The 56940-nt window shown below is 57.2% G+C and carries 54 protein-coding genes, 2 tRNA genes and 2 pseudogenes (1 of these 58 only partly in view); 32 read left to right on the forward strand and 26 right to left on the reverse strand.

Annotation, left to right across the window (positions count from 1 at the left end; translation table 11 throughout):
- Window positions 1–184 precede the first annotated feature (184 nt).
- Window positions 185–2635 carry a glycogen/starch/alpha-glucan phosphorylase gene (locus ACW9HW_RS06480; protein WP_095192289.1) on the reverse strand — a complete coding sequence of 817 codons (2451 nt, stop codon included), beginning with the start codon at window positions 2633–2635 and terminating at the stop codon, window positions 185–187.
- 256 nt (window positions 2636–2891) lie between these two features.
- On the opposite strand from ACW9HW_RS06480, the gene ACW9HW_RS06485 reads away from it, so the two are divergent.
- A complete protein-coding gene (locus ACW9HW_RS06485; protein WP_095192290.1) occupies window positions 2892–3329 on the forward strand; it encodes a YkgJ family cysteine cluster protein in 438 nt (145 codons plus the stop codon).
- 214 nt (window positions 3330–3543) lie between these two features.
- Here the strand turns inward: ACW9HW_RS06485 and typA are convergent, their stop codons facing one another.
- Window positions 3544–5364, reverse strand: coding sequence for a translational GTPase TypA (gene typA / locus ACW9HW_RS06490; protein ID WP_040063516.1), 1821 nt, complete (start codon window positions 5362–5364; stop codon window positions 3544–3546).
- A 139-nt stretch (window positions 5365–5503) separates the two neighbouring features.
- Window positions 5504–6958, reverse strand: a complete 1455-nt coding sequence (gene thiI, locus ACW9HW_RS06495; protein WP_095192291.1) for a tRNA uracil 4-sulfurtransferase ThiI — start codon at window positions 6956–6958, stop codon at window positions 5504–5506.
- A 328-nt stretch (window positions 6959–7286) separates the two neighbouring features.
- Between thiI and glnA the strand changes: the two genes are divergently transcribed.
- From glnA to ntrC, 4 genes are all read left to right on the forward strand, one after another.
- Window positions 7287–8693, forward strand: a complete 1407-nt coding sequence (glnA, locus tag ACW9HW_RS06500) for a type I glutamate--ammonia ligase (protein WP_095192293.1) — start codon at window positions 7287–7289, stop codon at window positions 8691–8693.
- 285 nt (window positions 8694–8978) lie between these two features.
- Window positions 8979–9488, forward strand: coding sequence for a DUF4124 domain-containing protein (locus ACW9HW_RS06505; RefSeq protein WP_095192294.1), 510 nt, complete (start codon window positions 8979–8981; stop codon window positions 9486–9488).
- A 366-nt stretch (window positions 9489–9854) separates the two neighbouring features.
- Window positions 9855–10940, forward strand: coding sequence for a nitrogen regulation protein NR(II) (glnL, locus tag ACW9HW_RS06510; protein WP_056852211.1), 1086 nt, complete (start codon window positions 9855–9857; stop codon window positions 10938–10940).
- Window positions 10937–12373 (forward strand): nitrogen regulation protein NR(I), encoded by a 1437-nt coding sequence (gene ntrC / locus ACW9HW_RS06515; protein ID WP_047536349.1) that lies wholly within the window; start codon window positions 10937–10939, stop codon window positions 12371–12373. The genes glnL and ntrC overlap by 4 nt, the downstream gene beginning before the upstream one ends.
- Window positions 12374–12925: 552 nt before the next feature.
- On the opposite strand, the gene ACW9HW_RS06520 is transcribed toward ntrC, so the two are convergent.
- Window positions 12926–13366 carry a hypothetical protein gene (locus tag ACW9HW_RS06520; RefSeq protein ID WP_137804064.1) on the reverse strand — a complete coding sequence of 147 codons (441 nt, stop codon included), beginning with the start codon at window positions 13364–13366 and terminating at the stop codon, window positions 12926–12928.
- Here ACW9HW_RS06520 and trmL point away from each other — a divergent pair.
- Window positions 13365–13820: a tRNA (uridine(34)/cytosine(34)/5-carboxymethylaminomethyluridine(34)-2'-O)-methyltransferase TrmL gene (gene trmL, locus ACW9HW_RS06525; protein WP_207260659.1), complete on the forward strand. Its 456-nt coding sequence runs from the start codon at window positions 13365–13367 to the stop codon at window positions 13818–13820. The genes ACW9HW_RS06520 and trmL overlap by 2 nt on opposite strands.
- Window positions 13821–13948: 128 nt before the next feature.
- On the opposite strand, the gene secB is transcribed toward trmL, so the two are convergent.
- Genes secB through ACW9HW_RS06540 form a run of 3 tightly spaced genes read right to left on the reverse strand, consistent with a single transcriptional unit; the run spans window position 13949 to window position 15147 of the window.
- Entirely contained in the window at window positions 13949–14434 is a 486-nt protein-coding gene (gene secB / locus ACW9HW_RS06530; protein ID WP_095192297.1) for a protein-export chaperone SecB, read from the reverse strand.
- A gap of 43 nt (window positions 14435–14477) precedes the next feature.
- On the reverse strand, window positions 14478–14732 hold the full coding sequence (gene grxC / locus ACW9HW_RS06535; protein ID WP_137804061.1) for a glutaredoxin 3: 255 nt from the start codon (window positions 14730–14732) through the stop codon (window positions 14478–14480).
- 1 nt (window position 14733) lies between these two features.
- Window positions 14734–15147: a rhodanese-like domain-containing protein gene (locus ACW9HW_RS06540; RefSeq protein ID WP_095192299.1), complete on the reverse strand. Its 414-nt coding sequence runs from the start codon at window positions 15145–15147 to the stop codon at window positions 14734–14736.
- 153 nt (window positions 15148–15300) lie between these two features.
- Here ACW9HW_RS06540 and gpmI point away from each other — a divergent pair, with 153 nt between their 5' ends.
- The 5 genes from gpmI (at window position 15301) to ACW9HW_RS06565 (ending at window position 21876) form a co-directional block, all read left to right on the forward strand.
- Window positions 15301–16830: a 2,3-bisphosphoglycerate-independent phosphoglycerate mutase gene (gene gpmI, locus ACW9HW_RS06545; protein ID WP_095192300.1), complete on the forward strand. Its 1530-nt coding sequence runs from the start codon at window positions 15301–15303 to the stop codon at window positions 16828–16830.
- A 229-nt stretch (window positions 16831–17059) separates the two neighbouring features.
- Window positions 17060–18352 (forward strand): murein hydrolase activator EnvC family protein, encoded by a 1293-nt coding sequence (locus ACW9HW_RS06550; protein ID WP_095192301.1) that lies wholly within the window; start codon window positions 17060–17062, stop codon window positions 18350–18352.
- A 31-nt stretch (window positions 18353–18383) separates the two neighbouring features.
- Complete coding sequence (locus ACW9HW_RS06555) at window positions 18384–19703, forward strand: S41 family peptidase (protein ID WP_457398999.1); 1320 nt, start codon at window positions 18384–18386, stop codon at window positions 19701–19703.
- A gap of 2 nt (window positions 19704–19705) precedes the next feature.
- Window positions 19706–20482: a divergent polysaccharide deacetylase family protein gene (locus tag ACW9HW_RS06560; RefSeq protein WP_095192303.1), complete on the forward strand. Its 777-nt coding sequence runs from the start codon at window positions 19706–19708 to the stop codon at window positions 20480–20482.
- Window positions 20483–20595: 113 nt separating this feature from the next.
- Entirely contained in the window at window positions 20596–21876 is a 1281-nt protein-coding gene (locus ACW9HW_RS06565; RefSeq protein WP_457399000.1) for a Vps62-related protein, read from the forward strand.
- A gap of 10 nt (window positions 21877–21886) precedes the next feature.
- Here the strand turns inward: ACW9HW_RS06565 and ACW9HW_RS06570 are convergent, their stop codons facing one another.
- From ACW9HW_RS06570 to ACW9HW_RS06600, 7 genes are all read right to left on the reverse strand, one after another.
- Complete coding sequence (locus ACW9HW_RS06570) at window positions 21887–22642, reverse strand: substrate-binding periplasmic protein (RefSeq protein WP_095192305.1); 756 nt, start codon at window positions 22640–22642, stop codon at window positions 21887–21889.
- 167 nt (window positions 22643–22809) lie between these two features.
- A complete protein-coding gene (gene hisF, locus ACW9HW_RS06575) occupies window positions 22810–23580 on the reverse strand; it encodes an imidazole glycerol phosphate synthase subunit HisF (RefSeq protein WP_007897430.1) in 771 nt (256 codons plus the stop codon).
- 9 nt (window positions 23581–23589) lie between these two features.
- Complete coding sequence (hisA, locus tag ACW9HW_RS06580; RefSeq protein WP_095192306.1) at window positions 23590–24327, reverse strand: 1-(5-phosphoribosyl)-5-[(5-phosphoribosylamino)methylideneamino]imidazole-4-carboxamide isomerase; 738 nt, start codon at window positions 24325–24327, stop codon at window positions 23590–23592.
- A 95-nt stretch (window positions 24328–24422) separates the two neighbouring features.
- The gene (locus ACW9HW_RS06585; RefSeq protein ID WP_457399002.1) at window positions 24423–24686 is read right to left on the reverse strand and encodes a DUF2164 domain-containing protein; all 264 of its coding nucleotides are present in this window, start codon (window positions 24684–24686) and stop codon (window positions 24423–24425) included.
- Window positions 24687–25325 carry an imidazole glycerol phosphate synthase subunit HisH gene (gene hisH, locus ACW9HW_RS06590; protein ID WP_095192308.1) on the reverse strand — a complete coding sequence of 213 codons (639 nt, stop codon included), beginning with the start codon at window positions 25323–25325 and terminating at the stop codon, window positions 24687–24689. It abuts the gene before it with no gap.
- On the reverse strand, window positions 25325–25918 hold the full coding sequence (hisB, locus tag ACW9HW_RS06595; RefSeq protein ID WP_024778052.1) for an imidazoleglycerol-phosphate dehydratase HisB: 594 nt from the start codon (window positions 25916–25918) through the stop codon (window positions 25325–25327). Before hisB ends, hisH begins: the two co-directional genes overlap by 1 nt.
- A 292-nt stretch (window positions 25919–26210) precedes the next feature.
- Entirely contained in the window at window positions 26211–27872 is a 1662-nt protein-coding gene (locus ACW9HW_RS06600) for an OFA family MFS transporter (RefSeq protein ID WP_095192309.1), read from the reverse strand.
- Between the two features lie 227 nt (window positions 27873–28099).
- Between ACW9HW_RS06600 and ACW9HW_RS06605 the strand changes: the two genes are divergently transcribed.
- The 5 genes from ACW9HW_RS06605 to ACW9HW_RS06625 all read left to right on the forward strand — a co-directional run bounded on the left by ACW9HW_RS06605 (window position 28100) and on the right by ACW9HW_RS06625 (window position 32323).
- Window positions 28100–28504, forward strand: a complete 405-nt coding sequence (locus ACW9HW_RS06605; RefSeq protein WP_457399004.1) for an acetyl-CoA sensor PanZ family protein — start codon at window positions 28100–28102, stop codon at window positions 28502–28504.
- 78 nt (window positions 28505–28582) lie between these two features.
- The gene (locus ACW9HW_RS06610; protein WP_457399006.1) at window positions 28583–30811 is read left to right on the forward strand and encodes an AsmA family protein; all 2229 of its coding nucleotides are present in this window, start codon (window positions 28583–28585) and stop codon (window positions 30809–30811) included.
- On the forward strand, window positions 30808–31875 hold the full coding sequence (gene mutY, locus ACW9HW_RS06615; protein ID WP_457399008.1) for an A/G-specific adenine glycosylase: 1068 nt from the start codon (window positions 30808–30810) through the stop codon (window positions 31873–31875). The genes ACW9HW_RS06610 and mutY overlap by 4 nt, the downstream gene beginning before the upstream one ends.
- Window positions 31872–32144 carry an oxidative damage protection protein gene (locus ACW9HW_RS06620; RefSeq protein WP_095192313.1) on the forward strand — a complete coding sequence of 91 codons (273 nt, stop codon included), beginning with the start codon at window positions 31872–31874 and terminating at the stop codon, window positions 32142–32144. The genes mutY and ACW9HW_RS06620 overlap by 4 nt, the downstream gene beginning before the upstream one ends.
- Before the next feature lie 103 nt (window positions 32145–32247).
- A tRNA-Phe gene (locus ACW9HW_RS06625) sits at window positions 32248–32323 on the forward strand.
- Window positions 32324–32466: 143 nt separating this feature from the next.
- Here ACW9HW_RS06625 and ACW9HW_RS06630 read toward each other — a convergent pair.
- Window positions 32467–32916, reverse strand: a complete 450-nt coding sequence (locus ACW9HW_RS06630) for a carboxypeptidase regulatory-like domain-containing protein (RefSeq protein ID WP_457399010.1) — start codon at window positions 32914–32916, stop codon at window positions 32467–32469.
- 261 nt (window positions 32917–33177) lie between these two features.
- Here ACW9HW_RS06630 and ACW9HW_RS06635 point away from each other — a divergent pair, with 261 nt between their 5' ends.
- The 4 genes from ACW9HW_RS06635 (at window position 33178) to ACW9HW_RS06650 (ending at window position 36190) form a co-directional block, all read left to right on the forward strand.
- Entirely contained in the window at window positions 33178–34236 is a 1059-nt protein-coding gene (locus tag ACW9HW_RS06635; RefSeq protein ID WP_457399012.1) for a PDDEXK nuclease domain-containing protein, read from the forward strand.
- Between the two features lie 67 nt (window positions 34237–34303).
- A complete protein-coding gene (locus ACW9HW_RS06640) occupies window positions 34304–35278 on the forward strand; it encodes an alpha/beta hydrolase family protein (protein WP_457399014.1) in 975 nt (324 codons plus the stop codon).
- 36 nt (window positions 35279–35314) lie between these two features.
- Window positions 35315–35731 carry a hypothetical protein gene (locus ACW9HW_RS06645; RefSeq protein WP_095192334.1) on the forward strand — a complete coding sequence of 139 codons (417 nt, stop codon included), beginning with the start codon at window positions 35315–35317 and terminating at the stop codon, window positions 35729–35731.
- A gap of 6 nt (window positions 35732–35737) precedes the next feature.
- Entirely contained in the window at window positions 35738–36190 is a 453-nt protein-coding gene (locus ACW9HW_RS06650; protein ID WP_457399016.1) for a hypothetical protein, read from the forward strand.
- 87 nt (window positions 36191–36277) lie between these two features.
- On the opposite strand, the gene gabP is transcribed toward ACW9HW_RS06650, so the two are convergent.
- A complete protein-coding gene (gene gabP, locus ACW9HW_RS06655; protein WP_095192336.1) occupies window positions 36278–37669 on the reverse strand; it encodes a GABA permease in 1392 nt (463 codons plus the stop codon).
- A gap of 564 nt (window positions 37670–38233) precedes the next feature.
- Here gabP and ACW9HW_RS06660 point away from each other — a divergent pair.
- The 7 genes from ACW9HW_RS06660 (at window position 38234) to ACW9HW_RS06690 (ending at window position 43463) form a co-directional block, all read left to right on the forward strand.
- The gene (locus tag ACW9HW_RS06660) at window positions 38234–39007 is read left to right on the forward strand and encodes an ABC transporter ATP-binding protein (RefSeq protein ID WP_007972784.1); all 774 of its coding nucleotides are present in this window, start codon (window positions 38234–38236) and stop codon (window positions 39005–39007) included.
- A 13-nt stretch (window positions 39008–39020) separates the two neighbouring features.
- Window positions 39021–39770, forward strand: a complete 750-nt coding sequence (locus tag ACW9HW_RS06665; RefSeq protein WP_095192337.1) for an ABC transporter substrate-binding protein — start codon at window positions 39021–39023, stop codon at window positions 39768–39770.
- 78 nt (window positions 39771–39848) lie between these two features.
- Window positions 39849–40544 (forward strand): ABC transporter permease, encoded by a 696-nt coding sequence (locus ACW9HW_RS06670; protein WP_060544038.1) that lies wholly within the window; start codon window positions 39849–39851, stop codon window positions 40542–40544.
- Window positions 40541–41230, forward strand: a complete 690-nt coding sequence (locus ACW9HW_RS06675; protein ID WP_095192339.1) for an ABC transporter permease — start codon at window positions 40541–40543, stop codon at window positions 41228–41230. Before ACW9HW_RS06670 ends, ACW9HW_RS06675 begins: the two co-directional genes overlap by 4 nt.
- Window positions 41211–42440 (forward strand): methyltransferase, encoded by a 1230-nt coding sequence (locus ACW9HW_RS06680; protein WP_457399020.1) that lies wholly within the window; start codon window positions 41211–41213, stop codon window positions 42438–42440. Before ACW9HW_RS06675 ends, ACW9HW_RS06680 begins: the two co-directional genes overlap by 20 nt.
- Before the next feature lie 315 nt (window positions 42441–42755).
- Window positions 42756–43283: a serine acetyltransferase gene (locus ACW9HW_RS06685; RefSeq protein WP_457399043.1), complete on the forward strand. Its 528-nt coding sequence runs from the start codon at window positions 42756–42758 to the stop codon at window positions 43281–43283.
- Window positions 43284–43387: 104 nt separating this feature from the next.
- Window positions 43388–43463: transfer RNA gene (locus tag ACW9HW_RS06690), tRNA-Thr, on the forward strand.
- Between the two features lie 477 nt (window positions 43464–43940).
- Here the strand turns inward: ACW9HW_RS06690 and ACW9HW_RS06695 are convergent.
- The gene (locus ACW9HW_RS06695) at window positions 43941–44399 is read right to left on the reverse strand and encodes a hypothetical protein (protein ID WP_457399022.1); all 459 of its coding nucleotides are present in this window, start codon (window positions 44397–44399) and stop codon (window positions 43941–43943) included.
- A gap of 1024 nt (window positions 44400–45423) precedes the next feature.
- Between ACW9HW_RS06695 and ACW9HW_RS06700 the strand changes: the two are divergent.
- From ACW9HW_RS06700 to ACW9HW_RS06710, 3 genes and pseudogenes are all read left to right on the forward strand, one after another.
- Window positions 45424–46403: pseudogene (locus tag ACW9HW_RS06700) on the forward strand (integrase domain-containing protein).
- Window positions 46400–46750 (forward strand): hypothetical protein, encoded by a 351-nt coding sequence (locus ACW9HW_RS06705; RefSeq protein ID WP_457399024.1) that lies wholly within the window; start codon window positions 46400–46402, stop codon window positions 46748–46750. Before ACW9HW_RS06700 ends, ACW9HW_RS06705 begins: the two are co-directional and overlap by 4 nt.
- A gap of 58 nt (window positions 46751–46808) precedes the next feature.
- Window positions 46809–47303 (forward strand): hypothetical protein, encoded by a 495-nt coding sequence (locus ACW9HW_RS06710; protein WP_024778028.1) that lies wholly within the window; start codon window positions 46809–46811, stop codon window positions 47301–47303.
- A gap of 745 nt (window positions 47304–48048) precedes the next feature.
- Here ACW9HW_RS06710 and ACW9HW_RS06715 read toward each other — a convergent pair.
- Together ACW9HW_RS06715 and ACW9HW_RS06720 are read right to left on the reverse strand one after the other, a co-directional pair.
- Window positions 48049–48378, reverse strand: a complete 330-nt coding sequence (locus ACW9HW_RS06715) for a hypothetical protein (protein ID WP_024778026.1) — start codon at window positions 48376–48378, stop codon at window positions 48049–48051.
- Window positions 48378–49220 (reverse strand): hypothetical protein, encoded by an 843-nt coding sequence (locus ACW9HW_RS06720; protein WP_457399026.1) that lies wholly within the window; start codon window positions 49218–49220, stop codon window positions 48378–48380. The genes ACW9HW_RS06715 and ACW9HW_RS06720 overlap by 1 nt, the downstream gene beginning before the upstream one ends.
- A gap of 572 nt (window positions 49221–49792) precedes the next feature.
- On the opposite strand from ACW9HW_RS06720, the gene ACW9HW_RS06725 reads away from it, so the two are divergent.
- Window positions 49793–50782, forward strand: a complete 990-nt coding sequence (locus tag ACW9HW_RS06725) for an Abi family protein (RefSeq protein WP_457399028.1) — start codon at window positions 49793–49795, stop codon at window positions 50780–50782.
- A gap of 153 nt (window positions 50783–50935) precedes the next feature.
- Here the strand turns inward: ACW9HW_RS06725 and ACW9HW_RS06730 are convergent, their stop codons facing one another.
- The 4 genes from ACW9HW_RS06730 to ACW9HW_RS06745 form a co-directional block, all read right to left on the reverse strand.
- Entirely contained in the window at window positions 50936–51601 is a 666-nt protein-coding gene (locus tag ACW9HW_RS06730; protein WP_457399030.1) for a hypothetical protein, read from the reverse strand.
- Window positions 51602–51847: 246 nt separating this feature from the next.
- The gene (locus ACW9HW_RS06735; protein ID WP_137805891.1) at window positions 51848–52558 is read right to left on the reverse strand and encodes an SDR family NAD(P)-dependent oxidoreductase; all 711 of its coding nucleotides are present in this window, start codon (window positions 52556–52558) and stop codon (window positions 51848–51850) included.
- Window positions 52559–52600: 42 nt separating this feature from the next.
- Window positions 52601–53257, reverse strand: coding sequence for a DsbA family oxidoreductase (locus ACW9HW_RS06740; protein ID WP_457399031.1), 657 nt, complete (start codon window positions 53255–53257; stop codon window positions 52601–52603).
- Window positions 53254–53472, reverse strand: coding sequence for a tautomerase family protein (locus tag ACW9HW_RS06745; RefSeq protein ID WP_056852134.1), 219 nt, complete (start codon window positions 53470–53472; stop codon window positions 53254–53256). The genes ACW9HW_RS06740 and ACW9HW_RS06745 overlap by 4 nt, the downstream gene beginning before the upstream one ends.
- Window positions 53473–53600: 128 nt before the next feature.
- On the opposite strand from ACW9HW_RS06745, the pseudogene ACW9HW_RS06750 reads away from it, so the two are divergent.
- A pseudogene (locus ACW9HW_RS06750) lies at window positions 53601–53922 on the forward strand (ATP-binding protein); the annotation flags it as partial.
- A 211-nt stretch (window positions 53923–54133) separates the two neighbouring features.
- Here the strand turns inward: ACW9HW_RS06750 and ACW9HW_RS06755 are convergent.
- From ACW9HW_RS06755 to pdxA, 3 genes are all read right to left on the reverse strand, one after another.
- The gene (locus ACW9HW_RS06755; RefSeq protein WP_457399034.1) at window positions 54134–55114 is read right to left on the reverse strand and encodes a hypothetical protein; all 981 of its coding nucleotides are present in this window, start codon (window positions 55112–55114) and stop codon (window positions 54134–54136) included.
- Window positions 55115–55580: 466 nt separating this feature from the next.
- Entirely contained in the window at window positions 55581–56354 is a 774-nt protein-coding gene (locus ACW9HW_RS06760; RefSeq protein WP_457399036.1) for a DeoR/GlpR family DNA-binding transcription regulator, read from the reverse strand.
- A 55-nt stretch (window positions 56355–56409) separates the two neighbouring features.
- A protein-coding gene (gene pdxA, locus ACW9HW_RS06765; RefSeq protein WP_095192348.1) for a 4-hydroxythreonine-4-phosphate dehydrogenase PdxA crosses the window boundary here: on the reverse strand, window positions 56410–56940 show its 3' portion. 471 nt of this gene lie beyond the right edge of the window; only the last 531 of its 1002 coding nucleotides appear in the window; the start codon falls outside the window, past its right edge — the gene reads right to left on this strand; the stop codon is at window positions 56410–56412.

Below are 56940 nucleotides of genomic sequence, written 5' to 3' on the forward strand. Positions count from 1 at the left end.
GGGCCATGACATTCAGCATTCATGTTGAATGTCAGTCCGCCTTCGCGAGCAGGCTCGCTCCCACACTGGCCTGCGCAGTTTCCTGACTCTTGATGTCCCCTGCCGCCCGGTAAAACTGACGCTTAGTATATCGATCAGGCCCGGCAGCCGCTGGGCCTTGCTCGCAATTATTGTTTATTGAAAGTCAGCCCAACGCCTTCCAGATATCCGTGGCGTACTCGCGAATCGTCCGGTCTGACGAGAACCAGCCCATCCGCGCCGTGCTCAGCACCGCTGAACGCCACCACTCTTTCGAATCGTGCCAATGGGCCTCGACCCGCATCTGCGCGTTCCAGTAGGAATCGAAATCGGCGCAGACCAGGAAGCGGTCGTAATCCACCAATGAATCGATCAACCCTGTGTAACGCGACGGGTCATCCGGCGAGAACACCCCACCGCGAATCGCCTGCAACACGTCGTTGAGCCGGTGGGAGGCGGCGATGTCCGGCACCGCACTGAACTCGTGGTTCTGCTTGCGTGCTTCAACCTGTTGGGCACTGAGACCGAAGATGAACATGTGCTCGGCACCGATGCGCTCGCACATTTCCACGTTGGCGCCATCCAGCGTACCGATGGTCAACGCACCGTTGAGGCCGAATTTCATGTTGCTGGTGCCGGACGCTTCGAAACCGGCCGTGGAAATCTGCTCGGACAAATCCGCCGCCGGAATGATGCTCTCCGCCAGGCTGACGTTGTAGTTGGGCAGGAACACTACCTTGAGCAAACCACGCACCGTCGGGTCATTGTTCACCACCCGGGCGATGTCGTTGGTCAGCTTGATGATCAGCTTGGCCTGGTGATAACTGGCCGCCGCTTTACCGGCGAAGATTTTCACTCGCGGCACCCAGTCGATTTCCGGCTCGGCGCGGATCGCCTGGTACAACGCCACGGTGTGCATCAGATTGAGCAACTGGCGTTTGTACTCGTGGATCCGCTTGACCTGAACGTCGAACATCGCCGCCGGGTTGACCGCCACCCCCAGCCGTTCGTGAATGATGTACGCCAGGGCTTTTTTGCTGTGCAGGCGCTGTTCGGCGAAGGCCTTGTGGAACGCTGTCTTCTCGGCGAATGGCTCCAGGCCGAGCAAGCGCTCCTCGGGATTGTCCAGCACATCCGGCCCCAGAGCATCGACCAGCATTGAGGTCAACTCCGGGTTGGACTGATACAGCCAGCGGCGGAAGGTAATGCCGTTGGTCTTGTTGTTGATCCGCTGCGGGTAGAGCTTGTGCAGTTCGGAGAACACCGTTTTGCGCATCAGTTGCGTATGCAGCCCGGACACGCCGTTGACACTGTGGGAGCCGAGGAACGCCAGGTTGCCCATGCGTACGCGACGGCCATTGTCTTCTTCGATCAGCGACACCGCACGCAGCACGTCGAAATCGTGGATGCCCTTGGCGCGCAACGAGTCGATGTGCTGGGCGTTGATCAGGTAAATGATCTGCATGTGCCGCGGCAACATGCGCTCCATCAAACCGACCGGCCAGGTTTCCAGCGCTTCGGGCAGCAGCGTGTGGTTGGTGTAGGACAGCGTATCGACCGTGATCTGCCACGCCGCGTCCCAGGCCACGTCATAGACGTCGACCAATTGACGCATCAACTCGGCCACGGCAATCGAGGGGTGGGTGTCGTTGAGCTGGATCGCCGCGTGGTCGCCCAGGGTCAGCACCGAGGTGTGCATGTTGCGATGGCGGCGCAGCAAGTCCTGCAGGGACGCGGCAACGAAGAAGTATTCCTGGCGCAGCCGCAGTTCCTGGCCGGCTTCGGTGCTGTCCGCCGGATAGAGCACGCGGGAGATACTTTCGGCCCGGGCCACTTCGGCGACCGCACCCAAGTGGTCACCGGCGTTGAAACGCTCCAGGTGCAAATCTTCCATGGCCCGGGCGCGCCACAGACGCAAGGTGTTCACGCTCGCCCCGCGCCAGCCGACCACCGGTGTGTCGTAGGCAATGGCCCGAACGGTTTCTGCCGGGTGCCAGACTTGCTTTGACTTGCCGGCGTCATCGGTCACGGTCTCGACACCGCCGCCGAAGGCGATCGTGTAAACCACCTCTGGCCGCTCGAACTCCCAAGGGTTGCCGAAATCCAGCCAGTGTTCGGTCTGCTCCTGCTGCCAACCGTCGACGATGGCCTGGCGAAACAAGCCATGCTCATAGCGAATACCGTAGCCGTGGCCGGCGATACCCAGGGTCGACATGCTTTCCATGAAGCACGCAGCCAGGCGACCGAGGCCACCGTTACCCAGTGCCGCGTCGGGCTCCAGCAGGCGAATGCGTTCGATGTCGACACCGAGCTCCGTCATCGCCTCGCGGGCCACGTCGAGCAGGCCGAGGTTGCTCAGACTGTCATAGAGCAGCCGGCCGATGAGAAACTCCAGGGAGAGGTAATAAACGCGTTTCTGACCCTTGCGGTAGATCTGTCGCGTGTGGTCCATCCAGTGCTCGACCATGTGATCACGCGCCGCCAGCGCGATGGCCTCGAACCAGTCATGGTCGAAGGCGTGATCCGGGTCTTTGCCCACCGCATAGGTGAGCTTGGTCAAGACGGCGTCGCGGAATGCGGCCACCTCTGCTTCGCGAACAAGTGGTTCTTGAGTCATCGATAGGACCTCGAGCGAGCTTGGAGTTGTCTGAGCCTAGACGGTCTGACAGGCGGTAGAGGCTCTGGTTCGGCAGTTTTTCCTGTTATGCGAATCGATCGGCAATACATTTTCGGTTACATCAAACAATGCAGGGGCCGTGCCGGATTAGTGGTTTGCTGGCCGACGCAGAAAAAATCTGGCGAAAGGTTGTTCAAAAATCCACCAGTCCCGGTATGATCGCGCGCCCTGATGCATACGCCTGGTAAAACCCTCGATGATGAAGCCCAACCTGATTGCCGCCGCCGAGATCGACCGTCTCGATACCTGGGCCAAGTATTCGGCCCCGATGTGCGGCTCGTGTGTCTCCAGCTGCTGCACGCTGCCGGTGGAGGTCAAAATCAAGGACCTGGTCCGTATCGGCGTGGTCGACGAATTCGAGCTGGGCGATCCACCGAAGAACATCGCCAAGCGTCTGCAGAAGGAAGGGTTGGTCGAACGCTTCAACCAGAAATCAGGCATCTTCACCCTCCAGCGCATGAGTAACAACGATTGCTACTATCTGGATCGTAAGAGCCGTCTGTGCACTATTTATGAAAAGCGCCCCGACACTTGCCGCAATCACCCGAAAATCGGCCCACGGCCGGGGTATTGCGCGTACAAGCCCAAGGAAGTGGAGCGCGAGCGTAATTCGCGGACCATCGAGCGGTTCTGATCTGTCCTGAAACTCTGGCGGCTGATCGGCCGCCATCGCTGGCAAGCCAGCTCCCACAGCGATTGTTGTCGTACACGAATTTCATGTACCCACTCAAAACCCTGTGGGAGCTGGCTTGCCAGCGATGAGGCCAGTAAACCGCCGCACAAATCCCGGACAAACAAAAACGCCCCCGGCCTTTCGACCGGGGGCGTTTTCGTTCAGCCGGGGCTAGTTACGCCTTGGCTTTCTTGGCAGCGCGGGTACGCTCGCTTTCGTCCAGGATCTTCTTGCGAAGACGGATGGACTTAGGCGTCACTTCACACAGTTCGTCGTCCTGGATGAATTCCAGAGCCTGTTCCAGGGTGAAGCGAACAGGTGGAACCAGGGCGATGGTTTCGTCTTTACCCGAAGCACGCATGTTGTCGAGCTTCTTGCCCTTGGTAGGGTTAACGCCCAGGTCGTTGTCACGGCTGTTCAGACCAACGATCTGACCGTTGTAGATTTCCTGACCGTGTTCAACAAACAGCTTGCCACGTGCCTGCAGGGTTTCCAGGGAGTAGGTCAGCGCCTTGCCGGTTTCAACCGAAACCAGAACGCCGTTCTGACGGCCGGACATGTCGCCGGACTTCATCACGTCGTAACGGTCGAAGATCGAGGTCAGGATGCCAGCACCGTTGGTCAGGGTCAGGAACTGGTTACGGAAACCGATCAGACCACGAGCAGGGATGTTGTATTCCAGACGTACACGGCCTTTGCCATCCGGCACCATGTTGGTCAGGTCGCCCTTACGCAGGCCCATCTCTTCCATCACCTTGCCCTGGGATTCTTCCGGCAGGTCGATGGTGACGTTTTCGTACGGTTCGTGCTTCACGCCGTCAACCAGACGGATGATCACTTCCGGACGGCCTACAGCCATTTCGAAGCCTTCGCGACGCATGGTTTCGATCAGTACCGAGAGGTGCAGCTCACCACGGCCGGAAACCTTGAACTTGTCAGCCGAGTCGCCTTCTTCAACACGCAGTGCAACGTTGTACAGCAGCTCTTTGTCCAGACGTTCCTTGATGTTACGGGAAGTCACGAACTTGCCTTCTTTACCGCAGAATGGCGAGTCGTTGACCTGGAAGGTCATGGAAACGGTTGGCTCGTCAACGGTCAGAGGCTTCATCGCCTCTGGAGTGTCCAGCTGGCACAGGGTGTCGGAGATGAACAACTCGTCCATACCGCTGATGCACACGATGTCGCCGGCAGCTGCTTCTTCAACGTCGACACGGTGCAGACCGTGGTGACCCATCAGCTTCAGGATACGACCGTTACGCTTCTTGCCGTCAGCACTGATCGCCACAACCGGAGTGTTCGGCTTGACGCGACCACGAGCGATACGGCCAACGCCGATAACACCCAGGAAGCTGTTGTAGTCCAGTGCGGAGATTTGCATCTGGAACGGACCGTCACGGTCAACAGCCGGCGCCGGTACGTTGTCGACGATCGACTGGTACAGCGGGGTCATGTCATCAGCCATTTCGTTGTGGTCCAGACCGGCAATACCGTTCAGGGCCGAGGCGTAGACGACTTTGAAGTCCAGCTGTTCTTCGGTGGCACCCAGGTTGTCGAACAGGTCGAAGATCTGGTCCAGAACCCAGTCCGGACGCGCGCCTGGACGGTCAACCTTGTTGATGCACACGATTGGACGCAGGCCGGCTTCGAACGCCTTCTTGGTCACGAAACGGGTTTGCGGCATAGGGCCGTCTTGAGCGTCAACCAGCAGCAGAACGGAGTCGACCATCGACATTACGCGTTCAACTTCGCCGCCGAAGTCGGCGTGGCCCGGGGTGTCCACGATGTTGATGTGGTAGCCGTTCCAGTTGATGGCGGTGTTTTTCGCCAGAATGGTAATACCGCGCTCTTTTTCCTGGTCGTTGGAGTCCATCACGCGCTCGTCGTTGAGCTCGTTGCGCTCCAGGGTGCCGGATTGACGCAGGAGTTTGTCTACCAGGGTGGTTTTACCATGGTCAACGTGGGCAATGATGGCGATGTTGCGTAGATTTTCGATCACTTGTGTATCTCGATCAGAGGATTCGGTGTGCTGACAAGTCTTGGCAGCGATTAACAGTAGCGTCCGTGAAAGCCGTTACAGCTTGACGGTGGCATCGGGGGGCCGGTGACGCAGGCCACAGGCAAACAGCCCCGGGCACTTAGCTCGGTCGATAAACGCGCACATTGGCATGCCCCTCACTGAGCAAATGGTGGGCATGCAGGCGACTCATCACGCCTTTGTCGCAATACAGCAGGTACTGGCGAGTAGGGTCCAGTTCCTTGAAACGAGCGTTCAGAGCATAAAACGGCATCGTTTGTACCTCGATACCAGCGAGTTCCAGCGGGTCATCCTCGGCGGCATCCGGGTGGCGGATGTCGATCACGATCTGACCGGCCAGCGCTTCGCTGACTTCTTCAATCTGCAAGTCCTGGCCCAATTCATCGATCACGCGATCGATCGGCACCAGCTTGGCGTTCTCGAGCGCACGCTCAAGGACTGCCATGTCGAATTCTTTCTCTTCGTGCTCCACGCGGTAGCGCTTGGCGGCGGTCTTCGGATTGACCGAAATGACCCCGCAATACTCCGGCATGTGCCGGGCAAAATCGGCAGTGCCGATTTCGTTGGCCGTGTCGATGATGTCCTGCTTGTGACTGGCGATCAGCGGACGCAAGACCAGCTTGTCGGTCACGCAGTCGATCACGGACAGGTTCGGCAACGTCTGGCTCGACACCTGGGAGATCGCCTCACCAGTGACCAGCGCTTCGATGTGCAGTCGATCGGCAATTTGGGAGGAAGCGCGCAACATCATACGCTTCAATACTACGCCCATATGACTGTTATCGACTTTGCCGAGAATTTCTCCCAGCACTTCCTCGAACGGCACACTGACAAATAACACGCGTTGCGAGCTGCCGTACTTCTTCCAGATGAAATGCGCGACTTCCATGACGCCCAGTTCGTGGGCACGTCCGCCCAGGTTGAAGAAGCAGAAATGCGCCATAAGCCCGCGGCGCATGATCTGGTAGGCAGCGACGGTGGAGTCGAAACCGCCGGACATCAGCACCAGCGTCTGCTCCAGCGCGCCCAGCGGATATCCGCCGATGCCATTGTGCTGGCTGTGGATCACGAACAACCGTTGGTCGCGAACTTCGATGCGGACTTCGATTTCCGGCTTTTTCAGGTCGATCCCGGCAGCACCGCACTGACGGCGCAACTGGCTGCCGACATATTTCTCGATATCGATGGAGCTGAATGGGTGCTTGCCAGCGCGCTTGCAACGTACCGAGAAGATCTTCCCGGCCAGTGCATCACCGTAGTGCTGCTTGCACTTTTCGACGATGTCGTCGAAATCGCCCAGCGGGTATTCGTCGATTTGCAGGAAGTGCGCGATGCCGGGCATGCAGCTCAGGCGCTCGCCCATCTCTTTCAGGGCCTTGGGGTCGCTGACGCGGGTTTCCAGCTCGAGGTTGTCCCATACGCCGTTCACCACCACAGCCGGGTCCAGATCGCGGAGCACGGCACGGATGTTCTTGGCCAATTGGCGGATGAAACGCATCCGTACCGGGCGGCTCTTGATGGTGATCTCGGGAAAGACTTTTACGATTAGTTTCATGAAAACAGCGCGCGCTGGGCCAGCCGAAAAAGGGGGGCGCGGATTATAGCGGAAATTGCTCAAGGTTTAACCAGTTAATGTGCAGAAGGTTTTGCACGCACCAAAACGGGTCACTTTCCGCTTTCCACGCTACATTAAGGGGCGAGGATTTCCGTTTTAAGACGCTTTGCACCTCTATAAGCGTGAAATTGGGGCAAAAAACCCATGCTGGGGCACTGGCATGCAATTTGCTCCCTTGTGAGGCAGGTTGCCTTGGCAGAGTATTCGCGCCGGCATCACAAACATTTAAGGGCATCCACTACCCGCCCTAATCCACCCGGAGGACACTATGTCGAAGTCGGTTCAACTCATCAAAGATCATGACGTCAAGTGGATTGATCTGCGCTTCACGGACACCCGCGGCACTCAGCACCACGTGACCATGCCGGCTCGCGATGCGCTGGATGAAGACTTCTTCGAAGTCGGCAAAATGTTCGACGGTTCCTCCATTGCTGGCTGGAAAGGCATCGAAGCCTCCGACATGATCCTGATGCCGGACGACAGCACTGCCGTACTGGACCCGTTCACCGAAGAGCCGACCCTGATCCTGGTCTGCGACATCATCGAACCTTCGAGCATGCAAGGCTACGACCGCGACCCACGTGCGATCGCCAAGCGCGCCGAAGAGTACCTGAAGTCCACCGCCATCGGTGACACCGTGTACGCCGGTCCAGAGCCAGAGTTCTTCATCTTCGACCAAGTGAAGTTCAAGTCCGACATTTCCGGCTCCATGTTCAAGATCTACTCCGAACAAGGTTCGTGGATGTCCGACCAGGACGTGGAAGGCGGCAACAAAGGTCACCGTCCAGGCGTCAAAGGTGGCTACTTCCCGGTTCCGCCGTTCGACCACGACCACGAAATCCGCACCTCCATGTGCAACGCACTGGAAGAAATGGGCCTGACCGTCGAAGTTCACCACCACGAAGTGGCAACTGCCGGCCAGAACGAAATCGGCGTCAAGTTCAACACCCTGGTGAAGAAAGCCGACGAAACCCAAACCCTGAAGTACGTCGTGCACAACGTTGCCGATGCCTACGGCCGCACCGCTACCTTCATGCCTAAGCCTCTGTACGGCGACAACGGCTCGGGTATGCACGTTCACATGTCGATCTGGAAAGACGGCAAGAACACCTTCGCAGGCGAAGGCTATGCCGGCCTGTCCGATACCGCTCTGTACTTCATCGGCGGCATCATCAAGCACGGTAAGGCTCTGAACGGCTTCACCAACCCGGCAACCAACTCCTACAAACGTCTGGTTCCAGGCTTCGAGGCTCCGGTAATGCTGGCCTACTCCGCCCGTAACCGTTCCGCCTCGATCCGCATTCCTTACGTGTCGAGCCCGAAAGCGCGCCGTATCGAAGCGCGCTTCCCGGATCCGGCTGCCAACCCATACCTGTGCTTCGCAGCACTGATGATGGCTGGCCTGGACGGTATCCAGAACAAGATCCACCCTGGCGATGCCGCTGACAAAAACCTGTACGACCTGCCGCCTGAAGAGGCGAAAGAGATCCCACAAGTTTGCGGCAGCCTGAAAGAAGCCCTGGAAGAGCTGGACAAAGGTCGTGCGTTCCTGACCAAAGGCGGCGTGTTCTCCGACGACTTCATCGACGCTTACATCGCTCTGAAAAGCGAAGAAGAAATCAAGGTACGTACTTTCGTACACCCACTGGAATACGACCTGTACTACAGCTGCTAATCCAGTGACGCCTGCGCAAGCGGCGTGAAAAAAGAGGCCTCCTTAGGGAGGCCTTTTTTATGCCCGCGATTCAACGACCACTGAAGACCCCCGGTGGGAGCGAGCTTGCTCGCGAAGAGGCCTGTACATTCAAAACAGTTGTCGCCTGCAAGTCCGCCTTCGCGAGCAGGCTCGCTCCCACAGGGGACAACTGGCAAATCCATATCCAATTGTTAACAAGCTAGGCCAACCACCCTTCCTGCTCTATGCTGCAATCCAACGTTTTTTTTGCTTCCGGTCGATTTTATGGGTCGCTGTTTTCTCTTCATCCTGCTACTGATCGCCCTGCCCGCCTCAGCACAGATCTACAAGTACACAGATTCCGATGGCAATACCGCCTACAGCAATCAACCGCCGGATGGCGTGAGGGCTCAGCCGGTCGAGTTGCCACCGCTCAACAGTGTTGGAACCCAGCCAACCGGCAACCCCTCACCCGCCGCCGAAGCCCGCAAACAACCTCAGAGCGCCTACGAGTTACTCGAACTCACGGGCCTGCCCACCACCGAAGCCCTGCGCGCGAATAACGGCACGTTTACCGTCAATGTGCTGATCAAACCACACCTGAAAGGCTCGCACCTGTTCCGGCTTCTGCTGGACGGCAACCCTTACGGCCAGCCAGGCAACGTACCGGCCCTGCAACTGGTGAACATCGACCGTGGCCTGCACAGCCTCGCGGTGCAAGTGATTGACGGCGCAACCGTGATCCAGCAAAGCCCCACCGTGACCTTTACCGTGCAACGGGTACACAAGCGCTGAAGCCCTGACTGCTGATTGCCTCCCTGCCTGCTCGCATTGCCTGCGTCAGCGATGGTCGTCACGTCCATTGAAGACGGCCAATGGCCGGAATGTCCGCTCATCGATAAACCAGCCGAAGAAAAAGCCGGTTCCTGCCGATTTTCTAACCTTGTTCAGCTTTGCGCACTATATTGGTGCGAATGGTTGCACCGCGCTCGAAATCCAACCCATTTTGGTTCGAAAGTACCCGCCAAGTCCGATCGAACGCCACGCAATCGAGCGTCAAACGCCCGTTTCAGGCGTTGAACGCTTCTTTTCGGAGCCTTGGTTTGGTTTTTGCAGTTTCCTGGTATCAGCTCTTTATCCATGCGCCAAAAGAGGTCCTGAATGACCATCAGCGACGCACTGCATCGTTTGCTACTCGACAACCTGACAACCGCCACCATCCTGCTCGACGCCGAATTGCGACTCGAGTACATGAACCCGGCGGCGGAGATGCTCCTGGCCATCAGCGGCCAGCGAAGCCATGGTCAATTCATCAGCGAGCTGTTCACCGAATCCACCGAGGCACTGAACTCGTTGCGTCAGGCCGTCCAGCAGGCGCATCCGTTCACCAAGCGTGAAGCAATGCTCACCGCGCTCACCGGCCAGACCCTGACGGTGGATTACGCGGTCACGCCGATCCTGAGCAATGGCGACACACTGCTGCTGCTTGAAGTACATCCCCGCGACCGCCTGCTGCGCATCACCAAGGAAGAAGCACAGCTGTCGAAGCAGGAAACCAGCAAGATGCTGGTGCGCGGTCTCGCCCACGAAATCAAGAATCCGCTGGGCGGTATTCGTGGCGCGGCGCAGTTACTCGCCCGTGAGCTGCCGGAAGAAAGCTTGCGCGACTACACCAACGTCATCATCGAAGAAGCCGACCGCCTGCGTAATCTGGTAGATCGCATGCTCGGCTCCAACAAGCTGCCGTCGCTGGCCATGTGCAACGTCCACGAAGTGCTGGAGCGCGTCTGTCATCTGGTCGAGGCCGAAAGCCAGGGCTGCATCACTTTGGTGCGCGATTACGACCCGAGCATTCCCGATGTATTGATCGATCGCGAACAGATGATCCAGGCCGTGCTGAACATCGTGCGCAATGCGATGCAGGCCATCAGCAGCCAGAACGAACTGCGCCTGGGCCGCATCAGCCTGCGCACCCGTGCCATGCGGCAATTCACCATCGGCCATGTGCGTCACCGCCTGGTGACCAAGATCGAAATCATCGACAACGGGCCGGGCATTCCTGCCGAACTCCAGGAAACCATCTTTTTTCCCATGGTCAGCGGTCGTCCGGACGGTACCGGGCTCGGCCTGGCCATTACCCAGAACATCATCAGCCAGCACCAGGGCCTGATCGAATGTGACAGCCACCCCGGCCACACCACTTTCTCGATCTTTCTGCCACTGGAACAAGGAGCCACATCGACATGAGCCGTAGTGAAACCGTGTGGATCGTCGATGACGACCGTTCTATCCGTTGGGTCCTGGAAAAAGCCTTGCAACAGGAAGGCATGACCACGCAGAGCTTCGACAGCGCCGATGGCGTGATGAGCCGACTGGCGCGCCAGCAGCCGGACGTGATCATTTCCGACATCCGCATGCCTGGCGCCAGCGGCCTGGATCTCCTGGCGCGGATTCGCGAACAACACCCACGACTGCCAGTGATCATCATGACGGCGCACTCCGATCTGGACAGCGCTGTCGCGTCCTACCAGGGTGGCGCGTTCGAATACCTGCCCAAGCCTTTTGATGTCGACGAAGCAGTCTCGCTGGTCAAGCGCGCCAACCAGCACGCCCAGGAACAGCAAGGCCTGGAAGTCGCTCCGACCCTGACCCGCACCCCGGAGATCATCGGTGAAGCGCCAGCGATGCAAGAAGTGTTTCGCGCCATCGGGCGCTTGAGCCACTCCAACATCACCGTGCTGATCAACGGCGAATCAGGGACCGGTAAAGAACTGGTGGCCCATGCCTTGCACCGCCACAGTCCGCGTGCGGCTTCGCCGTTTATCGCGCTGAATATGGCGGCGATCCCGAAAGACCTGATGGAGTCCGAGCTGTTCGGCCACGAAAAAGGCGCGTTCACCGGTGCCGCCAACCTGCGTCGCGGACGTTTTGAGCAGGCGGACGGCGGTACGCTATTCCTAGACGAAATCGGCGACATGCCGGCCGACACCCAGACCCGCCTGCTGCGGGTATTGGCCGACGGTGAGTTCTATCGGGTTGGCGGACACGTACCAGTGAAGGTCGATGTACGGATCATCGCCGCGACCCACCAGAATCTGGAAACCCTGGTTCATGCCGGGAAATTCCGTGAGGACTTGTTCCACCGTCTCAACGTGATCCGCATCCACATCCCGCGCCTGTCGGACCGTCGTGAAGACATCCCGACCCTGGCCAAGCACTTCCTCAGCCGCGCCGCGCAAGAACTGGCCGTCGAGCCAAAACTGCTGAAGAACGAAACCGAGGAATACTTGAAAAACCTGCCATGGCCCGGCAACGTGCGTCAGCTGGAGAACACCTGCCGCTGGATCACGGTGATGGCTTCCGGTCGCGAAGTGCACATCGGTGATCTGCCACCGGAGCTGCTGAGCCTGCCGCAGGACTCGGCACCCGTGACCAACTGGGAGCAGGCGCTGCGCCAGTGGGCCGACCAGGCGCTGGCCCGCGGTCAGTCGAGCCTGCTGGACAGCGCCGTGCCGGCCTTCGAGCGGATCATGATCGAAACGGCCCTCAAGCACACTGCAGGCCGTCGTCGCGACGCCGCGGTCTTGTTGGGCTGGGGGCGTAATACCCTGACGCGCAAGATCAAGGAATTGGGGATGAAGGTTGATGGTGGGGATGATGATGAGGGGGATGAGGGCTAATTAGCCTTGGTTCTTCACTGACCGTCACATCCCATTCGCGAGCAGGCTCGCTCCCACAGTGGATTTGCAGTGTTTTCACTATTGAGTGAACACCACCGCATCTTGTGGGAGCGAGCCTGCTCGCGAAGCTTTTAGGGCCACTGTGCACCGCACGAATGCACCGTGAACCGCAATCGCGCACGGAAACTGATCCGAAATCCCGCCTCCGTTCGCAATCGAACCCCTATCGAAAAAACACGAAAGCCCCGGATTACGGGGCTCTCAGCATTTCTATGCGCCTTTCTGTTTCAACTTGTTAAAACCTGGCACGCCCCCTGCAATAGTCTCATCAGTGATTCAGTTCACTACCCAGTTTCGGGGACCTTGGTACAGGCAGGCCGGGGATTCCCCTCTTTACACCGGGCTCACACCGCATAAGCGACGAGCCCTGCCGTTTTGGGGTCCTTGGTACAGGCAGGCCGGGGATTCCCTCTTTACACCGGGTTCACGACGCCATGCGCGAACCCTGCCGTTTTGGGAACCTTGGTACAGGCAGGCCGGGGATTCCCTCTTTTATTGCTCCCGGAGATGGATCTCCAGCCGCCAGCGGTCATCGACTTCGCTGCCGGTCCACTCCCCTTGCAGGGGCCGGGCCGCCACCGCCGTCAGCAACAATCCCCCGTCACTCGAACGCACCCGCCAGTTCACGCTTTTGTCGTTGAGCTTGAGCTGACCTTGCTGCGCCTTGCCTTGCGCTTCGAACAACAACGCGACGCTGCCGTCGACGATCTCGCCGTGGGTCTTGGGTTCGTTGTTGAACCACACCACCAACCCGTCATTCGTCACCTCGACCTGCTGCAATTCGCTGGGGTCGGGTGTGGTCAGGCGACCGATCATCAGCCCCACCATCACCCCGACAATCGCCAGCGATGCCATCACTCGCGGGAATAGTTTCGAACGAGGATCGGGTTGCGGCGTAGAATGCCGCTCATCTTTACCTTCGGAGCCGTGCATGTTTCACGTCATCCTTTTCCAACCAGAAATTCCGCCGAATACCGGCAACGTTATCAGGCTGTGCGCCAACAGTGGCTGCCACCTGCATTTGATCGAACCGCTGGGCTTCGAGATGGACGACAAGCGCCTGCGCCGGGCCGGCCTCGACTATCACGAGTATGCCACCCTGCAACGCCACGCTGACTTGGCCAGTTGCCTGGAAAGCCTGGGTAACCCACGAGTGTTCGCCTTCACCACCAAGGGCTCGCGACCGTTCCACGACGCCAGCTTCGTGGAGGGAGATGCGTTCCTGTTCGGCCCGGAAAGCCGGGGCCTGCCGGCCGAAGTGCTGGACGCCCTGCCCGGCGAACAACGCCTGCGCCTGCCGATGCGTGAAGGCTGCCGCAGCCTGAACCTGTCCAATACCGTGGCGGTGGCCGTTTACGAAGCATGGCGGCAGAACGGCTTCAAATAACACCCGAAACAAAATGTGGGAGCGAGCCTGCTCGCGAAGGCGGTGTGTCAGGTGACATGGATGTCATCTGATACTCCCCATTCGCGAGCAGGCTCGCTCCCACATTGATATCGCTTGCCTGAGACCGCTTACTGAACGGTAGGCGTCTCGCCAGCCGCCTGCATGCGTTGCAGCTCTTGTGCGTACAGTGCGTCGAAGTTCACTGGCGCCAGCATCAGGGCCGGGAACGAACCACGGGTCACCAGGCTGTCCAGTGCTTCACGAGCGTACGGGAACAGGATGTTCGGGCAGAACGCACCGAGGGTGTGGCTCATCGAAGGCGCGTCCAGGTTCTTGATCAGGAAGATCCCGGCCTGTTGCACTTCAGCGATGAACGCTACTTCTTCACCGTTCTTCACGGTAACCGACAAGGTCAGAACGACTTCGTGAAAATCGTTTTCCAACGCCTTTTGACGGGTGTTCAGATCCAGACCGACGCTCGGCTCCCACTGCTGGCGGAAGATCGCCGGGCTTTTCGGGGCTTCGAAGGACAAGTCACGTACGTAGATGCGCTGCAAGGAGAATTGCGGTGCGGTTTCTTCTTCGCTAGCTGCAGTGTTCTGTTGGTCAGTCATCTCAGATCCTTTCTGATCTTGGGTCTTTTATTGGGTACGGAATTCAGGCCTTGAGCATCGCGTCGAGCTTGCCGGCGCGCTCCAGGGCAAACAAATCATCACAGCCACCGACGTGGGTGCTGCCGATCCAGATCTGCGGCACGGACGTACGTCCGGCTTTCTGAGCCATGGCGGCGCGCACCTGCGGTTTGCCATCGACCTTGATCTCTTCGAAGGCCACGCCTTTGTTCTCGAGCAGGTATTTGGCTCGCGAGCAATAAGGGCAGTAATCGCTGGAGTAGACGACGACGTGGCTCATATCACTTCACCAGCGGCAGATTGTCGGCTTTCCAGCTGGAAACACCACCGGACAACTTGGCGGCGGTGAAGCCGGCCTTCACCAGTTCGCGAGCGTGGGTGCCGGCGGTCTGGCCCATGGCATCGACCAGGATGATGGTCTTGGCCTTGTGTTTTTCCAGTTCGCCAACGCGAGCAGCCAGCTTGTCGTGAGGAATGTTCAGCGCGCCAACAATGTGACCGGCGGCGAAGTCCTTGCTCGGACGGATGTCGATCACCACGCCTGCGTCTTTGTTGACCAGGCCCGTCAGTTCGCCAGTGCTCAGGCTGCGGCCGCCGCCTTGCAACTGATAGGCAATCAGCAGTGCCAGCAGTACGACAAAGATACCGACGAGAATGTAGTGGTTGGTGGCAAATTGAATCAGGTTAGCAACCATCGAAGGAGGTTCCAGGGCGTTAAAATGTCGGCCAGTATACACAGCCCCCATGGTGGGCCAAACCCCGTCCGGCGGTGACGTGGCCGGAACTTCGCTTTAAACTGCGACTCCCTTTTTCCATCGCCTCTTTTAACTTAAGCCAGAGTGGATTCCATGACTACCACGCCCAAACCTTTGGTCCTGATGATTCTCGACGGCTTCGGTCACAGTGAAAGCCCTGAATCCAACGCGATTTTTGCAGCGAAGAAGCCCGTGCTGGACCGTCTATGGGCCACTGTGCCCAACGGCCTGATCTCGGGCAGCGGGATGGACGTCGGCCTGCCGGATGGCCAGATGGGCAACTCCGAAGTCGGCCACATGAACCTCGGCGCCGGTCGCGTTGTGTACCAGGACTTCACTCGCGTCACCAAATCGATCCGCGACGGCGAGTTCTTCGAGAACCCGACCATATGCGCCGCGGTGGATAAAGCCGTTGCCGCCGGCAAGGCCGTGCACTTCATGGGCCTGCTGTCCGATGGCGGCGTGCACAGCCACCAGGATCACCTGGTGGCCATGGCCGAGCTGGCCGCCAAACGCGGCGCGGAAAAAATCTACCTGCACGCCTTCCTCGACGGCCGCGACACGCCACCGAAAAGCGCGCAATCGTCGATCGAACTGCTGGATGCCACCTTCCAGGCACTGGGCAAAGGCCGCATCGCCAGCCTCATCGGTCGTTACTATGCGATGGACCGTGACAACCGCTGGGATCGAGTGTCCCAGGCCTACAACCTGATCGTCGATGGCGCTGGCGAATTCAACGCCGCCACCGCACAGCAAGGCCTGCAAGCCGCCTACGAGCGGGGCGAGAGCGACGAGTTCGTCAAAGCCACTTCTATCGGCGAGCCGGTGAAAGTCGAAGACGGTGACGCCGTGGTGTTCATGAACTTCCGCGCCGACCGTGCCCGCGAGCTGACCCGCGTTTTCGTCGAAGACGATTTCAAGGAATTCGAGCGCAGCCGTCAGCCAAAACTGGCCGGCTTCGTGATGCTGACCCAATACGCCGCCAGCATCCCAGCGCCATCGGCCTTCGCTGCTGGCAGCCTGGAAAACGTGCTGGGCGACTACCTGGCGAAAAACGGCAAGACCCAGTTGCGCATCGCTGAAACCGAGAAGTACGCTCACGTAACCTTCTTCTTCTCCGGTGGTCGCGAAGAACCCTTCCCGGGCGAAGAACGCATCCTGATTCCATCGCCTAAAGTCGCCACTTACGACTTGCAACCGGAAATGAGTGCGCCGGAAGTCACCGACCGTATCGTCGATGCCATCGAAAACCAGCGTTACGACGTGATCGTGGTCAACTACGCCAATGGCGATATGGTTGGCCACAGTGGTGTATTCGAAGCCGCGGTGAAAGCCGTTGAATGCCTGGATCAGTGCGTCGGCCGCATTGTCGATGCCCTGGAAAAAGTCGGCGGCGAAGCGCTGATCACCGCCGACCACGGCAACGTCGAGCAAATGTCCGACGAAACCACCGGTCAGGCGCACACCGCGCACACCACCGAGCCAGTGCCGTTCATTTATGTCGGCAAGCGTGACCTCAAGGTTCGCGAAGGCGGCGTGCTGGCGGACGTGGCACCGACCATGCTGAAGCTGCTGGGCCTGGAAAAACCGGCGGAAATGACCGGGACATCGATCCTGGTGTAATCCGGACTTACAAACGCCGCAATACCCTGCGGGAGCGAGCCTGCTCGCGAATACGGACTGTCAGTCGACATCAACGTTGCCTGACACGCCGCTTTCGCGAGCAGGCTCGCTCCCACATTGATCTTCAGTGTTTTTCGGGCCAGTTATCACACAACCCCATTTGGGCGTTTTTTTTGCAGCGTGGGGCGGGCATACTAGGCTGTCCCTTTCCCTGGTGTCGCCCGCCTCTATGCTTCGCGTCCTGATAGCCCTTGCTCTGACTTGCCTGCTCCAACCGGCCTTCGCTGACGAGCGCGCGCAAACCCAACAACAGTTGGACGCCACGCGTCAGGACATTGCCGAGCTGAAAAAGCTGCTGGGCAAACTGCAGGAAGAAAAATCCGGCGTGCAGAAGGATCTCAAAGGCACCGAGACCGAGATGGGCAAGCTCGAGAAGCAGGTCGATGCCCTGCAAAAAGAGCTGAAGAAGAGCGAATCCGAGCTGCAGCGACTCGACGCGGAGAAAAAAAAACTCCAGAGCGCACGCACTGAACAGCAAAGACTGATCGCGATCCAGGCCCGGGCGGCCTACCAGAACGGTCGTCAGGAATACTTGAAGCTGCTGCTCAATCAGCAGAATCCTGAAAAATTCGCCCGTACCCTCACCTATTACGACTACCTGAGCCAGGCCCGCCTGGAGCAGCTGAAGAATTTCAATGAAACCCTGCGCCAACTGGCCAACGTCGAGCAGGACATCGCCAAGCAGCAGGCCCAGTTGCTGGTGCAGAAAAGCAGCCTCGACAGCCAGCGCGACGAACTCGACAAAGTCCGCCAGGAACGCCAGCAAGTCCTGGCCAGGCTCAATGACGACGTGAAAGCCCGCGACCAGAAACTGGCAGCCCGCGAGCAGGATCAGGCGGACCTGTCTAAAGTCCTTAAAACCATTGAAGAAACCCTGGCCCGCCAGGCTCGTGAGGCAGAAGAGGCGCGGCAGAAAGCGCTGATCGCCCAGCAGGAAGCCGAAAAAAAGCGTTTACGTGAGGCTCAGGCTCAAGCAGAGGCCACTGACGCCCCACGCAAACCCATCAAATCGACACCCGGCGCTTTGGTTTCAAGCTCAGGCGAAACCTTCGGCGGACCTTTTGCTTCAAGCCGCGGCAAACTTCCATGGCCTGTCGACGGTCGACTGCTTGCACGCTTCGGTGAAAGCCGTGGCGACGATGCCCGGACCAAATGGGACGGCGTGATGATCGGCGCATCGGCTGGCAGCGCAGTGCATGCGGTACACGGTGGCCGCGTGGTGTTCGCCGACTGGTTGCGTGGCGCCGGCCTGCTGGTGATTCTGGATCACGGCAACGGTTTCTTGAGTCTTTACGGTCACAACCAGACACTGCTCAAGTCTGCGGGTGACGTGGTAAAAGCCGGCGAGTCCATCTCCACTGTCGGTAACAGTGGTGGGCAGGACACGCCAGCTTTGTATTTTGCGATTCGTCAGCAGGGTCACCCGAGTGATCCGGCGCAATGGTGTCGCGCGCAAGGATAAGCGCGCTACCTACTTCAGGAGTTCGTTCGACATGCTGCATTTGTCCCGCCTTACCTCGCTGGCCCTGACGATCGCCCTGGTGATCGGCGCGCCCCTGGCGTTTGCCGCTCAACCGGCCCCGGCTGTCGCGCCTGCGGGCACTGCCGCGACCACCAAGGCGCCATTGCCGCTGGAAGAGTTGCGCACTTTCGCCGAGGTCATGGATCGGATCAAAGCCGCGTATGTCGAACCGGTGGACGACAAGACCCTGCTGGAAAACGCGATCAAGGGCATGCTCAGCAACCTTGATCCGCACTCCGCCTACCTGGGACCGGAAGACTTCGCCGAGTTGCAGGAAAGCACCAGCGGCGAATTCGGCGGCCTGGGCATCGAAGTCGGCTCCGAGGACGGGTTCATCAAGGTAGTTTCGCCGATCGATGACACCCCGGCCTCCAAGGCAGGCATCCAGGCGGGCGACTTCATCGTCAAGATCAACGGCCAGCCAACCCGCGGCCAGAGCATGACCGAAGCCGTGGACAAGATGCGCGGCAAGATCGGCCAGAAAATTACCCTGACCCTGGTACGTGACGGTGGAACGCCATTCGACGTGACCCTGGCCCGCGCGATCATTCAAGTGAAGAGCGTGAAGAGCCAGCTGCTGGAGTCCGGCTACGGCTACATCCGCATTACCCAGTTCCAGGTCAAGACCGGCGAAGAGGTCTCCAAGGCCCTGGCCAAATTGCGCAAGGACAACGGCAAGAAACTCAACGGCATCATCCTCGACCTGCGCAACAACCCGGGCGGCGTGCTGCAAGCGGCGGTGGAAGTGGTCGACCATTTCATCACCAAGGGCCTGATCGTCTACACCAAGGGCCGGATCGCCAACTCAGAACTGCGCTTCTCGGCCACCGGCAAGGATGAAAGCGAAGCCGTGCCAATGGTTGCCCTGATCAACGGCGGCAGCGCCTCGGCTTCGGAAATCGTCGCGGGCGCCCTGCAGGATCAAAAACGCGCGGTCGTCATGGGCACCACCAGTTTCGGCAAGGGTTCGGTGCAAACCGTGCTGCCGCTGAACAACGAGCGCGCGCTGAAAATTACTACAGCGCTGTACTACACACCGAACGGCCGCTCGATCCAGGCCCAGGGCATCGTCCCGGACATCGAAGTACGCAAGGCCAAGATCACCAGCGAGCAGGACAGCGACTACTTCAAGGAGGCCGATCTGCAAGGTCACTTGGGCAATGGCAACGGTGGCGCCGACAGACCGACCGGCACCGGCGGCAAGGCCAAGGCGATGCCGCAGGATGACGATTACCAACTGGCCCAGGCCCTGAGCCTGCTCAAAGGGCTGAGCATCACGTCCGGCCGCTGAGGATGTGCCTGCGCTTCATCCTCGCCCTGTTGTGCTGCCTGGCGGGCACTGCTCACGCAGATCCCGCCGGGTCGACGCCTCACAAGGCCTACCTGAGTCTGATCATTGATGACCTGGGGCAGAACCTGCCCCGGGATCGCCGCGTCCTGGCCCTGCCCGGCCCGGTGACCACGGCGATCATGCCCGATACACCCCACGCCACCGAATTTGCCGGCGAAGCCCATCGCGCCGGCAAGATCGTCATCCTGCACATGCCCATGGACCCGGCCACCGGCCCGTTCGCCTGGCATCCCGAACTGCCCATCGAAGAACTCGAAAATCGTCTTAACGCCGCCTTCAAAAGGGTGCCCTATACCGCCGGCATCAATAACCACATGGGCAGCCGCATGACCGCGCAACCCGCCGCCATGGCGTGGTTGATGGGCGAGCTTCAGCGCAGGCACAAGTTTTTCGTCGACAGCCGCACCAGCGCCCAGACCGTGGCGGCGCAACAGGCGCAGAAGATTGATCTGGCGAGCGTTTCGCGGGATGTATTTCTTGATGACGAACCCACCGAGACGGCGATCTACACCCAGCTGCAGACTGCGATCGGCCTGGCGCGCAAACAGGGATCGGCGGTGATGATCGGCCATCCTTATCCACAAACCCTGGCAGTGCTGGAGCGGGAATTGCCGAAGCTCAAGGCGCAGGGAATTGAGTGGATCGATGTCCGACAAATGATCAGCGTGCGCGGCAATCGCGCCATGAGCGCCCATGGAAAAGACGGAATATATCGGTAACAACCCGCCACACACCTATAAATAGTTACCGCCCGCCACCTCATCCAATTCCAGATATTGAGACCTGCAACAGGTCGCGACTCTGAGTCGCTTTTCAATTATCAGGAATGACTATGAATACCGAGAACAGTCTCACAACAGCCTCCAGGCCAATGGAATCGATAAAACTCGACAACCTGCTGATCAACTTCACGACGGAGTTCCAACGGATCTGGGACACCAAGGGCTCAGACTCAAAACCTGCAACCTTTTGGCGCCCCAGCCCTGCTCCTGATTTGTTGCCGGGTTTTTTCCCGCTGGGTGACGTCGCTGCTTCCGGATACGACAACATCAACGGGAACAAAGTAGTGGCGGTTGTATGCGAAGCTGAGGCGCCGAGCGCGGATAGTGCTAAAGGCAAAGCGCTCAGCCAACCCGTGGACTTTGAACAGGTCTGGAAAGATACAGGCTCAGGGGCCAGAAAGGACTGCAGCCTATGGCGTCCAATCCCTCCTGAGGGCTATGTGACACTTGGATTGGTGTGTTCCGACCACGAAAAACCTCCCTTGAACGCGGTACGCTGCGTCCGGTCGGATCTAGTGATCGCCTCAAATCTCGGTGACTTGATCTGGGATGATAAAGGCAGCGGTGCCAAACAGAACTTCAGCGGCTGGAATATCGATCCCCCGGCAGCAGCAGCGGGGGAAATCTACTTCGCACCGGGCACCTTTGTCGGCTTCAACAGCTATACCAAACCTTTAATAGAGGTCGCTGGTTATTCATTGCGCATGCAGATCCCGCTGCAGATCAACTCCGCACCTGAGCTTCCAGTACTTTCAGGATTTGAAACTCCACCTGATGAGACTTCAGAGACCACTCAAATCGCCACGATTCCCTGGTTCGCTGTCGAAGAACACGACCGGCTTCCCATCGAAAAAATGAGCAAATCACCCTACTACCGACTGGAAAGGACCGACCAATACGTGCTTGTCGGGCATGGCCATAACAATGGAGAAAAAAGCAGGCTGTTCACATGGACAGCGCCCCGAGTTCTGAGCCGCAGGAATCAGAAATTATTCACCCGAATCACATCTATCGAGGTCAGCTCAGAATGGCCGACCGGGGTTTCCAACGCGCGATCAATAAATTTCTCGGCAAAATTGAGCACTGACTTCACTCACACCGAAACATCGTCCAGCGGATGGGAGAGCTCAAATACCGTAGTCGTCGCCGCTATCGTTCCGAAAAACAAGATGTTGGCGGTTTATCAGCTGCAGAGTCACTACGCCTTGCTGCGCGAAGATGACACAGAGCTGGGCATCAACTTCAGTTACGCCGATACCGACAGCTTGCGCTGGATCGAATACCCGCCAGAAAAAGACAGCGAAGTCCTCATCCCCAAGCCGATGACATAATTATCTGTCCCTACAGATACCGCGCCATGATGTCGTCCACCACACCTTCCTTGCGCAGTTGATCCAGTGCAGCTTGCAGTTTGGCAACGGTTTCGTCCGGCACGTCCTTGTTCAGTGCCAGATAAAGCTCGGCGCTATTGAAGCGCAACACCGTCTTGAGCCCGGTCACGCCGTCCTGTCGAGCCAGGTAACGGCCGGCCGGGTCGCCTGTGGCCCACAGGTCGATCTGGCCGTTGACCAGTTTCTTCGCGTTGTCCTGATCGCGCAGCACAACGATTGGATTGAGTCCCTGCTTGGCCAGTGTCTCGGCGATCGCATCACCTTTGTAGGCGCCGATCTTGTATTTGCGTGCATCATTCAGGGTTTCGAGGGTGATCTTGCTGTCAGCCTTGGCCAGCATGATCCAGTCGTCCGGGCCGATCGGGCCGACCCATTTGAACAACTTTTCGCGATCAGGTAGCCGCGCCATGACGAACACGCCATAACCGGGCTTTTCCAGGGTGAGTTTGTAGATCCGCTCCCAAGGGAAACGCAGCGTCAGGCTGTAGGTAATGTCGGCGCGCTTGAAAATCTCACGGACGATGTCCGTGGCAATGCCACTGATGTTTTCGTCTTGCGCGAAGTTCTTGCCGTTCTTCGCCATGTTGTACGGCGGGAAGTTTTCCGTCAGCAACACCATGTCGGTGTCGGGATTGTCTGCAGCCTGCCCTCCACTGACAAACAACAGGGAAGCGCTGGCAAGGACGAGAAGAAGGCGTTTAAGCATGTCTGGCTACCGAAATCCATGGCGTACCCAAGAGTGCCTTGAGCCCGCCATGATGTCCACTGGCCTGTATTGGAATGTCAGGGTCTTTACGAAAACTCGCCGAGCGACGATCAGGCGAACCTGTTTTTAACGTAGCTGATCGTCGCGCAGGCAGTTTTCGTATGAGCCTAGCGCATCACGATGCCGCGATGAGCCATATAGGCCTTGGCTTCCTGCACGGTGTATTCGCCGAAGTGGAAAATACTCGCCGCCAACACTGCACTGGCGTGGCCTTCGAGAATGCCATCGGCCAAATGCTGCAGGTTGCCGACGCCGCCGGAAGCGATCACCGGAATGCCCAGTGCGTCGCTGATGGCACGGGTTACACCGAGGTCGAAGCCGTTTTTCATGCCGTCCTGATCCATGCTGGTCAGGAGGATTTCACCGGCGCCCAGGCCTTCCATTTTCTTCGCCCACTCGACAGCGTCGAGACCGGTCGGCTTGCGGCCGCCGTGGGTGAAGATTTCCCAGCGCGGGGTTTCGCCAGGGCCGGAAACTTTCTTCGCATCGATGGCAACGACGATGCACTGCGAGCCGAAATGCTGCGCAGCTTCGCCGACGAATTCCGGATTGAACACAGCCGCGGTGTTGATCGAAACCTTGTCCGCACCGGCATTGAGCAGGTTGCGAATATCTTGCACGGTACGCACGCCACCGCCGACGGTCAGCGGGATGAACACCTGGCTGGCCATGCGCTCGACGGTATGCAGCGTGGTGTCGCGACCATCGACGCTGGCGGTGATGTCGAGAAAAGTAATCTCGTCAGCACCCTGCTCGTCATACCGACGGGCGATTTCCACCGGGTCACCGGCGTCACGGATGTTCTCGAACTTGACACCCTTGACCACCCGGCCGTTATCCACGTCCAGGCAAGGGATGATGCGTTTGGCCAGCGCCATGGTCAGTCCTCAGCCTTTGTACGAATCGCAGAAAGCTTGTGCTTCAGCGACATCGAGAGTGCCTTCGTAGATCGCCCGACCGGTGATCGCACCGATGATGCCTGGCGCCTTGGCGTCGAGCAGCGTCTTGATGTCACCGAGGTTGTGGATGCCGCCGGAGGCGATCACCGGGATCTTGGTGGCAGCGGCCAGCGCAGCGGTGAACGGCACGTTGCAGCCCTGCATCATGCCGTCTTTGGCGATATCGGTATAAACGATAGCGGACACGCCGTCGGCTTCGAACTGCTTGGCCAGGTCGATCACCTGAACGGTGCTGATTTCAGCCCAACCGTCAGTGGCGACGAAACCGTCCTTGGCATCCAGGCCAACGATCACCTTGCCCGGGAACGCACGGCAGGCTTCAGCAACGAAGGCCGGATCTTTCACGGCTTTGGTGCCGATGATCACGTAGCTCACGCCCGCTTTCACGTAGTGCTCGATGGTTTCCAGCGAACGGATGCCGCCGCCGATCTGGATCGGCAGGTTCGGGTAGCGTTTGGCGATGGCGGTGACCACTTCGCCGTTGACCGGCTGACCTTCGAACGCGCCGTTCAGGTCGACCAGATGCAGACGACGGCAACCGCCCTCCACCCACTTGGCAGCCATGCTCACCGGGTCATCGGAGAACACCGTGGAATCTTCCATGCGGCCCTGGCGCAAACGAACACAGGCACCGTCTTTAAGATCGATAGCGGGAATAATCAGCATGCTTTTTCCTTCGTCAAAAGAGCTGCAAGCTGCAAGCCACAAGCTGCAAGCATGCGTGTGTATGTTTCTCTCTTGCAGCTTGAAGCTTGAAGCTTTCAGCTGCTTTTTTCGAGCGCCCACAGGTCGCTTTCGATGCTTTCGAACCTCTCCTTGAGGTGCGCCTGCACATCGAAAATCGCCCTGTTGTAATAGTGCGGAGCAATTTCACGGGTAAACAGCTCAAGAATTTCCGCCGCCTCGAATGAACCCAGGTCCAGTTCGAAGCGATCTTCCATGAACCGCTGAATCTTGTGATTGGCTTCACGCTCCTGTTCGGGCGTGAGGGTCAGGATCGGCGGTCTGGACTTCTTGACGGCCATTTACCAGCGACCGTCCCACGCAGCGAAGTTCTGCAAGAGTTGCAAGCCATGGGTATGGCTTTTCTCCGGGTGGAACTGCACGGCGAAACGCGAGCCGTCGGCCAGCGCTGCGGCGAAATCGACACCGTAATGACCGCCACCCACCACCTGGCGCGCATTAGCGGCCGCGATGTAATAGCTGTGCACGAAATAGAAACGCGCCAGGTCCGGAATGTCGTGCCACAGCGGGTGACTCACCTTCTGCTTCACTTCGTTCCAGCCCATGTGCGGGACTTTCAGGTGTTCGCCGTCTTCATGCAGGTCCTTGCCGAAGAATTTCACCGCGCCGGGAAACAGGCCGATGCAGTCGACGCCGTCGTTCTCTTCACTGGTGTCTAGCAAGGCTTGCATGCCGACACAGATGCCGAGGAACGGACGGTCCTGGCTGACTTCACGCACCAGCGAGTCGAAGCCGAGGCGACGAATCTCCGCCATGCAATCGCGAATCGCGCCGACACCGGGGAAAACCACCCGGTCGGCTTCGCGAATCACGCTGGCATCGCTGGTGATCAGCACCTTGCCGGCACCGACGTGCTCGAGGGCCTTGGCCACCGAGTGCAGGTTGCCCATGCCGTAATCGATAACCGCGACTGTCTGCATTACAGAACGCCCTTGGTCGACGGCATCTGACCGGCCATGCGGTCATCGAGCTCTACGGCCATGCGCAGCGCGCGGCCGAAAGCCTTGAACACGGTTTCGATCTGGTGGTGGGTGTTGTGGCCACGCAGGTTGTCGATGTGCAGGGTGACGTTGGCGTGGTTGACGAAGCCCTGGAAGAACTCCTGGAACAGGTCAACGTCGAAACCGCCGACGGTGGCACGGGTATAGGGAACGTGCATCTGCAGGCCAGGACGGCCGGAGAAGTCGATCACTACGCGCGACAGCGCTTCATCGAGCGGCACATAGGCGTGGCCGTAGCGACGGATGCCTTTCTTGTCGCCGATGGCTTGGGTGAATGCCTGACCCAGGGTGATACCGACGTCTTCCACCGTGTGGTGGTCATCGATATGCAGGTCGCCTTTGCTGACGATATCCAGGTCGATCAGCCCGTGACGGGCGATCTGGTCGAGCATGTGCTCAAGAAAAGGCACACCGATATCAAATCGGGCCTTTCCGGTGCCATCCAGGTTGATCGAGGCTTTGATCTGGGTTTCCAGAGTGTCGCGCTCGACTGACGCCTTACGTTCGGCCATCACCAGCTCCGCAAAATCATTGGGCGAAAAAGGCAACCATTATAGGGGCGCGGGCGCCAAACAGAAACACGGGAGGTGATATCGCTGACGGATAGAATCCCCGGCCGTCGGGGATAGACATGTCCATACAAGCCATTTGCATGGGACACAAAACAAATGTGGGAGCGAGCCTGCTCGCGAAAGGGGCTGTACATTCAACATCTCTGTCGACTGTCAGACCGCATTCGCGAGCAGGCTCGCTCCCACAGGGTTTGGTGCCGGCCTGAAGATACCAGGCCAGACCCTCAGCTTCTTAGTGGAACAGAACCGCCGTTTTCTGCAGGGTCACCCAGACACCCCACGCCAATGGAAGACCGACCACCAGCCAGGCAGCCACTGCCAGCGGCTTGGTGCCCGCCGCCGCTTTCCACTCCAGTGAGGTGCTGCTGTCAGCGCCTTTGTCGTGGCCCAGCGCCTGTTCGGCGGCCAGCTCGGCATCGGTCATGAAGTACTTGTCGGCCACCGGACGCACCAGCAGGTTGCAGATGAAACCCAGCACCAGCAGGCCCGCCAGGATGTACAAGGTGATGTCGTACGCCGCGGCACGCTCAACGCCGATGCTCAACTGATACTCACGCAGGTAGTTCACCAACACCGGACCCAACACGCCCGCCGCCGCCCACGCCGTCAACAGACGACCGTGGATCGCGCCGACCATTTGCGTACCGAACAGATCCGCCAGGTAAGCCGGAACGGTGGCAAAACCACCGCCGTACATCGACAGAATGACGCAGAACGCCGCCACGAACAGCGCAACGCTGCCCAGGTGACCGAGGTTCGGAATCAGCGCATACAGGGCAAAGCCCAGGGCGAAGAACACGAAATAGGTGTTTTTACGGCCCAGGTAATCCGAGAACGATGCCCAGAAGAACCGGCCACCAATGTTGAACAGACTCAGCAAACCAGTGAAGCCGGCAGCAATGGCGGCGATCGAGGCCAGTTGCGAAGCGTCCAGTTGACCAAACGCCAGATCGTTACCCAGCAACTTGCCACCGAAGACTTCCTGCAACAGCGGCGAAGCCATGCCGAGGATGCCGATACCAGCCGACACGTTCAGGCACAGCACCAGCCATACCAGACGGAATTGCGGCGTTTTCCACGCAACGCTCACGTGCACGTGACGGTTGGTGATCATCGCATTGGAGGCTTTTTTCGCCGGAGCGGTCCAGCCTTCAGGCTTCCAGCCAGTTGGCGGAACGCGGTAAGACAAGGCACCACCGATCATGAACACAAAGTAGATCGCAGCCATTGCCACGAAGCTCTGCCACACGCCAACGCCTTCCGGCGAACCGAAGTGGCTCATCAAAGCCGTCGCCAGGGGTGCACCGACCATCGCACCACCGCCGAAGCCCATGATCGCCATGCCGGTCGCCATGCCGCGCTTGTCCGGGAACCACTTGATCAGGGTCGACACCGGCGAGATATAACCCAGGCCCAGACCGATACCGCCGATGACCCCGGAGCCGATCCACATCAGCCAGATCTGGTGGGTATAGATCCCCAGCGCAGAAATCAACAGACCACCACACCAGCACAGTGCCGATACGACACCCGCCTTACGCGGCCCGGCATGTTCCAGCCAGCCGCCCCAGATGGCTGCAGAGCAACCCAGGAAGATGAAGAACAGCGTGTAGATCCAGCCGAGCATCGAGATCGGCCAGTCGCATTGCGAAGAAAAGACTTGAGCGATGAAGCTCATGTCCGGCGCGCAAGCTACCGCTTTGGTGATGCCCAAGGCCTTGGACAGTGGCAGCCAGAACACCGAGAAGCCGTAGGCCATGCCGATGCAAAGGTGGATGGCCAGAGCGGCCGGTGGCACCAGCCAACGGTTGAACCCGGGCTTGGCGATGATGCGTTCCTTGGACAGGAACGAGGGCTGGTCGGCATAGCCGTCCGCCGCGATACTCGTGGTCATTGTGTATCCCCCAATTATTAGTATGGTTCGCCAGCCACTCTTCACCCCCAGCCTTGTTGCACGCAGGCATGACTGTCTTTTTCAGGGCGAAGCTCCATTTTGGTGCGACATCAGGTCGCAGAAGGACCGACGAACGGGCGAAGGTTACCATTTGCACGTGACAGAAAAACCAAACTGATATCACCTTTTTCAATGTTGTCTGTTCTCGTACCTCAGAAGGATTGTCCATGCCCATCGTTGTCGAGTCGTTGAACGAAGCCACCAGCCAGGATCAGCAGGATCTGCAGAAAATCTACCGTGACGCTCCACAGTGGCTGTTTGCACCATTTGCAGGGGATGCACAGCTGATCGAGGTCTGCCTGCAGGAAGGCTCGATGATCGCGGGGCGCTTCAACGATCGACTGTTGGGTGCGGCACGCCTGCAACGGCACCCGGACGTCTGGCATTTGTCTCAATTATGCGTACGAAAAATCACCAGACGCCGTGGCGTCGCGGAGCGACTGGTGCGAGAAGCACAGGCCATGGCCGCGCAATCCGGCGCCACTCTGCGCCTGCTGGCACCTGCCGGGCACTTGGAAGCCCAGGCATTGGCAGCCAAGTTGAACGTGCCGCTCGATGCCACGCCGGAGTGATCGATGACCGGTCAAACGTTTCGGGGCGCTATACTCCTCGGCTAAATTTCGAATTCGACTAACTACAAGGACTCGCCCATGAAAGCGTTCGGCAAAATCCTGGGTCTGGTACTTCTCGGGTTGCTGCTGATCATTGTGGCGCTGGGCTTTGCCCTGACCCACCTCTTCGATCCCAACGACTACAAGGAAGAGATCCGCCAGATTGCCCGCGACAAGGCCCACATCGAGCTGACGCTCAATGGCGATATCGGCTGGAGCCTGTTCCCGTGGCTGGGTCTGGAACTGCACGACGCCGCTGTGGCGACCCTGGCCAAACCCGCCGAACCCTTCGCTGATTTGCAGATGCTCGGTCTGTCGGTCCGTGTGCTGCCTCTGCTGCGCCGGGAAGTGCAGATGAGCGATGTGCGCGTCGAAGGCTTGAACCTGCGCCTGAGCCGCGACAAGGACGGCCACGGCAACTGGGAAGACATCGGCAAGGTCCCGGCCACTTCGAACAGCGCTGGCACACCTCCCGCCAGCACCAGCGAGCCTGAACCGCAAACCACCGCTCAAGCAGAGAAACCGGCTCAGCCCGTTCGCCTGGATATCGACAGCCTGACGGTCAACAACGCCCGCGTCGAATACCATGACGAGAAAACCGGCCGCCAGTTCAGCGCGGAAAGCATCCAGCTGAGTACGGGTCCGGTGCACGACTCGACCAACATTCCGGTCAAGCTCACCGCGTTCCTGGGTACCAACCAACCGGTCCTGCGGGTCCGCACCGAGCTCAACGGCGAGCTGCGTTTCGAGCGCGCGTTGCAGCGCTACAAGTTCGAGGACATGAAACTGTCCGGTGAAGTCGCCGGCGATCCGTTGCAAGGCAAGACCATGACGTTCGCCGCCCAGGGCCAGTTGCTGCTGGACAAGGCCGCCAACGTCGCTGAATGGACCGGCATCAAGATTTCCGCCAACCAACTGCGCGCGCTGGGTGAGCTGAAGGTCAATGACCTGGACAAGACCCCGCAGGTCAGCGGCGGCCTGTCGATTGCCCAGTTCGATCTGGCAAAGTTCGTCGACAGCATCGGCCAGAAACTCCCGGCGATGGCCGAAGGCAGCCTGAGCAAAGTCGAACTGGTGAGCCGCCTGGCAGGCACGCCCACCAGCGTCGTACTGGATGACATCAACCTGAAAGTCGACGACAGCACCTTCAGCGGGCGCATCGCCGTCGAGGACTTCGCCAAACAATCGCTACGCGCCACCCTTAAGGCCGACACCTTTAACGTCGACCGTTACTTGCCGCCAAAATCGGCCGAGGCCAGCAGCGTGAAACAGGTGCGCCAGGCCGAAGTCGCCAGCACCGAAGCCGATGCCATGGCGGGCGCCGGCAGCACCCCGCTGCCACCGGCACCGACCAAAGAGGCCTGGAGCAATGAACGCCTGTTGCCGGTGGAACGCCTGAGCAAACTGGATGTGGACGCCGACCTGACTTTCGGCCAGCTGACCCTGGAAAAACTGCCGATCCACAACGCCGTGCTCAAGGCCAACGGCCAGGGTGGACTGCTGACGCTGGCAAACCTGCGCGGGGACTTGTACGAAGGCAACTTCGAAGCCAAAGGCACGCTCGATGTGCGCCAGCAAGCGCCTGTATTGAATTTGCAAACGCAAATCAGCCGGGTGCCGGCGGAAAAAATCCTCGAAAGCCAGGGCAAAAATCCACCGGTCAAAGGCTTGGTCACATTCAACAGCAATGTGACCGGCAGCGGTAACAGTCAGAAAGCACTGATCGAAACCCTCAATGGCAACGCCAGTTTCGTCATCAACGATGGCGTGCTGCTCAACGCTAACCTCGAACAACAGTTGTGCAAAGGCATCGCCACGCTCAACCGTAAATCCCTCAATGGCGAGCCGCGGGGCAAGGACACGCCCTTCCAGGAACTCAAGGGCAACCTGAACTTGCGTAACGGTGTGGCCAGCAACCCGGACCTGAAAGTGCGCATCCCGGGCATGACCGTCAATGGCAACGGTGATGTCGATTTACGGGTACTGGGCATGGACTACCGCGTGGGCATCATCGTCGAAGGCGACAAGAGCGACATGCCGGATCCGGCTTGCCAGGTGGGTGAGAAGTTCGTCGGTATCGAATGGCCGCTGCGCTGCCGTGGCCCGCTGGAGCTGGGCGCCAAGGCTTGCCGACTGGACAACGAGCGCATGGGTCAGGTCGCGAGCAAACTGGCTGGCGAGCGGATCAGCGAAAAAATCGACGAAAAGCTTGGCGACAAGGTCAGCCCGGAACTCAAAGATGCACTCAAGGGGCTGTTCAAGCGATGAGAGCCGAGCAGTTTTCAATGGCGGTGCTGGATTGGTACGACCGCCACGGCCGTCATGATTTGCCCTGGCAACAGGACATCAACCCCTATCGGGTGTGGGTCTCGGAAATCATGCTGCAGCAAACCCAGGTCAGCACGGTGCTGAATTACTTCGACCGCTTCATGGCTTCGCTGCCAACCGTCGAAGCCCTGGCCGCCGCACCGGAGGACGAAGTGCTGCACCTGTGGACGGGCCTGGGTTACTACACCCGCGCGCGCAATCTGCAGAAAACCGCGAAGATCGTCGTCGAGCAATACGGCGGCGAATTTCCCCGTGACGTGGAAAAACTCACGGACCTGCCGGGCATCGGCCTGTCCACCGCCGGGGCCATTGCCAGTATCAGCATGGGCCTGCGCGCGCCGATCCTCGACGGCAACGTCAAACGGGTCCTGGCGCGCTTTACCGCGCAAGAGGGCTATCCCGGCGAGCCGAAGGTCGCCAAACAGCTGTGGGCGAACGCTGAGCGTTTTACCCCACATGATCGGGTCAACGCCTACACCCAGGCGATGATGGATCTTGGCGCGACGCTCTGCACCCGCAGCAAACCGAGCTGCCTGCTCTGCCCGCTGGAAAAGGGCTGCGAAGCGCACATGCTGGGTCTGGAAACCCGTTATCCGATCCCCAAGCCGCGCAAAGCCATCCCGCAGAAGCGAACGCTGATGCCGATGCTTGCCAACGGTGAGGGCGCGATCCTGCTTTACCGCCGCCCTTCCACGGGCTTGTGGGGCGGTCTCTGGAGCTTGCCGGAACTCGACGACCTCGATGACCTGCAGCATCTGGCTTCGCAGCATTCGCTGGAACTGGGCGTCCAGCAGGCGTTGCCGAGCCTGGTGCACACCTTCAGCCATTTTCAGTTGTCCATCGAACCCTGGCTGGTTCAGGTCCAGGAGGCTGGCCATCACGTGGCCGAGGCCGACTGGCTCTGGTATAACCTCGCCACCCCGCCGCGCCTGGGCCTCGCCGCCCCGGTCAAGACCTTGCTCGAACGCGCGGCCGTCGTATTGAACGCAGGAGAGTCGTCATGACCCGCACCATCATGTGCCGCAAGTACAAAGAAGAATTGCCTGCCCTGGAGCGCGCTCCGTTCCCGGGTGCCAAAGGCCAGGACATTTTTGACCACGTCTCGGCCAAGGCCTGGGCCGATTGGCAAAAGCACCAGACCCTGCTGATCAATGAAAAGCGCCTGAATATGATGAACGCCGAAGATCGCAAATATCTTCAGGGCGAGATGGACAAGTTCTTCTCCGGCGAGGATTACGCCAAGGCTGAAGGCTACGTGCCGCCCGCTGAGTAACCCCGTGAAATCGGGGGTCGGATCGTAAGCGACGGTAATAATTAAATTTTTTTTGAAAACTTGCTTGACGACCCCCTGAAAAACCCGTTTAATGCGCCCCGTTGCCCAGATAGCTCAGTCGGTAGAGCAGGGGATTGAAAATCCCCGTGTCGGCGGTTCGATTCCGTCTCTGGGCACCAAATACCGAAACCCTGAATCGAAAGATTCAGGGTTTTTTTATGCCTGCAGTTTGCTGTTCGCCGAATCCGGTCCTGCCTGTTGCGCAGAAAAAACCCGCCATCACTTGAACAGTGATCGCGGGTTTTGTCGTTTCAGGAAATGGTTACTCAGCGTCATTCCAGTGAAACACAAGATTGCGGGCACTGCCGCTATCCACATCCGCTGTGTCACGCCGCTCTACTCCATTACGCGTCGCGACCACGGTGTACTTGCCGGGAGGCAACTGGGCATAAACCAGTGGTCCGGCCTCGCTGAGCGCCAGCACCGTTTGCCCAGGTGCTTTCTGAATGACCAGATTCACATCGGGCACGTATTTGTTCTCAGGCCCGATAGAGAAGGTCATGTGCAGGTTGTAGCCCGTGGTTTGCTGGATAGCTCTCGACTCATCCTCGCCGATACCTCCGGACAAGTAGGCTATCCCGTTCTGCTCCTGCCGCTGAATCTGCACGCCCGTGCTGTCGATCGGTTCAAGACTGGCGGCTAGCGAGATGGCGGGAAATATCAAAACGCCGACCGTGGCGAGGGGGAACATCAGTAAATGTAAACGCTTCATGATGACGACTCCCGGGCTCCACAGAACCCAATCGTTACTTAATTGGGATTTCGGGCCGAGCAGTCGGGTTTTAGATCGATTTGTACTTGGGTCAACTACGAAACGTACTACGTGATTTGTTCTTGATGCCTTATCCGCTGTCAGGCTGGTCCTGCCGGCAAGTCCGGCATTTCCTTCCGGCTTTCAGGCCGCGCCCTGCATCTTTGACCAGCACTGTCTTGCCATCCTCTTCTGCCTGATCACCCAGCCGCGGAAGACCAAATGAGCGCTCTTAGACCCGATGACACACACGATCCACAAATAGATTCATTACTTGGTAATCTCGGCGAGTTGATCCGCCAGGCGCGCCTGAATGTGCAGCGAACGGTCGATGCCGCACAGGTACAAACCTATTGGCAGATCGGGCGACACATAGTGGAGTTTGAGCAGGAGGGCTCCAGGCGCGCGGTTTACGGCAAACAGTTGCTGGTAAAGCTCGCCAAGGTGCTGACAGTGGAGTTTGGCAAGGGCTTTGACGAGACCAACTTGCGGAAAATGCGACTGTTCTATCAGGCGTTTCCAATTCGAGACGCACTGCGTCTCGAATTGAGCTGGACGCACTACCGCAGGCTTCTGCGAGTGGACAGTGAAAAGGCACGCAAGTGGTACATGGACGAAGCTGCGAACCAGAATTGGTCAAGCCGCAGCCTGGAACGCCAGATCAACACTCTCTATTACGAACGCCTGCTGATGAGTCGCGACAAGTCTGCCGTCATGGAAGAAGCCGCCACCAACATTCATGCAATGAACAACGGCCCTCGGAATTTCATTCGGGATCCTGTGATGCTGGAGTTTCTTGGCCTGCCCAATACCGGGGTCGTTTTGGAAACCAGGCTCGAACAAGCGCTCATCGAGCAGCTTCAGGGGTTCCTGCTTGAGCTGGGCAAGGGATTCGCTTTCATTGCCCGCCAGCAGCGTATCAGTACCGAAGGTAGAGACTTCTACATCGACCTGGTGTTCTACAACTATTTGCTCAATTGCTTTGTGATCTTCGACCTCAAGCGCGGTGAATTGACCCATCAGGATGTGGGCCAGATGGACATGTATGTGCGTATGTACGACGACCTCAAACGTAGAGAAACTGATGGACCCACTGTCGGTATCATTCTTTGCGCGCAGAAAAACGATTCTGTGGTGCGCTACTCGGTACTACAGGGTCATGAACAACTCTTCGCCAGCAAGTACACGTTGGTATTGCCGAGTGAAGACGAACTGCGGGCGGAACTGGATCGAGAACAGGCAGTGATTGAGGAGCGGCTGCTTAACCAGATGCCTGAATAGAACGGACAGATTGTTCATCCGCAGCACGAGGACTATCGTGGGCAACCACCGCAAAGGTCCACCGCCGATGAGTTTGCAGGAAATGTCATCACTGGCCCCTACACAAATCGAGCTGCAACTGGCATCTGACGTATTGGGCGAACCCTTCAGGCAATCCGCCGCCGACGGCTTCATCCTCGGTGGTTTCACCTGGCGGCATGCCAATGCGAACCTCAATCGCCCAGTGGTAATCATCAACGCCGCCACTTCGGTCCGCTGCCGACATTACTCGCGCTTCGCCGACTACCTGTTCGCCAACGACTTCGATGTGATCACCTACGACTACCGCGGCATCGGCGAATCACGTCCGGCATCGCTTAAAGGGCTTCAGGCCTCATGGACCGATTGGGGCGCGCTGGACTTCGAGGCGATGCTCCAGCGTGCGCAGCGCGACTTCCCGGGCCAGCCCATTGATGTCGTCGGCCACAGCTTTGGCGGCTGCGCAGCGGGACTGGGAGCCTCCGGACAAGTCATCCGGCGCCTGGTGACAGTCGGCGCGCAGTTCGCCTACTGGCGCGATTACGCGCCGGCCCATCGCTGGCGGATGTTCGCCAAATGGCATGTGGTGATGCCGATAGTGACGATGATTTACGGTTACTTTCCCGGCAAGCGCCTCGGCTGGCTCGAAGACACACCTGCGGGCGTGGTTCGTGACTGGAGTACGCCCACTGCACACTATGAAACACGCCCCAGCGGCCGCGTAGCCCACGCAACCAACGGTCACCTGCCCTTCTCCACCATCAGCGCAAAAACCCTGGCAATCAGCATCAGCGACGATCCCTACGGCACCATCCCGGCCATCGAACGCCTGCTCGGCTACTTCACAAGCAGCACCAACACCCACCTGCGCATTGCTCCCGAAGACATCGGCGAAGCAGAAGTCGGACATTTCGCCTTTTTTCGTAGCGCATACCAAGCCACACTATGGCCCATTGCATTGTCCTGGCTGCAAAACGGCGAACTGGCCCCCGACACACCCGGGCGGACAGTGTCACGCAGCTGAAACACTGCCCTCTCAACGAATTACGGAACGACGCCCATGGCCTCCGCCAACAAGCAGCAAAAACGCGCCTCCCGCGCCAAGGCCAAGGCCAAGCAGAACCGCACCCAACGCGCCGCCGCGCCGGTCGAACTGGACCCGAACGACGATCGCATCGATTTCGAATCGGTGGACCTGACCGAACTGTTCAAGAAAATGATCGACGCGCAAAAAGTCAGCCAGCAGGCCATGTGCATCGCCTTCCTGGAAGACCCGCTGCTGGAGCTGGTGTACGAGCAGGAGGGCGAAGAAGGCGCGATGGACTTCATCCTCGCGGCTCTGATCGAATACCGTCAATGGTCCGCCGAAACCGACGAAGCCGGCGCCCTGGCGTGGATCGAATCCCCAGCCTTCCAGGCTGACTACGTGGCAGCGTCCGACGCTATCGCAGCCCAAACCCAACAGAAACCGAACTGAGTTCCCATGGCATCCCTGAACAAGCAACAGAAACGCGCCAAACGCGCCAAGCTCAAAGCCAAGCAAATCAATATCCACGGCAGAAAACCTGCCGCGCTGGACGATGACCTGGGTGAAATCGGCGAGCCGATCCCGGAATACACCCTGGCGATGTTCAGCAAAATGCGCGATGCGGAAGCCATCGGCCGTAGCGAAATGCTCGCCGTGCTGCTGACGAACCTCGCCTTTATCATCATTGACCATCCAGAACTGCTGGACATGGAAAACGCCGACGACGAAGGCATGGCCGCCACCCACCTGGCCGCCGACATGCTGATCGACTACCGCATGTGGGCTGACGGCATGGACCGCGACGCCGCCCAGGCATGGCTGACCGACCCGCAGTTCATTGCTGACTTCGGCGACGCACTGGACGTCTACCGGCAGTCGGTGGATGCGCCCGAAGAAAAAGCCGAGTAAGGTTTTCGACTCAAACAAAAACGGCCGCTTGTCATCACTGACAGCGGCCGTTTTTTTATTTCAACAATCTCGATTGAGCCAGAAGACTCAGCGCGCGATTGCCGCCACGCCGCGCTCGATGCGACGACGGCGGGCAACCAGCAAGCCGGCAGCCACCACCAGAGCGCTGAGCAGGCCGGTTGCAAGGATTTCCACGCGATGGGCGTCCTGGAACAGCATGATGGTCAGGGCCGCGACGATGAATACGATCACCGCGTAGGTCAGGCCCGGGAACAGCCACATACTGAAGACGATTTTCTCGCCGCGAGCCATGCGCTGTTTGCGCATGCGCAGTTGCGAGATCGCAATCACCAGGTAAACCAGCAGCGCGATCGCGCCGGAGCTGGCCAGCAGGAATTCGAACACCGCCGCCGGGGCTACGTAGTTGGCGAAGGTTGCCAGGAACGCTGCACCAGTGGACAGCATGACCGCCCAGTATGGAGTGCCGCTTTTGTTGGTGCGCGTGGACACGGCCGGTGCATCACCGCGCTTGCCCAGGGAGAACAACATGCGCGACGACGTGTAGAGCGCCGAGTTCAGGCAGCTGGTCACAGCGACCAGTACCACGATGTCGACGATCATCTTGGCATTCGGGATGCCCATGCGCTCAAGCACGGTCTGGTAGGAACCAAGACTGGCCAGAACCGGATCGTTCCATGGCACCAGAGCCACGACGATGAAGATCGATACGAGGTAGAACAAACCGATCCGCCAGATCACCGAGTTGGTGGCCTTGGAGATTTGCTTGCCAGGGTTCTTCGATTCCGCGGCCGCAATGGTCACGATCTCGGTGCCCATGAAGGAGAACATGGTGGTCAGGATGGCACCCAGCACCGCGCCCATGCCATTTGGCAGGAAGCCTTGGGTGTCGAACAGGTGCGAAACGCCGCTGACTTGGCTGGTCGGCAGGAAGCCGAAGATCGCCAGCACGCCAAGGACGATGAAACCAATGATCGCCACCACCTTGAGCAGGGCGAACCAGAACTCGAACTCACCGTAGTTTTTCACGCTGAACAGGTTGGTTACGGTCAGCAGCATGGTGATGACCAGGGCAAAGGCCCAGATGTCCACGCCAGGGAACCAGGCGTGCAGGATAGTTGCGGCGGCGTTGGCCTCCAGCGGGATGACGAGCACCCAGAACCACCAGTACAACCAGCCAATGGTGAAGCCGGCCCAGTGACCGATCGCGCGATCGGCGTAGGTGGAGAAGGAGCCGGTGTCTGGCGAGGCAACCGCCATTTCACCCAGCATGCGCATCACCAACACCACCAGCATACCGGCGGCAGCATAGGCCAACAGCACGGCCGGGCCTGCTGCAGCGATGGCGTGGCCCGAGCCAACGAACAGGCCGGCGCCGATAACCCCGGCGATCGACAGCATGGTCACATGACGCGGTTTAAGCCCCTGTTCGAGGCCGTTAGAGCTTTGGGTACTGCTCATTAAAACTACCTTTGTAAGGAAAAGCGAATGCATGCATCCCGTTTGAATTTCCCTTCTGTAAAAAGAAACCAACGGGGCGTTCCGGAATCTGCACGCAATAATTGCGCCAAAATGTTTCAAAACCCTCTACCCCGGCGATCTCGCCCTGACCGGACAGTCATCGCAACTCATTGATAATACTGGCACTTTGCCAAAGCGTTACCCTGCGACTCACTTGATGAACGAAACAGCGCACCGGAAACACACCCCACAACTCCTCAACGCACAATAAAAGTGCGGATCGGCAACCTTTGGCCTGTTAGCGCTTCCAACCCCCCGCCAAAGCTGGCAACATCGCGCCCTTTTTTACGCGACAGCCACCGCGCTTTTACCTGCAAGCAGGGTTCAAACGGCTGTTCGGTTGTTGATGGGGCGACAGTCTGCTGCGCCGATGCGACAACCTGTCACATGCCACCCGCTTACTGCCCGTAGCGCTGTTGGCTGCCTTTGAAACGCTATGCTAGCTTGGCCGCCTCGCCAGGAAGGCCACCAACAGCAGGAGCGAATACACAATGAGGAACGCACATGGCTGAGGCCACGCCCGCGCTTGAAATCCGCAACTTGCACAAACGCTACGGCTCGCTGGAGGTGCTTAAAGGCATCTCGCTGACCGCCCGCGACGGCGACGTGATCTCGATCCTGGGTTCCTCCGGCTCCGGCAAGTCCACGTTCCTGCGTTGCATCAACCTGCTGGAAAACCCGCACCAGGGCCAGATCCTGGTGGCCGGCGAAGAACTCAAGCTCAAGGCCGCGAAGAACGGCGAACTGGTCGCTGCCGATGGCAAGCAGATCAACCGCCTGCGCAGCGAAATTGGTTTTGTGTTTCAAAACTTTAATCTTTGGCCGCACATGAGCGTGCTCGACAACATCATCGAAGCCCCTCGCCGCGTGCTCGGCCAGAGCAAGGCCGAAGCCATCGAAGTCGCCGAAGCCTTGCTGGCCAAGGTCGGTATCGCCGACAAGCGCCACGCCTACCCGGCGCAACTGTCCGGCGGGCAGCAACAACGCGCAGCCATCGCCCGCACCCTGGCCATGCAGCCCAAGGTCATCCTGTTCGATGAGCCGACCTCCGCGCTTGACCCGGAAATGGTCCAGGAAGTACTTAATGTCATCCGCGCACTGGCCGAAGAAGGCCGCACCATGCTGTTGGTTACCCATGAAATGGGCTTTGCCCGTCAGGTCTCCAGCGAAGTGGTGTTCCTCCACCAGGGCCTGGTAGAAGAGCAAGGATCGCCACAGCAGGTGTTTGAAAACCCGCTTTCGGCGCGCTGCAAACAATTCATGTCCAGCAACCGCTAACGGAGCTACCCGCATGCAGAACTACAAAAAGGTCTTCCTGGCTGCCGCCGTCACCCTGGCCTTCAGCGCCGGTGCCATGGCCGAGAACCTGAAGATGGGCATCGAAGCGGCCTACCCGCCGTTCAACAACAAAGATGCCAGCGGCAACGTCGTCGGCTTCGACAAGGAAATCGGCGACGCCCTGTGCGCCAAGATGAAAGTCGAATGCACCGTGGTCACTTCCGACTGGGACGGCATCATCCCGGCCCTGAACGCCAAGAAATTCGATTTCCTGATCTCGTCGATGTCGATCACCGACGAGCGCAAGCAAGCGGTGGACTTCACCGAACCGTACTACTCCAACAAGCTGCAGTTCATCGCCCCGAAAAACGTCGATTTCAAGACCGACAAGGCTTCGCTGAAAGGCAAGATTATCGGCGCCCAACGAGCGACCCTGGCCGGCACTTGGCTGGAAGACAACATTGGCGATGACATCACCATCAAACTCTACGACACCCAGGAAAACGCCTACCTCGACCTGACTTCCGGTCGTCTGGACGGCATCCTGGCCGACAAATACGTCAACTACGAGTGGCTGAAAAGCGACGCCGGCAAGTCCTACGAATTCAAGGGCGACCCGGTGGAAGAAAGCGACAAGATCGGTATCGCTGTACGTAAAAACGACCCGATCCGCGACAAGCTGAACACCGCGCTGAAAGAAATCGTCGCTGACGGCACCTACAAGAAGATCAACGACAAGTACTTCCCGTTCAGCATCTATTGATACTGACCTGCCGGACCGGCGTCGCTTTGTGATGACGCCGGTCCCCGGCCTTGCCTGCCGCGATTTGAAAAGAAATCCATGATTATCGACCTCTACGGATTCGGCCCGGCGCTCGCCGCTGGCGCGCTGATGACTGTGAAACTGGCACTCTCGGCCCTGTGCCTGGGGCTGGTACTCGGTCTGCTCGGCGCCTTGGCCAAGACTTCCCCGTACAAGCCGTTGCAATGGCTTGGCGGTACTTACTCGACCCTGGTTCGCGGCATCCCGGAATTGCTCTGGGTACTGCTGATCTACTTCGGCACGGTCAACCTGATGCGTGCCCTGGGCGAGTTCTTCGGCAACCCCGATCTGGAACTCAACGCCTTCGCCGCCGGTGTGATTGCGCTGGGCCTGTGCTTTGGCGCCTACGCCACGGAAGTGTTTCGCGGCGCGATCCTCGCCATTCCCAAAGGCCATCGTGAGGCCGGCGTGGCCCTGGGCCTGTCGAAATGGCGGATCTTCACCAAGCTGATCATGCCGCAGATGTGGCGCATCGCCCTGCCCGGCCTGGGCAACCTGTTCATGATCCTGATGAAAGACACCGCGCTGGTATCGGTGATCGGCCTGGAAGAAATCATGCGTCATGCACAAATCGGCGTGACCGTGTCCAAACAACCGTTCACCTTCTATATGGTGGCCGCCTTCATGTACCTGGGTCTGACGATTCTCGCCATGACCGGCATGCACTTCCTGGAAAAACGCGCCGCTCGCGGCTTCGCGAGGAGCACCCAATGAACTGGGAAGTCATCATCAAGTGGCTGCCGAAACTGGCCCAGGGTGCAACCCTGACCCTGGAACTGGTGGCCATCGCCGTGATTGCCGGCTTGCTGCTGGCGATTCCACTGGGCATCGCCCGCTCGTCGCGCCTGTGGTGGGTGCGGGCATTTCCCTACGGCTACATCTTCTTTTTCCGTGGCACACCGCTGCTGGTTCAGCTGTTCCTGGTCTACTACGGGCTGGCGCAGTTCGACGTCATCCGCAACAGCTCGATGTGGCCTTACCTGCGCGATCCGTTCTGGTGCGCCACGGCGACCATGACCCTGCACACCGCCGCCTACATCGCCGAAATCCTGCGCGGCGCCATTCAGGCGATTCCACCGGGCGAGATCGAAGCGGCACGCGCGCTGGGCATGTCCAAGCCCAAGGCGCTGTTCTACATCATCCTGCCCCGGGCGGCGCGTATCGGTCTGCCGGCCTACAGCAACGAAGTGATCCTGATGCTCAAGGCCAGCGCCCTGGCCAGCACCGTGACACTGCTGGAGCTGACCGGCATGGCCCGCACCATCATTGCCCGGACCTACCTGCCGGTAGAAATCTTCTTCGCCGCCGGCATGTTCTACCTGCTGATGGCTTATGTGCTGGTGCGCGGCTTCAAGCTGCTGGAGCGCTGGCTGCGCGTCGATGCCTGCCAAGGGCGTTGATCCCCGCGTGTTGACGGGCGAGGCCCTGCTCGCCCGCTTCACGGCGCTGGATGCTTTTCTGACAACGCATCAGGCGCTGTGGAAACCACGGCCGTTCACGCACCTGCAACTTCCCTGGGAAACTTCCTACCCTGAGTTGGCCGCCTGGCTACGCGGACGGTCGCTGGACGATGCGGAAAACGCACACAACCAACCCGCCCTTTTGGATGCACCGGAGCCTTTTGCGACCTTGGCGGCGAAGTCTCTTGCGCTGAGTACCGTGGATGAATTGCCCGCCCATGCGCTGGAAGCGGCGGGCCATCGATTGAACGTCGACGTACCCGGGCGCAAGTGGCAGCAGATCGAAGCCTTCGCCAGTCGATTGAACTTCGCCGATACGCCCAAGCATTGGCTGGACTGGTGTTCGGGCAAAGGGCACTTGGGAAGACGCTTGCTGCAAACCGGCCAACAGCTGACTTGCCTGGAATATGACCCGGCACTGGTTGCCAGCGGCCAGGCCCTGAGTCAGCGCCATCAGCTGCATGCGCTGCATGTCGAGCAGGATGTGCTCGCGGTCGATGTAGCCGCGTTATTGAACGCCGAACACAGCCCCGTCGCGCTGCACGCCTGCGGCGATCTCCACGTGAGGTTGATTCAGCTCGCCAGCGCGGCAGGCTGCAAACAACTCGCCATTGCTCCTTGCTGTTACAACCGGATCAGTCTTCCCCGGTACTCGCCACTTTCCTCGGCCGCCATGGCCTCCGACCTACAGCTGTCTCTCGATGATCTCGCGTTACCGATGAGTGAAACCGTCACCGCCGGTGCACGCGTCCGACGCCAACGCGACACCTCCATGGCCCGACGCCTGGCCTTCGACCTGCTGCAAAGGCAACTACGCGGCGTTGACGAATACCTGCCAACGCCATCCCTGCCCAGCGCCTGGCTGGACAAGCCCTTCGCCGATTACTGCCAGCATTTGGCCCGACTCAAAGAGTTATCCACAATCGGCCCGCAGGATTGGCCGGCTCTAGAAGGCGCTGGTTGGCAGCGCTTGGCTGAAGTGCGCAATCTGGAGCTGCTGCGCGGACTTTTCCGACGCCCACTGGAGCTTTGGCTGGTACTCGATCGCGCACTTTTCCTGATCGAGCAGGGTTACGAGGTTCGTCTGGGCACCTTCTGTGAAACCAAGCTCACACCGCGTAACTTCCTGATGTTGGCAGAACGCGCCTAACGCCGCCAACCTGTGGATAACTCTGTTGATGAAATTAGGTGGATCCAATATTTTACAGCTGTTTCAGGGGTGAAACGTCACTGTTCAGTTTTCGTACACTTGGATAAAAAACCAGAAAAACAGTGATTTGCGAACAGTTGAGAACGGATCCACAAATTCGTCATATGCCCCGTGCATTGCGAATCCCGTTGTGCATAAGCATTTGAGCAAAAGTCATATCTGTTGAAATTTGGGCAGAAAGTGAGCGTAGGAATCGTGATAGCCAGCAGCTACTATCGAAGACCTCACAACACGATCAATCAACAGGGCCATGTTTTGAATCTGGACACCTTGCTAGAACATTGGCGGTCGGAAGTCTCGAACAAGAAAAAACGCGGAAGCCGCACGGGGCTCATCAGCAACATCCTCAAGCGGACTCGCAAGAACAACGCCCTGCGCTACTTGTTCATGTTTCGACTGGCCCAGTATTTCTATTCCGGAAACGGTTTTGCGCGCTGGTATGCCAAGCGTCTTGAGAGAAAACTCAACCTCAAGTACGGCGTCGACATCAGCATCGACGCCCAAATTGGCCCAGGATTTCGCATTGGCCACCTGCCGGGCGTAGTGATCACCGGCGAAGTCAAAATCGGCCGCAACTTCTTCATCCGGCAAAACACCACGATTGGCATCAAGACCCTGGGACTGGACAGCTATAACCTGGTCATCGGCGACAATGTCAGCGTGGGCGCCAACAGTTGCATCATCGCGGACACCCTGACAATCGGCGACAACGTCACCATCGGTGCCATGTCGTTCGTCAACAAAGACATCCCCTCAGGTACCACGTTTTACAACGCTCGATGACGCTCAGCGCGCGCCAGAAATCTTCGACAAGGGCCTGCGCAAAAATAGTCAGAATTCAGGGGTTTACAGAACCAACCCAATCGCTATAATCGTCGCCCTGACACGCCGGTATAGCTCAGATGGTAGAGCAACTGACTTGTAATCAGTAGGTCCCGGGTTCGATTCCTGGTGCCGGCACCATATAAAACAAAGCCCTCGTAGAAATACGAGGGCTTTGTTGTTTCTGGCATCCAGAAATCCAGCTGCCACAAACAGAGCTGCTGAAGGTTCGGGCCGCGTTCGGACGATCGTTTGAACTTCAGATATCGACCCCAATGCAGATCCGGCTGCTTCCCTGGAAAAGATCGCAGGCTGCGCCAGCCTCCATCCAAAACCAATTGCCCACCTGATAACCTCGCAACCGAAAATGTTTGTGTGATTGACACTCTCTCCGTCCGGATCGAAAATAAGCGTTGAGGACTGCAATTGCGCATCTCTGGGCATGGGCTCCAGTAACGCCCCCCCGGAATTTCGGCAGCAGAGATACTGGCACTCTCTGAAGTAGTGACGATGAGCCCGCTCATCGGATCCTGAACCCAAGGTCAGTTGACCCGGAGCTAAAGAATCGCTGCGACTACTCCTCATGAACAATCAAAGGCGCCCTGCAGGGCGCCTTTTTTATGGGCCTCCCGCCGACCTGGCAACTCGACCGACCAAGGTCCCGTCCAATCGTCGCTTCGGATACCATGTGATCACGTAATACCCAAAACCGCGACGCTCATTTCGTGGCTCCAACACCAGAGAGCCAGCAGGCGTTTTCATCACCGCCAGACGGTGATTCCCGCGCAGCTCACGAAACTCGCAATAAATCGGCGCACCACGAACAATCATTCGGGCCACATGCGTGGCTACGCCATCGATTCCATCACAGCCATGCTTAAGCAAATCCGAACGATGCGCCGCCCAGATATGCCTGATCCCAAACCCTCTGTTCTCACCCTTGTGTACCCCCACCCGAAGGTAAATCTCACCACCCGGCAAAGCGAACGCCGGCATTTCGGGGATAGTGCCGAAGCTGAGCGAACCAGAGGGATGAGAGACCAGCGCATTTTCTTTGAGCTTGAACAATTCAGACAAGAAGCAATCCACAGCCAGCGAGAACGGAATGGGGTGATCACGAGCAGCCGGCATTGTGAGGTACTACCAGGATCCAAGACGCTGTTATGGGCTGGGATTGTGTAAGGTTACTTGTCCAGGTTTGCTGAACCACAGGCCCCCCCCTCGAACAGATCCATGTGCTCATTGGTAAATTCGAATTGGTGCTCACAGGCGATGGACCTCACTTAAAAAATCTAAAGCCCACGCAACTGTCTGTGGAAAACCACTGATTTCCACTGGTGGATAACTTCACCCACAGCCGCAGAACTCCCGAAATTCGAGACTTGATCCGAGTTACCCACAGGCGTAGAAAAGATTGGCAAAGCGCTGTCGTTGACAGCAACCCAGGTAGCCAGAACCTTTAAGGCTACGCCACATTGTGGTGGTTCTCCCAAAGTGCGATTAGCGTCCGGCGGCTCGCACGCTCACAGCGATGTGATGGATGCCTACTTTTACCAGTGTGCCCACTGCGGCAACTCATCCTCTTTCATAGCTGCCCTGCAGCAACCTATCCGCTTGGCCATTTCCTTGCGCCAACCTGCGCCCGTCCCTTTCTTCCGGAAAGAGACGGGCGCTCCTACCGCTGCTGGAGTCCAACTCGTACAAGGCTTTGCGGTATTCCCCCTCGTGATAATCGGCGTGACAAACACCGAAGTCACCAGCAACAGCGATGCAGATGATGGTGCCGCAGCCCACGGAATGGACTGCACCTGACTGACAGTCAGGCATGCCCCGGTCATCGCATTACTGCCTTCACCCGGCTCAGGATCTCGCGGCGTTGGTCTCGTCAGCCAGCGCAGCCTCCACCCGCCCACTTCCTCGGAAGTGCTCAGGAGGCCAGATCATGAGAGGCCCAAGCTCCCGGTCGAAAAGTGCCGCCAGTCCCGCGTTAGTGGACAACCCTCACAGGTCGCAGGGGCCTTGATCCCTGATAACACTCAACATTCGTGGCGGGATGACGTGGGGAAGGTTTTAACGGTTTGGCTTCGAGAGGAGTTCGGTCATGGCATTGGTCGGTAGGCGAGATGGGCGCAATTTCGGCTATGGCCGGCAATTGAGTTATGCAGGGCCACAGGCGTTGCGCGATCTATTTGGCGGTGGACATTACGGGACGGTCAAGGCGCACAGTGATCGTTGGCAGGCGTTTGTACGCTGGTGCCGGTCGGAGGATGGGCCAGGGTTTAACGATGCGCGGCAGATTGATCGGCAGACCTTGCTGGACTACGCCGGATGTCTGCGCCAGCAAGTTGAAGATGGTGAGTTGGCCATCGCGACCGCGCAAAACCGATTATCCAGTGTGAACCGGACCAGGCCGCGCTGCGCGGTGATCAATATGTGAAAGTGCCAAGTCCAAGCAAAGCATTGGGAATGCAACGCTCCCACACTCGCACAGCAGTTTCCCAAGGTCAGGATCGCGAGCAAATAAAGCGAATCGTCGATGCGCTTTGCGAACACCAACTCGCGCGCGCGGCGGCCATTGCACTGTTGGCACGCGCCACTGGGATGCGCTTGCGCGAGGCCATTTTGGCCGACATTCCACGCCTGAAGCGTGAGGCCGAACACTACGGCAAGATCAACATCCAGAATGGGACCAAAGGTGGCCGTTCGGGGGCGTCAGCTCCTCGTTGGGTCAAGGTGGATGAGAATATCCATGAAGCTCTCAGGCATGCCGAAAAGGTCTCACCCGATGGCAGCCGAAACCTGCTTGCGCCGAACGAAAGCTATATGGATTTCCAGCGAGGTGCCGTACGCCCAGCACGAGATGTTCTTCACACCCAGAACCTAAAAGGCTTCCACGAACTGCGCGCAGCCTATGCATGCGAACGCTACGAGCAGATTACCAATCATTTAGCGCCCATCAACGACGGCAGGTGCAGCCAACTTGATCCAGGGCTTGATCGAGAGGCACGCTCACAAATCAGCTATGAATTGGGGCACGGTCGCATCGGCGTAGTATCGGCGTACATCGGTGGTCAAGGATGAATAAGCCATTCAACATGGAGCTTTTTCTGCTAGGGGTTCTGACCGGTTCTTACGCCACACGCAATCGTCACCTACGCCAATCAAAGGCCATCCAAGTAGCGATTTCTAAACGCTGGCACCGAGATAACCCATGGACCTGGCAGCAAAAGCATCTCGACTGGTTTTTAAATCACCATGTGAAACATCGCTCCAAGTCAACGCGCTATTACTATCTGCTGACAGTGAATCTTCTCATTCGTCGCTTAGGAAAATCCTGGAAATTCAAAGTACTAGGTGAAAATTCGTATCCATCGCGAACCTCAGGTGAGGTGCACTTGACCACCACAGATCGATTTAGATTGACCTGATCGAGGTCATTGGGCCAGCATTGACATAGGGTAAAAAACACTTAATGGAGATGTAGCTTTGTCAATTTTCGATAGCGTAATCCAAGAGCACGATAAGAAAAAAGCAGAGATGGAAGCGCGCATTGCAGATGCGCAGGCGCTCAAGCAAGCAGCACAAAATGATTTCGTAGAAAAGTTCAACGCAACGGTATCGAGTGTTGTAGAACCGATCTTCGCGGAGTTTGTCGCAGATGCAAAAAAATATGGCTTCCCGGCTGAGGTAGAGGAAATTCGCAGTAGAGAGGAAACTATTTATGTTTCCTTACGTTTGATCCCAGAGAAAGGGGCGGTTTTTGGAACAAATAGAAGTGCCCAAGTAGTGTTCTCAATCAACGGAATGATCACCTCTCAGAAAGTAGAATATGTAAGCTATTACGATCAGCGTCCCGGGAAACACGGGACCGACCGTACTGATTTTGGACTACCCTCCCTAAATAAGGACGTTATCGAGCGTGAACTTGCCAAATTTTTGAAGATGGCAATACACGCGAGAAGCGTACCAGAGCAGTACTGACACCACTCGGCATCGCAATCACCGATACACGGAATGTCCTTGCAGAACACGTGTTGCCTTATTTTGACTACCTTCTTTAGCTTTTATCGGCCCACGATTGCAGCAAAAAAAGTGATGGGCGTTAGCGTTGACTTGTCAACGCTAACATTCGAACCCCGCGGGGGCCAACGGCCAGGCCATAGCTAACTCCACGGATCATTTTTCAGCCGGCACACTTTCCGTACCAGAAACGACTCGTAATTCGAGGACAGACCACGATTCCTAGCTTAAATGAATATGCAGACGCCAAATTAATCGTGGTCTGTCCCCGTTTTTTTTCTCCGATCTCTGGATGTTTTTTCGGACGACAGAAATCAAGCTAATTTACTAATTCCCAAGATGCCCTGAGGAATAAATAAATCCAACTTTCAATAAGGACAGACAAAATTAGTACACATTAACCCTAGGTGCTATTTTTATTCTATTTAAAATATCAATATCTTCTTCATACTCCTGCTGAGTCAGCAGCATCACCGAGAGTTTAATACCAAACAACGACTCAAACTTCTCTTTATTTATATCATTGCAGCCCCTCAAGCTAGCCCACGCACGGGTACCGGGGCCTTCATAACTGCAGATCATTAAATCACAGTCGCCATAAACTCCGTCGTGTCGAGCAACACTACCAAAGATAAAGGCCAACTTAATGGCCTTCACGTCTGACTGATATTTGTCTCGTAACCAAAGCCTATACACATCTCTACGTTTAATAGGAGTCTCCGGCGTGTAGAATTGCAAAAAACTGCTTCATATTATCTAAAACTCTAATATTCCTCGTTCGACCGTACATTTTAGCCGCACCAGTAACCTTGCTGAAATGTGAAGGCACGATTAATGTAACCCCGAGGCCGGCAACTCGGTCAATGACATCATCCCCGATCAAATACTCTTGCCCGTCGGGAATATAAACAATCTCCTCGGCCGAACCACCACTTTCCAACCTATATTCGATTTTTAGACACCTTCCTCCCGGAAACGAGGTTGATATAATCCTATCGTGATTCTCAATCTGTGCCTTCAACCATTGAACACCCATTATGCACTGAGCTCCTTTTCCTTGCTCTTAAGTTTACTTATTACCAAACTGCGAACTTTAACTATGTTACCAAGTAATTCCTTCGGGTAGGGAAACTTTCCATGCAGGCTGTTGGCCTGTTTTCTAAAAAGCATATAAGACTGAGCATGCTTTACATAATAAAAATAGTTATCAAGATCATCCGATGGGTCAATTAGATAAGATTTTGTTTTTATAATTTCTACTATCGATTCATTATTAGGCAAAATGACTTCATTGACTATATCATCCCAAAGCTCAGCAGCCTCTCCTCCTTTATAAAAATCTTCGGGAAATGTTTTAGGCCCTAGCGACTGAAACATATCATAATTAGTACTAACCAACGCATTTAGCGGGTCATAGAATTCGGATAGCTGATTTTTAATATGTTTATACGAATCAACCGCAAGTTCTTTCTTTATGGCTGCCTTGGATGCTTCTCTGAGGTTATAAATTGACACGAAGTTAGTAACAATTAAGGCAATCAGAGGCACCCATATCAAAAAATCTACTGGACTCAAACTAGACCACCAAGAATCCGAATGGATATCCGTCTCCTTTTGATCAATATATCCCGTAGGATTTGGCCGTAGGATTGGGGTGATTTCTTCCAATCCATACGTAAAATCATCGTCCACAACCGTAGAACTAGGATCATGATAGCCGATGATTGCTCGATCAAACTTCAGCGCAGGTTGTTGCAAACTCAAAACCTGCATATCACTTGCTGCAGCACTGAAATTTAAAAGAAGTAGCCATCCCAGCCAAATAAAACTAGAGATAATTCTCAGACGACCGAGAAAACACACAACTGTTTTCAACATCCTTTTAATCCATTAAAAATAAAGTAGCAACTGATCACCAAAATCAATTTCTGCCATCAATCGTAAACTATAACCATATAAGTCTGCAACACTTGCCAGACACAGTCAATTATCAACCCGAGAGTTTTAGACTTACAGTCTGACATGCCCAAATATCCAAAATAACTTTACTATTTCCCTACGTACCTGCATCGGCATTTTGCATCACAAGGGTATCAGTAGAGATAGAAATCACATTACAGAAAAAATAATCCCTATAAATCAATAGATTAATATCCGATTCGACTCCTGGTGCCACCATACAAAACAAAACCCTCGTAGAAATACGAGGGCTTTGTTGTTTCTGGCATTCAGAAATCCGACGCCTACCCCCCGTAACCCTGTAGACCGTCTTGACCCTCAACCCGCACACCCAATCTGCCTGCACACCCGCCCGTTACATTTTCACTTCAGCATGAAGTTGACGCTCCCCTCCAGCTACCTATAATGCACCCCAACACACCCGCCAAGCCTAGGTTGACCCAGTCAGCAAGCTCAAATCGTGCGGGTTTTTTTTGCCTGGAGAAAACTACATGAGGCCCTTCGACAAGCCGGCCCTTAGCGTAGAACAGCAATTGGAACTGCTGAAGCAACGAGGCCTGCACGTCGCCAACGACGATCGGGCCATGCGTTTTCTCGAAGTGGTCACGCTGTTTCGCCTGAGCCCCTATATGCGCCCCTTCCAGGAGCCAGACCCTGAACACACCTTCAAGCCCGGTAGCACCCTGAAAGCAGTTGTCGACATCTACCGCTTTGATGGTTCGTTGCGACGCATAACCATGGATGCCATTGAACGTGTCGAAGTCGCCATACGAGCGACTATCAGCAATCACATGTGCCCTAAATATGGGCCTGACTGGATAGCTGACGCGTCAGTCTTCTCCTCGTCATACGCGCATCTCGAGTTATTGCGCCCACTGCGGGAGCAATTGAATAAAGAGCGCAACAAACTCAGACGTGATATTGAGCGCATAAAAAATGGTCGACAGGCCGAAGGGCTCCAGCAACAGCGGATCGAAAACCGCATGCGCGATAACTACTTCCGATACTACGGAGCGACCTATACCCACCCTGAGCTGCCGCCCGCTTGGGCGGTTCTTGAAGAACTCAGCCTTGGGACTGTATCTACCCTCTTCAATGCCATAGGCAGAAGTGCCGATAAGAAAGCTATCGCCGCCAGATTCAATCTGCCTTTCGATGTATTGGCCTCCTGGCTACACACCCTGACTTTCATTCGAAACTGCTGCGCCCATCACTCACGGCTATGGAACCGAGAGCTCTCGATACGACCGGCCTTACCCAAAGAGTGGGTCATCCAAAATGCACCTGCCGACCGGCCTCAGCCCAAGCAGCGGCTATACATCGTATTGACGATACTGGCCTATCTAACCGACTTGATCAGTCCAGACAGCCAGTGGAAGCTTCGCCTGGCCGAAATCATGGATCAGCAGGAACTGGGTTATTTGAGACTCATGGGATTTCCAAATGACTGGAAACGTCAGCACCAATGGTGTTTGGAATAAGGAAGTCAGAAACTGAAGGTGCCGCCTCCACCATCTCCCGATCTAAAAATCCGATCACTTCAAAAAGTGAATGCGCCCACGCTCAATTTTTCGCCACCCGCTTCTTGCTTGATCCGTCCATGGGTACTCCACAATGGTCAGCGTGGTTCCGTTTCAAAACCTAATCCGCAACACCGTGCGCCAAATATTTTTGAGCAACGATCGCCGGTGTTTTTTCCAGTTGCGCTCCCACCACTCATCTTCATTGATGGCGACCTTCAGAATATTACTGCCTGCCACAGCTGCCCCGTGCTGACGAAAAAGCATGGGGAATACGCAATGCTGTTTGATTTGCTGCTTGAACACGACATCGACCGGCTTGCCGGAGTAAGGCGTTTCGGCCAGGACCTGACACCCTTCGCGAGAGATGATGTAGGCATGGAGCGCAACCACTTCACCCCGGGCAACGAATGGGAACCACGTCAGCCACGTTCGGCCCATGCTGTATCCCAGGTGCAGTGACTGGAATTTCTTGCCCCGTACAAACCGATTCACCCATCGGACCTGCGTGGCGCAAAGTTTGTAGGGTTTCGCGTCGTCCTCGAAGATCAGGATTCTTTGCCAATTTTCAGCCAAGGCCAACCTGGCGAGTGCTTGATGCGACTCAAAACAGCCCTGGACCGGGTCGCTGCAGCGTTCGGTAACAAAGAAATCTATCGGATTGGAAATCTGGGTTGCGACTGACTGTTGGAACAAAACACGCCGGTCTTCGCGCTCACTCAATGAAATGCAGAACACGCGATCAACGTCGAAAGAGACCCTTTTTATTGCGGTCCCCATCAACGACGGTCCTCCCTTGGCAGACAGATCGACACGCGATGCAGCTTCAAATACTCCACTCGAAATCCTTCATTGCTCCTCCCGTGACCCCGTGCCACGGAAAAGAGCCAATGATCATCATGAAGTCGCCACTTCGTATGTCAGACGCTTCTGAAAATGCAGCCCCTCACCTCACTTACCCCCAAAAAACAAAGCCCTCGTAGCAATACGAGGGCTTTGTTGTTTCTGCCGTTGCAAAACCAGGTCTTAGTGACCCGCGCTCTGACCGCCATCAACGTGCAGGATTTCGCCGGTGACAAACTTGGCGCCGTCCAGGTACACGACTGCGTTGGCGATGTCATCGATATCACCCATGTGACCGACCGGGTGCAGGGCGCCCAGCGCGGCGTGGGTTTCTTCGCCGTGCATCGGGGTTTTGATGATCCCAGGCGAAACCGCGTTTACCCGAATGCCGCGCTTGGCGTACTCGATGGCCAGGGATTTGGTCGCCGCGTTCAGGCCACCTTTGGTCAGCGAGGCCAGTACCGATGGCACGCCGTCGATGGCGTGATCAACCAGGCTGGTGGTGATGTTGACGACGTGGCCGCTGCCATTTTTTTCCATCTCGGCGATGGCCAGTTGGGTGATGTAGAAGAAGCCGTTGACGTTGACCGACAACACATTGGCGTAGTCTTCAGCGGTGTACTGGGTGAACGGCTTGGCGATGAAGATGCCGGCGTTGTTGACCAGAGTATCGATACGGCCGAAACGGGCGATGGCTTCACGAATCACGCGCTGGGCGGTTTCTGGTTCGCCGATATCGCCTGCCACCGTGAGGATGTCCGGATCGGTGGACGGCTTGATCGAACGCGAAGTGGCGACGATCTGGTAGCCGAGTTCACGGAAGGCCTTGACCATGCCGTCGCCAAGACCTTGGGATGCGCCAGTGATGACGATGACTTTTTTCGAATGGCTCATGATGTATACCTCTAACAATAGTGGGATTTGAAATTCGATGAATCAGGCTTCAGCAGGGGCCGTCGCCATTTGTCTCAACATTTGTTCGTAGTACTCGACCGATTGCGAACCGGACACCAGGTGACGGCCGTTCAACACCATGGCCGGGACCGAATTGATGCCGTGCTGCTGGTAAAACGCCTCAAGCTCACGCACTTCCTCGGCAAAGGCACCTGACACCAGCACCTTTTGTGCACGGGCCTCGTCCAGTCCCGCTTCACCCGCCAACCGCACCAGCGTCTGCTGATCACTCGGGTTCTGGCCTTCGCTGAAGTAAGCGCGAAGCAGGATTTTCTTCAGCGCCACCTGACGCCCTTCCTCCAGTGCCCACAGCAACAAACGGTGAGCGTCGAAGGTGTTGTAGAAGTGCGTGCGCTTCTCCAGATCGAACTTGAAGCCAATGGCCGCACCGCGCTCGATCTGCATCTTTTTGCCGGAAGCGACGTCCTCGGCAGTGCGCCCGTATTTGCGCATCAAGTGCTCGACGGCTTTCTCGCCTTCGGGCGGCATGTTCGGGTTCAGCTCGAACGGCTTGTAAGTCAGCGCTACCGAAACCTCGCCCGCCACGTTCTCGATCGCCTGCTCCAGCGCCGTAGCGCCCAGTGCGCACCATGGGCACACCACATCGGAGATGAAATCGATGGTCACCGACGCCGTCATGACTGCCCCTCCTCCGCCAGTTGCTTGCGGTATTGGGTGGTGGTGATCCCGGCGTAGCCCCAGTTATCGGTGTCGACTTCCTCGATCACAATGTGGGTCAGGTCTGGGCGCTTGTTGAGGACGCGCTCCAGTGTTTCAGTGATTTCGGCGATCACCTGAGCTTTCTGCTCAGTGGTAACGCCGTCGCGGGTGATGCGTACGCTTACGAAAGGCATTGAGGAATCTCCAGTGACCTGCCCGTCGGGGTGATGGGTAGGTGTTGGAGCTCAATGTAGGGAGTTCGCTGGAGGGGATAAAGGTGGGGACGGGAACATCATTAGTTACGTGGTGTAATGAGTATCCATTGCCGGTAATAGCCAGCACTTTACGCTCGGCGGCCAATATTGAACTTGAAAAGGTCGAGCAGTTGGGAAGCCTGGCTTAGGCAATTTTCAACAAAATTTCGTCTGCGGAAGGTGATGCCAGGGGAATTTTCTCAATCGATGCGGCCGCTGAATATTCGAAGGCTGTAGGTCGAGAGGTGCGTATTGAGGAAATTCAGCCGGTTGTTATTGCACCAGTTGCCGAGAATATCGTCATGCGACGGGGCTGGAATTTATGCGATTACGGATCAGTTTATTCAAGAAATTTGGTTGGAGGAGAGAGCGTTGATCGAGGCGAGTTAGGGGAACAGAGTTCGACTCCAAAATCGATCATTGCCTTCTCCTATAGAGCCACTATAAATTCGAGAGCATTGTAGTCTCTGGAATAAAAGAGAGCCTTGGTATATTTGCACGCAAACAATCCCGAGTGAGTTCCGCGTGATGTTCGCGACACTTACATTACACAGGAGGGGTACGCGCTGCCCCCTGAACCTTCATTACATAATACAACATATTATTTTGATGAAACCTCCGTGGCGTACTGCTTAAGAGAGTCATAAACTTTTTGCTCATACACCCCGGGTGAAAAAGGAACCGAGTTTGAAAAATAGGTATTCCCACGAACATCAACAACATAAATAGTGGCAGGCGAAACATTACCTAAGAATGTTTTAAAACGCTGCCTATCTGCCGGATTCATTGTTTGCAATTCATCTGACTGAAAGCGAACCACCTTGAACGATTTTGATTGCAATTCAGCTAAATTGGACGACGTTTCATATCCGCTAAGCTTCATACTTACATCAAGATAATTTCCGTCCCCTAGATTTGCTCGCAGCAGACCCTGCGGCTTCAAAGATGTCGCTCCCGCCCCCCGATTTCCTATCGCCGCGGTAACTTCTAGCCGTGCCAAGTCAGGCAGTACGGTTGTTTGATATGAATTCCACTGCTTCTCTGCCTTTTCCAGAAGTACCGCAAGATTAGTGTTTCTATCTCGCCCGTCCTTAATGAGTTTTTTGGCCTTTTCACGCAAAAATGCTATACGACTTGAACTACCTTGTAACTCCTCATCATTTGAAAAGAACGGATTGATTTTACTTATCAGCTCCGTCAGAGACAACTCCTCATTTGCCCCCGAAGCAATATCACTTAACTGACGATCTGCTCGATCAACTTCTACAGTAGCCGAATCAAGACTATTTCTTTTTATTTGCAATTGACGCTTTATTTCTTCCACCGAAGTGCCATTATCTTGCCTGGGAAAAATCCTACTATTAGCATCCAATAACTCAGCAAGACTAGAAAGCTCTGTAATACGAGGTAGATCCAGTGGTTTTGAACTGGTCGTCGTCACCGACGTAATCTCAACGGTGACATCCGGCTGCTTGAAATCAGTAAAATTTGCCGCGAATGCTATGACCGCAACAATAACACCTGTAAAAAACTTCCATGTGGAATTTATTATTTTCTTTAGCCCACCTAAAAAATAACTCATTAGAATTATCCTCCCTACACACTGTTATTAGCATAAGGCCGTGAATGATTCTGCCTGTTAAAGCTTACAGACACATAGCATAGCTGTAGATTTTGACATCTGGTCGTCTACAGCTTTTAAAAAGATAAACCTGAGAAAACAGCTATAGTTGAAGGTTGTGTTTGTAAGCTATTAACGACGCTCCATGATCTAAATCACAGGCATGAAAAAGCCCCGAGACCATCGGGGCTTTTTGCATTTCGGCTGTCCTGATACTTGAGGTCTTAACGTGTCGCAATTTTCCACTTTTTGCGACACGTCTTGGGAACATGTCGCTGGGGACGACATGTTGGCGACACGTGTTACCAAAAATGGATTTTGGCGACATGAGTGCTGTGGTGAGGGAATGTGCGTGTTGGGTATCAGATTTTTGGGGCAGCTACGCAGCCCAACGCGAGCAAGCTCGCTCGCCACAAAAAGCAGGAAATCAGGCGACGTCCACGGTTTCCACAGTGATTTGCGCAATCGCGTGAAACGGCGCTAGCGCGGCTTCATCGGCGGAGGCACCGGTGATCAACCGCCACTCCCGCTCGATCGGCGTCCAATGTTGCTGGCGAGCGCGACCCAGTTTGTCGGTGTCGGCGAGGACGACGATTTGGGCGGCACGTTTGATGATGCACTCCTTGAGATACGCCTGCTGCGCACTCGCTTCGCACAAGCCGAATTCCGCGACGACGCCGTCCGCGCCGAGGAAGGCTTTGTCGACGCTCAACCGGCTCAATGTCAGCTCTGCCAGCGGTCCCAACGTGCTCATGCTCGAACCGCGCAAATCGCCGCCGATCAAGGTCAGGCGAACACCGGGTGCGTTGGCCAGGGTCATCACGGCGAGCAGGTTGTTGGTGACTACGTGCACGTCCTGGCGCGAGCACAGGTGATGGGCCAGTGCGGCGCAGGTGGTGCCGCCGTCGAGCAGGACGGTGTCGCCGTCCTGAACGTGGGCCGCTGCTGCAAGGGCGATGGCGTCTTTCTGTTCCCACTGGCTGGTCTTGCGCTCTTCCAGCGAGGCTTCCGGCTCATGGACGCCCACCACCGCGGTGGCGCCGCCATAGGTGCGGACCAGGTGCCGCTGTTTGGCGAGCATGGTCAGGTCGCGTCGCACGGTTGCTTCCGAAACCCCGAGCGCCGCGCTCAATTGCTCGACGTTGGCATCACCGATGCGCACGAGTTCGAGGATGGCGCGGTGGCGTTCGGACACTTTCATGGCGGGTCTCGTTGTTGGGACGGTGGTCGATCTTACACGACAGCGCCGCCGCCGCTCATCCCCGTCGCGTGGCCAGCTCCGCACCCTGACGCAGTGCTTCGAGCAGGCTGCGTTCATCGGCGATGCCCTTGCCGGCGATATCGAAGGCGGTGCCGTGGTCGACCGAGGTACGGATCACTTCCAGGCCCACAGTCACGTTCACCCCGGCTTCCAGCCCCAGCACTTTGACCGGGCCATGACCCTGGTCGTGATACATCGCCACCACCAGGTCGAAGTCACCGCGTCCAGCGCGGAAGAACAGCGTGTCGGCCGGCAACGGGCCGGTCACGTCGAGGCCACGTTCCTGCAGCAGCTTCACCGCCGGGATGATTTTTTCTTCCTCTTCGCCATAACCGAACAGGCCGTTTTCACCGGCATGCGGGTTGATCCCGCACACGCCAATTCGCGGGCGGGCGATGCCGGCCTTGATCAATGTGGCGTTGCCGCGCTCGATGGTGCGCTGGACCAGGCCCGGCTCGATCTTGCGGATCGCGTCGATGATGCCGATGTGGGTCGTGACGTGGATCACCCGCAGCTGCGGCGCCAC

This window comes from Pseudomonas sp. SDO5532_S415 (genome assembly GCF_054071155.1).

Bases quoted from the DNA above. Each gene is read 5' to 3' on its own strand.
- ACW9HW_RS06570 (WP_095192305.1), bottom strand. From the start codon at position 22,642: ATGCTTAAACGCCTTCTTCTCGTCCTTGCCAGCGCTTCCCTGTTGTTT.
- ACW9HW_RS06635 (WP_457399012.1), top strand. From the start codon at position 33,178: ATGAGCGCTCTTAGACCCGATGACACACACGATCCACAAATAGATTCA.
- mutY (WP_457399008.1), top strand. From the start codon at position 30,808: ATGAGAGCCGAGCAGTTTTCAATGGCGGTGCTGGATTGGTACGACCGC.
- ACW9HW_RS06555 (WP_457398999.1), top strand. From the start codon at position 18,384: ATGCTGCATTTGTCCCGCCTTACCTCGCTGGCCCTGACGATCGCCCTG.
- ACW9HW_RS06620 (WP_095192313.1), top strand. From the start codon at position 31,872: ATGACCCGCACCATCATGTGCCGCAAGTACAAAGAAGAATTGCCTGCC.
- ACW9HW_RS06630 (WP_457399010.1), bottom strand. From the start codon at position 32,916: ATGAAGCGTTTACATTTACTGATGTTCCCCCTCGCCACGGTCGGCGTT.
- ACW9HW_RS06480 (WP_095192289.1), bottom strand. From the start codon at position 2,635: ATGACTCAAGAACCACTTGTTCGCGAAGCAGAGGTGGCCGCATTCCGC.
- ACW9HW_RS06605 (WP_457399004.1), top strand. From the start codon at position 28,100: ATGCCCATCGTTGTCGAGTCGTTGAACGAAGCCACCAGCCAGGATCAG.
- ACW9HW_RS06665 (WP_095192337.1), top strand. From the start codon at position 39,021: ATGCAGAACTACAAAAAGGTCTTCCTGGCTGCCGCCGTCACCCTGGCC.
- glnA (WP_095192293.1), top strand. From the start codon at position 7,287: ATGTCGAAGTCGGTTCAACTCATCAAAGATCATGACGTCAAGTGGATT.
- ACW9HW_RS06640 (WP_457399014.1), top strand. From the start codon at position 34,304: ATGAGTTTGCAGGAAATGTCATCACTGGCCCCTACACAAATCGAGCTG.
- gpmI (WP_095192300.1), top strand. From the start codon at position 15,301: ATGACTACCACGCCCAAACCTTTGGTCCTGATGATTCTCGACGGCTTC.
- ACW9HW_RS06745 (WP_056852134.1), bottom strand. From the start codon at position 53,472: ATGCCTTTCGTAAGCGTACGCATCACCCGCGACGGCGTTACCACTGAG.
- ACW9HW_RS06585 (WP_457399002.1), bottom strand. From the start codon at position 24,686: ATGGCCGTCAAGAAGTCCAGACCGCCGATCCTGACCCTCACGCCCGAA.
- secB (WP_095192297.1), bottom strand. From the start codon at position 14,434: ATGACTGACCAACAGAACACTGCAGCTAGCGAAGAAGAAACCGCACCG.
- ACW9HW_RS06660 (WP_007972784.1), top strand. From the start codon at position 38,234: ATGGCTGAGGCCACGCCCGCGCTTGAAATCCGCAACTTGCACAAACGC.
- hisF (WP_007897430.1), bottom strand. From the start codon at position 23,580: ATGGCGCTGGCCAAACGCATCATCCCTTGCCTGGACGTGGATAACGGC.
- hisH (WP_095192308.1), bottom strand. From the start codon at position 25,325: ATGCAGACAGTCGCGGTTATCGATTACGGCATGGGCAACCTGCACTCG.
- ACW9HW_RS06675 (WP_095192339.1), top strand. From the start codon at position 40,541: ATGAACTGGGAAGTCATCATCAAGTGGCTGCCGAAACTGGCCCAGGGT.
- trmL (WP_207260659.1), top strand. From the start codon at position 13,365: ATGTTTCACGTCATCCTTTTCCAACCAGAAATTCCGCCGAATACCGGC.
- ACW9HW_RS06550 (WP_095192301.1), top strand. From the start codon at position 17,060: ATGCTTCGCGTCCTGATAGCCCTTGCTCTGACTTGCCTGCTCCAACCG.
- thiI (WP_095192291.1), bottom strand. From the start codon at position 6,958: ATGAAACTAATCGTAAAAGTCTTTCCCGAGATCACCATCAAGAGCCGC.
- ACW9HW_RS06725 (WP_457399028.1), top strand. From the start codon at position 49,793: ATGAGGCCCTTCGACAAGCCGGCCCTTAGCGTAGAACAGCAATTGGAA.
- ACW9HW_RS06670 (WP_060544038.1), top strand. From the start codon at position 39,849: ATGATTATCGACCTCTACGGATTCGGCCCGGCGCTCGCCGCTGGCGCG.
- hisA (WP_095192306.1), bottom strand. From the start codon at position 24,327: ATGCTGATTATTCCCGCTATCGATCTTAAAGACGGTGCCTGTGTTCGT.
- ACW9HW_RS06760 (WP_457399036.1), bottom strand. From the start codon at position 56,354: ATGAAAGTGTCCGAACGCCACCGCGCCATCCTCGAACTCGTGCGCATC.
- ACW9HW_RS06505 (WP_095192294.1), top strand. From the start codon at position 8,979: ATGGGTCGCTGTTTTCTCTTCATCCTGCTACTGATCGCCCTGCCCGCC.
- ACW9HW_RS06715 (WP_024778026.1), bottom strand. From the start codon at position 48,378: ATGGGTGTTCAATGGTTGAAGGCACAGATTGAGAATCACGATAGGATT.
- ACW9HW_RS06560 (WP_095192303.1), top strand. From the start codon at position 19,706: ATGTGCCTGCGCTTCATCCTCGCCCTGTTGTGCTGCCTGGCGGGCACT.
- ACW9HW_RS06720 (WP_457399026.1), bottom strand. From the start codon at position 49,220: ATGTTGAAAACAGTTGTGTGTTTTCTCGGTCGTCTGAGAATTATCTCT.
- ACW9HW_RS06540 (WP_095192299.1), bottom strand. From the start codon at position 15,147: ATGGTTGCTAACCTGATTCAATTTGCCACCAACCACTACATTCTCGTC.
- grxC (WP_137804061.1), bottom strand. From the start codon at position 14,732: ATGAGCCACGTCGTCGTCTACTCCAGCGATTACTGCCCTTATTGCTCG.
- hisB (WP_024778052.1), bottom strand. From the start codon at position 25,918: ATGGCCGAACGTAAGGCGTCAGTCGAGCGCGACACTCTGGAAACCCAG.
- ntrC (WP_047536349.1), top strand. From the start codon at position 10,937: ATGAGCCGTAGTGAAACCGTGTGGATCGTCGATGACGACCGTTCTATC.
- ACW9HW_RS06705 (WP_457399024.1), top strand. From the start codon at position 46,400: ATGAATAAGCCATTCAACATGGAGCTTTTTCTGCTAGGGGTTCTGACC.
- ACW9HW_RS06565 (WP_457399000.1), top strand. From the start codon at position 20,596: ATGAATACCGAGAACAGTCTCACAACAGCCTCCAGGCCAATGGAATCG.
- ACW9HW_RS06730 (WP_457399030.1), bottom strand. From the start codon at position 51,601: ATGGGGACCGCAATAAAAAGGGTCTCTTTCGACGTTGATCGCGTGTTC.
- glnL (WP_056852211.1), top strand. From the start codon at position 9,855: ATGACCATCAGCGACGCACTGCATCGTTTGCTACTCGACAACCTGACA.
- ACW9HW_RS06600 (WP_095192309.1), bottom strand. From the start codon at position 27,872: ATGACCACGAGTATCGCGGCGGACGGCTATGCCGACCAGCCCTCGTTC.
- ACW9HW_RS06740 (WP_457399031.1), bottom strand. From the start codon at position 53,257: ATGACGGCGTCGGTGACCATCGATTTCATCTCCGATGTGGTGTGCCCA.
- ACW9HW_RS06650 (WP_457399016.1), top strand. From the start codon at position 35,738: ATGGCATCCCTGAACAAGCAACAGAAACGCGCCAAACGCGCCAAGCTC.
- ACW9HW_RS06735 (WP_137805891.1), bottom strand. From the start codon at position 52,558: ATGAGCCATTCGAAAAAAGTCATCGTCATCACTGGCGCATCCCAAGGT.
- ACW9HW_RS06485 (WP_095192290.1), top strand. From the start codon at position 2,892: ATGATGAAGCCCAACCTGATTGCCGCCGCCGAGATCGACCGTCTCGAT.
- ACW9HW_RS06645 (WP_095192334.1), top strand. From the start codon at position 35,315: ATGGCCTCCGCCAACAAGCAGCAAAAACGCGCCTCCCGCGCCAAGGCC.
- ACW9HW_RS06520 (WP_137804064.1), bottom strand. From the start codon at position 13,366: ATGCACGGCTCCGAAGGTAAAGATGAGCGGCATTCTACGCCGCAACCC.
- ACW9HW_RS06680 (WP_457399020.1), top strand. From the start codon at position 41,211: ATGCCTGCCAAGGGCGTTGATCCCCGCGTGTTGACGGGCGAGGCCCTG.
- ACW9HW_RS06610 (WP_457399006.1), top strand. From the start codon at position 28,583: ATGAAAGCGTTCGGCAAAATCCTGGGTCTGGTACTTCTCGGGTTGCTG.
- ACW9HW_RS06755 (WP_457399034.1), bottom strand. From the start codon at position 55,114: ATGAGTTATTTTTTAGGTGGGCTAAAGAAAATAATAAATTCCACATGG.
- gabP (WP_095192336.1), bottom strand. From the start codon at position 37,669: ATGAGCAGTACCCAAAGCTCTAACGGCCTCGAACAGGGGCTTAAACCG.